The organism is Paracoccus aestuariivivens (assembly GCF_009711225.1).
Lineage (GTDB): Bacteria > Pseudomonadota > Alphaproteobacteria > Rhodobacterales > Rhodobacteraceae > Paracoccus > Paracoccus aestuariivivens.
This window is the reverse complement of the sequence record NZ_WMIE01000006.1, coordinates 167776-212327: the sequence shown is the minus strand read 5'-3', so window position 1 is coordinate 212327 and position 44552 is coordinate 167776. Positions and strand designations below refer to the sequence as shown.

Here is a 44552-nt window from a genome sequence, read left to right as displayed (position 1 = left end):
CGCTCGTCCAGCGTCAGGTTGGTGAGCGGGCGCCTCATGACATCCTCCTGAAGTGCATCAGGAATCTATCCAGTGATGCTTTCCAGAATGGAATGTGCCACTACGGCAAGTTGTTGCGCGGTAATGAGAATTATGTATTCCGAAGCACCGCGCCATCGGCCCTAATCGGCTGACGCGGCGCGGACGGGTTTCCACTGGCCCCTCGAGGTTTAGGCCGTCACCGCCGTGGCGGAATCCTGATGCGGGATCAGATCATCTGATGCTCGACTTCGCCGTTTCCGGACAATATGCCGACGTCGAACCACTTGCGACCCTGCCATGCTTGGTATACATCGGCATACAATTAGCTTACCCTCGCTCGCAAGTTGTTCTTACGGCCTGGTTCTAGCTTAATACGGCACTAACTCGTAGGGATCGTCATGAGCTTGTACACCGACTACCTAACCGAAATCGAAACCCGCAAAGGCGAAGGACTGCACCCCAAGCCCATCGACGACGGCGCGCTTGTGGAAGAGCTTATCGTCCAGATCGAAGATGCCGGAAGCCCGCATCGTGACGCATCGCTGCAATTCTTCGTCTACAACACTTTGCCCGGCACGACCAGCGCCGCAGGCGTCAAGGCGCAGTTCCTGAAACGGATCATTCTGGGCGATGCCATCGTTGCCGAGATCACGCCGGCTTTCGCGTTTGAGCTGCTGTCGCACATGAAGGGCGGCCCCTCGGTCGAGGTTCTGCTGGACCTCGCGCTGGGTGACGATGCCGCTATCGCCGCGCAAGCCGGTGACGTGCTGAAGACGCAGGTCTTCCTTTACGACGCCGACATGGCCCGTCTGGGCGATGCCTATAAGGCTGGCAATGCCGTCGCCAAGGACGTGCTGGAAAGCTATGCCAAAGCCGAGTTCTTCACCAAGCTTCCGGCAGTCGAGGACGAGATCAAGGTCGTGACCTATATCGCCGCCGAAGGCGATATCTCGACCGACCTGCTGTCGCCCGGCAACCAAGCCCACTCGCGCTCGGACCGCGAGCTGCACGGCAAATGCATGATCACCCCCGAGGCTCAGGCCGAAATTCAGGCGCTGCAAGCCAAACATCCGGGCAAGCGCGTCATGCTGATCGCCGAAAAAGGCACGATGGGCGTGGGCTCCTCGCGCATGTCGGGCGTGAACAACGTGGCACTTTGGGCCGGCAAGCAGGCCAGCCCCTATGTGCCCTTCGTCAATATCGCACCGGTTGTTGCAGGCACCAACGGCATTTCGCCGATCTTCGCCACCACGGTCGACGTGACCGGCGGCATCGGCCTGAACCTGAAAAACTGGGTCAAGAAGACCGATGAGGACGGCAAGCCGATCCTGAACAACGACGGCAACCCGATCCTCGAACAGACCTATTCGGTCGAGACTGGCACCGTCCTGACCATCGACGCCAAAAACAAGAAGCTTTGCGACGAATCCGGCAAGGAACTGGTCGATATCGCCTCGGCCTTCACCCCCCAGAAGGTCGAGTTCATGAAGGCTGGTGGCTCCTATGCCATCGTCTTCGGCAAGAAGTTGCAGACCTTTGCCGCCGAAACGCTGGGCGTCGAGCCGACCCCCGTCTTCGCCCCGAACAAAGAGCTTTCGGTCGAGGGTCAAGGCCTGACCGCCGTCGAGAAGATTTTCAACCGTAACGCCGTGGGCGTTCTGGGTGGCAAAACCCTACATGCCGGTTCGGACGTGCGCGTTCGCGTCAACATCGTCGGCTCGCAGGACACCACCGGTCTGATGACCGCGCAGGAACTTGAGGCGATGGCCGCAACCGTCATCTCGCCGATCGTCGATGGCGCTTACCAGTCGGGCTGCCACACCGCCTCGGTCTGGGACAAGAAGGCGCAGGCGAACATTCCGAAACTCATGAAATTCATGAATAATTTCGGTGTGATCACGGCGCGCGACCCGAAGGGCGTCTATCACTCGATGACCGACGTGATCCATAAGGTGCTGAACGATATCACCGTGGATGACTGGGCGATCATCGTCGGCGGCGACAGCCACACCCGCATGTCGAAAGGCGTGGCCTTCGGTGCGGATTCTGGCACCGTCGCACTGGCTCTGGCCACGGGCGAGGCGACCATGCCGATCCCGCAATCGGTGAAAGTGACCTTCAAGGGCACGATGCAGCCGCATATGGACTTCCGCGACGTGGTCCATGCGACACAGGCGCAGATGCTGAAGCAATGCGGCGACAACGTCTTCCAAGGCCGCGTGATCGAGGTCCATATCGGCACGCTGCTGGCCGACCAAGCCTTCACCTTCACCGACTGGACCGCCGAGATGAAGGCCAAGGCGTCGATCTGCATTTCGCAGGATGACACCCTGATCGAGTCGCTGGAAATCGCCAAGTCGCGCATCCAGATCATGATCGACAAGGGCATGGACAATGCTGCGCGCACGCTGGCCGGTCTGATCGCCAAGGCGGACGCCCGCATCGCCGAGATCCGCTCGGGCGAGAAACCCGCGCTGGCCCCCGACGCCAATGCGAAATACTTCGCCGAGGTCGTCGTGGATCTGGACCTGATCGACGAGCCGATGATCGCCGACCCCGACGTGAACAACGCCGACGTCTCCAAGCGCTACACCCATGACACGATCCGCCCGGTTTCCTACTACGGCGGCACGAAAAAGGTCGATCTGGGCTTTGTCGGTTCCTGCATGGTCCACAAGGGCGACATGAAAATCGTCGCGCAGATGCTGAAAAACGTCGAAAAGGCCCAAGGCAAGGTCGAGTTCAAGGCCCCTCTGGTCGTCGCGGCCCCGACCTATAACATCATCGACGAGCTGAAAGCCGAGGGTGACTGGGAAATCCTGCAGAAATATTCGGGCTTCGAGTTCGACGATCTGCTGCCCAAAAGCGCTGCCCGCACCGAATACGAGAACATCCTGTATCTCGAACGTCCCGGCTGCAACCTGTGCATGGGCAACCAGGAAAAGGCCGCGAAAGGCGACACCGTTCTGGCGACCTCGACCCGCCTGTTCCAGGGCCGCGTCGTGGAAGACACCGCCGAGAAGAAGGGTGAATCGCTGCTCGCCTCGACCCCGGTTGTCGTGCTGTCGGCGATCCTTGGCCGCACCCCCAGCGCGGATGAATACAAGGCTGCCGTCGAAGGCATCGAGCTGACCAAATTCGCCCCGCCGCTGGAAAACCCCGGCATGGCGCGTTCGATCCAGTTCTAATGCCCTGACAGCCGTGCCGAAGCGGCGCGGCTGACGCATGGCGATGAAAAAAACAAGGGCAGATCAGTGATGATCTGCCCTTGGTCATTTTGATCAAAGCGGTCGGCCGGTTATGGCCGGACCGCCGGTTTCAAAGTGGGATCAGCCCTGCGCCAAGGCGTGACGGATGAAGGGCTCGATGTCATGCGCGCCTTCCCAGATCATTTTCAGCGCGACGTAGAAGATGACCGCAAGGCCGACATAGGCGATCCAGCGATGCCGGTTCAGCAGCCGTGCGATGAATGTCGCGGCCAGCCCCATCAGGGCGATGGACAGGACCAGCCCGATGACCAGAACCGTCATATGCTCGCGCGCGGCCCCCGCGACGGCCAGCACGTTGTCCAGACTCATCGAGACATCGGCGATGATGATCTGGGTCACGGCCTGACGCAGCGTCTTTTGCGGAGCGCCTTTGCCGATCGCGCCGTCGCCGTCGATGTCATGATCGGCCAAGGCTTCCTCGGCGGCGTGTTCCTCGGCGGCGCTGGTGCGCAACTCGCGCCACATTTTCCAGCACACCCATAGCAGCAGGATGCCGCCCGCCAGCAACAGGCCGACGATCTGCAAAAGCTGCGTCGCCATGACCGCGAACACGATGCGCAGGACGGTTGCCGCGATGATCCCGATGAAGATGGCACGCGGGCGCATTTCCTTGGGCAAGCCCGCAGCCGCAAGCCCGATCACGATCGCATTGTCGCCAGCCAGCACGAGGTCGATCCCGATGACGGCAAGAAGGGCGCTCAGCCCCTCTGTGGTAAATATTTCCATGATGTGTGTTGGTCTTTCAGTTCATGCTGGTCGCAAACGACAAATTGATGGATGCATGCCGGACCCGTTCTTTCCACGATAGGAATCCGGACCAGTTCTTGTAACGCCGGATTTTCCGGTGTCGAGCGGGCACGCGATGATTTATCGGCGCGCGGGTTTCCCCGCATCGGAAACGCGCCCATGCCGTGAAATCCGGTGAATTCTTCGAATGGATCGGCCTTTCGGGCATAGAATCGGCAAGATTTTCCCCGCTTGCGGTGTCACAGTCGGATTCATGGATCATCGCTGTGTGAAGGGATGAAGGCTCATGAAGATCGGCTGCCCCAAAGAGATCAAACCTCAGGAATTCCGCGTCGGACTGACCCCCGCCGCCGCCTCCGAGGCAATCGCCCATGGCCATGACGTGCTGATCGAAACCGGCGCGGGGCTTGGCTCGGGGTTCACGGACGCGGATTACATCACCGCCGGAGCCCGGATCGCGCCGGATGCGGTCTCGGTCTTTGACGATGCCGATATGATCGTGAAGGTCAAGGAGCCGCAGGCCCGTGAGCGCGCCATGCTGCGGCGCGGGCAATTGCTGTTCACCTATCTGCACCTTGCCCCCGATCCCGACCAGACCCGCGATCTGCTGGTGTCGGGCGTGACCGCGATTGCCTATGAAACCGTAACGGATGCGCGGGGCGGCCTGCCCTTGCTGGCCCCGATGTCCGAGGTGGCGGGACGGCTGGCGCCTCAGGTCGGCGCATGGGCGCTGCAAAAGGCGAATGGCGGGCGCGGCGTGCTGATGGGCGGCGTACCCGGTGTACGTCCGGCCAATGTCCTGATCATTGGCGGTGGCGTGGTCGGAGCGGCAGCGGCGCGCGTCGCGGTCGGCATGGGGGCCAATGTCACGGTGATGGACCGCTCGGTGCCGCGCCTGTCCTATCTGGACGATATCTTCATGGGCAAGCTGACCACGCAATATGCCAGCGCGGCCGCCACAGCTGCGCTGCTGACCGATGCCGATATGGTCATCGGCGCGGTGCTGGTTCCGGGGGCCGCCGCGCCCAAGCTGGTCAGCCGCGCGCAGCTTTCGACCATGCTGCCCGGTGCCGTGCTGGTCGATGTCGCGATAGATCAGGGCGGCTGTTTCGAGACCTCGCGCCCGACCACCCATCAGGACCCGATCTACGAGGTGGACGGCGTGATCCATTACTGCGTCGCGAACATGCCGGGCGCAGCGGCGCGGACCTCGACGCAGGCGCTGGGGAACGCGACTCTGCCTTTCGTGCTGGCGTTGGCGGGCAAGGGCTGGCGCCGCGCCATCGAATCCGACCCCCATCTGCGGGCGGGGCTGGCCACGCATGAGGGGCAGTTGACCTCGTTGCCGGTGGGCGAGGCCGTGGGATTGCCCGCGATCACGCCCGACCAGTTGCTCGCGGGCTGAACCGGCGGGTCGCCGCCGAAAGCCGCCAATCGCGCAATTCCGGACCGTTACGCCGATGGCCCGCCATTCCGGCGGGCCTGTTCGCGTCAGGTCATGCGGTAATTGGCCCATCAGCCCTTGACGCGACGGCCATCTATGGAAAGAAAACGGCCTCAGACCTCGAACTAATACGGTGCAATGCAGGAGGACCGGCCGTGACATGCTTTGTCTTCACGGATGACTGCGCACCCGGCAGGAGTGCCCCATGAAATTTCGCTTCCCCATCGTCATTATCGACGAGGATTTCCGCTCCGAAAACTCCTCGGGCCTTGGCATCCGCGCCATGGCCGAGGCGATCGAGAAGGAAGGCTTCGAGGTTCTGGGCGTCACGAGTTACGGCGATCTGTCGCAATTCGCGCAGCAGCAGTCGCGTGCCAGCGCCTTCGTCCTGTCCATCGACGACGAGGAATTCAGCTCTGGTCCCGATGACGATCCGGTCATCGTGAACCTGCGCAACTTCATCGAGGAAGTGCGCTGGAAGAACCCCGACGTGCCGATCTATGTCTATGGCGAGACCAAGACCAGCCGCCACCTGCCGAACGACATCCTGCGCGAGTTGCACGGCTTCATCCACATGTTCGAGGACACCCCCGAATTCGTGGCGCGCCACATCATCCGCGAGGCCAAGACCTATCTTGAGGGCATCCAGCCGCCCTTCTTCAAGGCGCTTCTGGATTACGCCGAGGACGGGTCGTACTCGTGGCACTGCCCCGGCCATTCCGGCGGCGTGGCCTTCCTGAAAAGCCCGATCGGGCAGATGTATCACCAGTTCTACGGCGAGAACATGCTGCGCTCGGACGTGTGCAACGCGGTCGAGGAACTGGGCCAGCTTCTGGATCATAACGGCGCCATCGGCGCATCCGAGCGCAACGCCGCCCGGATCTTCAACGCCGACCATTGCTTCTTCGTGACGAACGGCACCTCGACCTCGAACAAGATGGTCTGGCACCACACGGTCGCTCCGGGCGATGTCGTGGTCGTGGACCGCAACTGCCACAAGTCGATCCTGCATTCGATCATCATGACGGGGGCGGTTCCGGTCTTCCTGCGCCCGACGCGCAACCATTTCGGCATCATCGGCCCGATCCCGCATAGCGAGTTCGAGCCGGAAACGATCAAGGCCAAGATCCGCGCCAACCCGCTACTGGAAGGCGTCGATGCCGATGCGGTCAAGCCGCGCATCATGACGCTGACCCAATCGACCTATGACGGCGTTCTGTATAACACCGAAACGATCAAGGGCATGCTCGACGGCTATGTCGAGAACCTGCATTTCGACGAGGCATGGCTACCCCACGCCGCCTTCCACCCCTTCTATGGCCATTTCCACGCCATGGGCCGCAAGCGTCCGCGCACCCAGCATTCGGTGACCTACGCCACGCAGTCGATCCACAAGCTGCTGGCGGGGATCAGTCAGGCCAGCCACGTGCTGGTGCAGGATTCGCAGGACACCAAGCTGGACAGGCACCTGTTCAACGAAGCCTATCTGATGCACACCTCGACCAGCCCGCAATATTCGATCATCGCCAGCTGCGACGTCGCCGCCGCGATGATGGAGCCTCCGGGCGGCACGGCGCTGGTCGAGGAAAGCATCGCCGAGGCGATGGATTTCCGCCGCGCCATGAGCAAGGTCGATGCCGAATTCGGCGAAAGCGAATGGTGGTTCCAGGTCTGGGGCCCCGACGCCCCCGAGGGCGAGGGCATCGGCCGCGCCAAGGACTGGATCCTGCGCCGCACCGATGCCGAGGGCGTCCAGCGCGACGGCGAGGATTCATGGCACGGCTTTGGCGACATGGCGCCGGGCTTCAACATGCTCGACCCGATCAAGACCACGATCGTCACCCCCGGCCTGAACATCGACGGCCGCTTCGAGGAAACCGGCATTCCGGCCTCGATCGTGACCAAATATCTGGCCGAGCACGGCATCGTCGTTGAGAAGACCGGCCTCTACAGCTTCTTCATCCTGTTCACCATCGGCATCACCAAGGGCCGCTGGAACACGCTGCTGGCAGCACTCCAGCAGTTCAAGGACGATTACGACCGCAACCAACCGATGTGGCGCACCATGCCGGAATTCTGCGCAAAATTCCCGCGCTACGAGAAGATGGGCCTGCGCGACCTGTGCCAGCACGTCCACGCGCTTTACGCCAAATACGATGTCGCGGTCCTCTCGACCGAAATGTATCTGAGCGAGCTGACCCCCGCGATGAAGCCCAGCGACGCCTATGCCCATATCGCGCATCGCACCACCCAGCGCGTGCCGATCGACGAGTTGGAAGGCCGGATCACCACCAGCCTTGTCACCCCCTACCCGCCCGGAATCCCGCTGCTGATCCCCGGCGAGGTCTTCAACCGCAAGATCGTGGAATATCTGAAGTTCAACCGCGAATTCGCCCGCAAATGCCCGGGGTTTGAGACCGATATCCACGGCCTCGTGCAGGAAATGGATGAGGACGGCCATACCCACTATTTCGCGGATTGCGTCGCGATCTGACAGGGTTTCGGCAGGAAAGGGACGCCCCCGGCATCATGTCGGGGGCGTTCGCATTTGGCCCACTGCAACGGTATTTCGCGCGATTGTCATCTGTCCGCCATATCCGCGCATTAGGCGCTTCTGGACCGAAGCCTTCCGGCTTTCTTCGAAACTGTCAGGAGCCCGCCCATGTCCCGCCACGTTCTCGCGCTTGCCTGCTGCCTTGCGATGCCTTTTGCAGCCAGCGCGGAAACCCTGAAGCTGTATACCTCGCAGCCCAACGAGGATGCCCGCAAGACCGTCGAGGCATTCGAGGCCGCACATCCCGGCACCAAGGTGGACTGGGTGCGCGACGGCACGACCCAGTTGATGGCGCGCATGGCCGCCGAGATCGCTGCGGGGGCGGGTCAGCCCGACGTCCTGCTGATCGCCGATACCGTCACGCTGGAAGGCATGGCCCACGAGGGCAAGCTTGCCGCCTACAAATCCCCCGAGGCCGCCGCCTATGATCCCGCGCTGTACAGCCCCGAAGGCTATTACCACTCGACGAAACTGATCACGACCGGCATCGCGTATAACACCGGCGCGACCGCCGTTCCGACCGCTTGGGCCGATCTGGTGAAACCCGATTACAAGGGAATGGTCGCCATGCCCTCGCCGCTCTACTCGGGCGCGGCGCTGATCCATCTGGCAACGCTGACAGCCGCACCCGCGCTTGGCTGGTCCTATTACGAGGCCCTTGCCGCGAATGACACGCTGGCCGATGGCGGCAATGGCGGCGTGTTCAAGGCCGTGGCTGCGGGCGAAAAGCCCTATGGCGTGCTGGTCGATTACATGGCGCTGCGCGCCAAGGCCGAGGGTTCGCCCATCGACTTCGTGTTCCCGACCGAAGGCGTGACCTATGTGACCGAACCCGTCGCGATCATGGCCGGAGCCGCGAACAAGGCCGATGCCGAGAAATTCGTGGATTTCGTCCTCAGCGAAGCGGGCCAGAATCTGGTGGTCGAGATGGGCTACATTCCCGCCCGCAACGGCATCGCCAGCCCCGAGGGCTTTCCCGCGCGCGGCGACATCAAGCTGATGGCCTTCGATCCGGCCAAGACGCTGGCCGATACCGAAGCCAACAAATCGAAATTCGCCGAGGTGTTCGGCGTCAAATGACCGCCCTGTCCGTAAATTCCCGCAGCAGCCGGTCTTCGGACCGGCTGCTTCCGCTTTTACTGATCCCGGTCCTGCTGGTCGCTTTCGGTCCGATCCTGCGCTTGCTGGCCGAGGGGTTCGGCTTCGGCACGGGCGCTACACTGGCACATGCCGCCGAAGTGCTGGGCCGCGACAGCACATGGACCGCCCTGCAGCATTCGCTTGTGACGGCTGGCGCGGGTACGGCGATTTCCGTCCTGATCGGCTCGGCCTTTGCCTTTGTCGTAGCGCTGACCGATATCAGGGCCAAGGCCGTGCTGGTGTTCTGCCTGATGATCCCGATGATGATCCCGCCCCAGATCACGGCGCTGGCGTGGATGCAGGTGACCGGACCTTCCTCGGTCCTGCTCAGGACGCTGGGGCTCGCGCCGCCTTTGGGCAGCCCGCAGCCGCTGCACTCGGCATGGGGAATTTCCCTGCTGCTGGGGATTCAGCACGCCTCGATCGTGTTCCTGACCCTGCGCGCGGCGCTGCGAATGATCCCCGCGAACCTGATCGAGGCCGCGCGCATGTCCGGCGCGCGCGGCTGGCGGGTCTGGGCGCGGATCGTCCTGCCGCTGTCGCTGCCGGGTCTGGCGGCGGGGGCCGCCATGACCTTCGTCACCGCGCTAGGGAATTTCGGCATTCCGGCCATGCTGGGGATTCCGGCGCGTTATTCGACCCTGCCGACGCTGATCTACCAGCGCCTTGTCGGCATGGGCCCCTCGGTCCTGCCCGAGGTCGCCATTCTGGCCCTGCTGATCGGCTCGGTCGCGATCTGCGGCGTGCTGCTGAACCGCCTTTTGCTGTCGAAAAGCCATTACGGACTGGTCGGCATGGCCGGATCGCCCCTTGCCCTTAGACTTGGCCCTGCCCGCCCGCTGGTCGAAACGATCATGTGGGCCTTCATCGCAGCGATCCTGATTCTGCCCTTGGCGGCGCTGGTCGCGACCTCGCTGGTTCCGGCTTACGGCGTGCCCCTGACCTTCGAGAACCTGACACTGAAGGCATGGGCCGAGGTTCTGCTGCACCAGCCCGTGACGCGCCGCGCCTATGCGAATTCGGTCCTGCTGGCCGCATCCGCTGCCGCGATCCTGATGCTGGTCTGCGTCCCGCTGGCTTGGCTTCTGGACCGCAGGCGCAACTGGGCGACACGCACGACCGATATCCTGATCGACCTGCCCTATGCCCTGCCCGGAGTCGTTCTGGCCATCGCCTGCATCCTGTCATTCATGCGCGTCCCCTTCACGCAAATCACGCTTTACGGCACGCTGGGCATCATCCTGCTGGCCTATCTCTCGCGTTTTCTGGTCGTCATGCTGCGTCCTGTCCAAGCGGCCATCGGCCAGCTTGACCCCGCGATGGAAGAAGCCGCCGCGAGCGTAGGGGCGCGGCTTGGCCGCAGGCTGCGCACGATCGTCCTGCCCCTGACCGCGCCGGCGGCCGCGGCGGGCGCAATCCTTGTATTCCTGACCGCCGTCAACGAACTGACCGTGTCGGCCCTGCTCTGGGCGGCCGGAACCGAGACTTTGGGCGTCCTGATCTTCAATCTCGAAGACAGCGGCGAAACCGTGATGGCATCGGCGCTGGCCGCGTCCATCGTGCTGGTCGTCATCGCGCTGATGGGGCTGGTCCAGCTTGCCGCGTCGCGACTGCCGAAAGGATGCGTGCCATGGCAGAACTGACCTGTTCCGCCCTCCGCAAGGCTTTTGACGGCCAATCCGCGCTGGACGGCGTCACCGCGACCATCGCCTCGGGCGAGTTTGTGGCGCTGCTGGGTCCGTCCGGCTGCGGCAAGACCACGCTTCTGCGCCTTGTCGCCGGATTCGAGACCCCCGACGCGGGCAGCATCCGGCTGGGCGAGCGCATCCTTGCCGGCGAAGGCCGGTTCGTTGCGCCCGAGGACCGCAATATCGGCATGGTGTTCCAGTCCTATGCCCTGTGGCCGCATATGACCGTGGCCGGCAATATCTCGTATCCGCTCGAAATGCGGCGGATGTCGGCGCAGGAACGACGGCAACGGGTCCGGCAGGCGCTGGAGCTGACCGGTCTGGAACGTTTCGCGGACCGGATGCCCGCGCAGCTTTCGGGCGGGCAAAGGCAGCGCGTGGCGCTGGCGCGCTGTCTGGTCGCCGAGCCTCAGGCGGTCCTGCTGGACGAACCGCTGGCCAATCTGGACCTGTCGCTGCGCGCAGCGATGCAGCAGGCCTTCGCCGATTTCCATACCCGCACCAAGGCGACCATGCTGTATGTGACCCATGACCAGACCGAGGCGCTGGCCCTTGCAGATCGCGTCGCGGTCATGCGCAATGGCCGGATCTGCCAGTTCGCCGCGCCCGAGGAACTGTATGACCGCCCCGCAAACCGCTTCGTCGCGGGATTTGTCGGCGATGGCGCGGTGATCCCCGTACAGGCGGCGGGTCCGTTGACGGCCCTTGGCATCGCGGTGAACGCATCGGGCCAACAGATCATGGCCCGCGCGACCAGCGCCGCACCCACCCATATCTGCATCCGCCCCGAGGATCTGGCAATAGATCCTGACGGCCCGATCCCTGCGCAGGTTGTCGCCTGCACCTATCAGGGCGGACGATTCCGGCTGGAACTGGAAACCGCCTTGGGCGGCATGATCGCCCATGCCCGCGGCCGCGCGCGAAGCAAAGAACATATCCGCCTGCGCATCGGCCAGCCATGGGCTTTCAGCGATAACGGCTGATCCGCTTGGCCGTTATCGTTCGAGGCGGGACAGGACGGCTTCCCAGCCGATCATCTCTTGCGCGCTGCGGCTGTGATTGCGGAACCACTTGGCGTTCTTCTTGCGCAGGGCGTGGATTTCCTCGCGGTTGTTCTTCACGAAATGCACAAAGACCATCGCGCGGATATCCAGCGCCCTGATCGCGCCGAAAACCCTGTCCAGATCGGACTGGACGGCGCCATCCAGAAATTTCACGCCCGCGCGGGTCGAAACCGGACAGGGCTTAAGCTGCTTGCCCTTGCCGCTATATTCGATCGGCAGGAACTCGAACCGCTCGACGACAAGCCCGCGAAAATCGACGGTCTGCGACAGGCGCTCGGCCTCTTCCATGATGTAGTTGTAGCAATCCTTCGCGGTCACCAGACGTTCGCTGAGTTCCTCGGTCAGATCGCGGATCAGACGGGTGATGACCGTGCTGTCATTCGGCGCACCGGTCAGGGCAACCGGACCGATCAGGATCGGCTTGGGTCCGCTTTTCGGCACCTCTGAAACCGGATGTGCCGCAGCGTCCAGACTTTCGTCGAGGTTGTCATCGTCCTGCGTCGCGCCGGACGGAGCCGCAGCCGCTGTGCTGCTCAGGAACGGAGAGATATTTCCATCGAACTCAACACCCTGACCTTTCGATCGCGACGGAAAAAGACCCCCGAACATGAGCAACTCCTACGGTACAAAAACAGTTAAAGGTTGATTAAGTACTGAATTACCGCCCTCGTAGATTGCTTGACCTGTCCAGTCGACCCGTCTTTCTGGACAGGTTTCAAGATTCTTCCTCTACGGCGTTCAAATGGCGCGGTTTCCCCACCCCTATGGCCGGAAAACCGGCCTAATCGTCACAGCCACTTACGCCATTTGAACAGGAAGAAGGTACCGACCGCCGACAGCATCATCAGGATCAGCGCCATCGGATAGCCAAAGGACCAGTCAAGCTCGGGGATATCGACGAAATTCATCCCGTAGGCCGAGGCGATCATGGTCGGCGGCAGGAACAGGACGGACACGACCGACAGGATCTTGATCGTCTTGTTCTGCGCCAGATTGACCATGCCAAGCGTCACGTCGATCGCCATCGCGACACGGCTGGACAGGAAATCGCAATGCACTTCCAGCGCGTTGATATCGCGCATCAGCCCCTTGACCACGGGTTTGAGCGCCCGCCCGTCCGACCCGCCGTCCAGCGTCAGGCTGAAATAGCTCAGCGCGCGTTCCACGGTCAAAAGCGACAAGCGCACCCTGCTAATCAGATCGGATTCATGCGCCACCTCTTGCAGCGCGTTCTGCAGGGCGCGGTCATCTGCCGATGCGCCATCGTGAAAGACCTTGCCGGTGACCGTATCCAGCACCCGCCCCGCCCCTTCCAGCAGATCGGCGAGACGGCCGACCACCTCTTCGAGCAGGGACATGAAAACCCTGCGCGGACCGCCGCAACCGGGACCGACCTTGTCGGCGCGCAGGGGATAGGTCTCGAACGGTCGGGGGGCGTGGTGGCGCACGGTGATCAGGCGATCCGGTTGCAGGATGAAACAGACCGGCCCCGAAACCGGCGCCTTGGTCTCGCTCAGACCCGGCAGGACGACGGTGTAATAATCGACGCCGTTCTCGCGATAGATCCGGTTCGAGATCTCTATCTCTTCCATATCGGCCAGCGTGGGGATCTGGACGCCCAGCTTCTCGACATCCGCGATCTGCGGCGGCATGGGACGGTACAGGTCGATCCACACCGCCTGCGAAAGATCGCCGCCCTGCTCGATCTTTTGCAGTTTTGTCCCGTCGGGGGCATAGGCGAACAGCATGGCGGACCTCGAAGCGCGGTTGCGACCCCCAACGACTAGCCCGCAGGTCGGCGGCATTCCATAGGAAAGGCGGTCCGCCTAGTCCCAGTCGGGCGCGAATGTGGTCACAAGGCGGGCGATCTGGTCCTTGGTCAAATGGCGCGGCGACATGCCCCGCGTCAGGATCGCAAGGCGGGCGGTGTCCTCCAGTTCCTCGATGGCGTTGCAGGCGGATTCCAGATCCTTGCCGGCCACGACGGGCCCGTGATTGGCCAGCATCACCGCCGAGCGCCGCCCCGCCAATCCGCGCACCGCCTGCCCCATCTCGGGATCTCCGGGCATGAAATAGGGCAGCAACTGCACCTTCCCCAGCCGCATGATCGCATAGGGTGTCAGCGGCGGCAGGAAATTGTCCGGATCGACATCGGGCAGCAGCGACAGCGCGACGGAATGGCAGGAATGCAGGTGAACCACGGCTCCGGTCTGGTTGCGCGTGTCGTAGAACGACTGATGCAGCGGCATTTCCTTGGTCGGCTTGTCACCCTCGATCAACCGGCCAGACGGATCGAAACGGCTAAGCCGCGCGGGATCAAGGCGGCCAAAGCTGGTGCCGGTCGGACTGACCAGCAGCCCCCCGTCCGGTGTCCGCGCCGAGATATTGCCGGTCGATCCGCCGGTCAGCCCGCGATCGAACAGCGATTTCGCCAGCATGCAAAGCTGCTCGCGCAGTCTGGTTTCGTCGCTCATGCCGCCTCCAGCACGTCCAGCGCGTCCGAGAAGAAACTCTCGCGGCCGAAATTGCCCGATTTCAGCGTCAAGGCAAGCTCGGTCCCCTGCGAGACGCAGTAGCACCACGGCACACCGGGGGCGATTTCCGGCCCGATCTCCATATGGTTCACCCCCAGCGCCTGCGTCACCGCCCCCGAGGTCTCTCCCCCCGCGACCACGATGCGTTGCGCGCCCAGATCGCGGGCGCGGATGGCACAGGCGGCCAGAGCGGCCTCGACGATCTCGCCCGCGCGGGCGACACCCAGACGCTGCTGCGCGGCGCGAACCTCGTCGGGGGTGGCGGTGGCATAGACCAGCGGGGCGCGGTCCAGATCCTGCGCCGACAGCCAGTCCAGCGCCGCCTGATGCCCGCTTTCGGCCAGCGCGACCGGATCAAGCCGATAGGCCGCCGCGCCGCGCGCGAGGTAATCCGCCACCTGCCGGTTCGTCATCGCCGAGGCGCTGCCCGATAGCACCACCGCCGCAGATCCCAGCGCCGGAGCCACAGGTTTTGCGGCATCGCGCGACAGGGTGCCGTCTTCAAGGTAAAGCCCCGGCAAGGGCATCGCCACCGCCGAGCCGCCCGTCATCAGAACCATGTCACGACAGGCCCGCGCCACAACCGCCAGATCGGCATCGTCGATCGCATCGACCACGACATGCGCGCCCGCTTGCGCGATCCGCTCGCGCAGGGCCGCCGCGCCTTTTGCGACAAAGGTCCGGTCGGCCAGCCCGACGCTGCCGCTGACCTGAGGCGCAAGCAACCGCATCAGATTGCTGTCGCGCATCGGGGTCAGCGGGTGGTCCTTCATCGGGCTTTCGGCCAAGGGCAGATCGTTGACGAACAGGTTGCCCATGAACACGCGGCGACCGTTTTCGGGGAAAGCCGGACAATAGATCGTCTGCGACAGGCCCAGCCGCTGCATCAACGCCTGAGCCACGGTGCCGATATTGCCCGAGGCCGTGCTGTCGAAAGTCGAGCAGTATTTCCAGAAAAACCGCTTGGCCCCTGCCCGCTGCAACCAGTCCAGCGCGGCGCCGGCCTCGGCGATGGCGGTCTGGCGGGGCGCGGTGCGGATCTTCAGCGCGATGATCTCGAAGGCGGCGGTATCGTCGCCCGGAGGCGCGACCGGCACGCCCGTATGCAGCCGCACCCGCACCCCCGACCGCGCCAGCAAGCCCGCCAGATCGGTCGCTCCGGTAAAGTCATCGGCAATCGCGCCCAACACAGTCATTTATTCCCCATCCCTTCATTCCTTCCGCCAAGATCGCGAACGACCGGCGGTGTGTTCCCCGACATCATCCTGCGACCCGCGCCAGCATCTCTGCAACCGCGGATTCCGGCGCGGACAGGACCGGAGCCGAAATCGCCGCCTGAATATCGGCCAATGCACGCGAGGTCGAAAAATGCGCCAGCATGATCGCATCGAAACCGCGCAATTCCGCAACCGCCCCGACCAGCAGCCGGTTATGCGTCACCGCGTCACCCGCCCGCAAAGCCTCGATCGCGCCCGAAACAAGGACCGTCGTCAAGCGGGCATCCGACCCGACCGAAGCGGCAAGTTCGTGGAACTCCTGCTCCATGCTGGCAATCGCGGGGGCAAAGGTCGCCAGCATCGCGATCCTTGTCCCCATGCCGATAGCCGCGCGGAACATCGGCTCGTTCGGCTTGACGACCGGAACCGGCAGGCTCCGGTCCAGTTGCGCCAGCGCCGGACCGAAGGCCGAGCAGGTAGCCAGAATTCCCCGCGCACCCAACCCGAGCCCGTATCGGCCAAGCGCGTCGAAGCGGGCGAATATCTGCGGGGATAGCGGCCCCTCGCCATCCCGTTCGCGGTCGATCCCCAGAGAATCGTCCAGCAGGTTGATCGCCTCGGCCTCGGGCCAAAGCCGCGCCATCGCCTGCGCAACCGGTTCCATCGCGACGGGCGTTGCGTGCAGCAGAACTATCCTTGGCCGGTTCATTCGGTCGTCCCTATCGGCAAGATCATGCGGGCGTCACAGCAGGAACGTCTGGTCCTGTTCGCGGCGCAAGGCCCATATCGTCGAATGGGCGGGCTCCTCGACCATGTCATAGGTGATCGCGGTGCCTGCGGGGATATCGACAGCGGCGCGGTTTCCGGTCAACAGATGCGCCGTCGCCAGATTGCCCTGCGCCACCGGTCGGGCCGGAACGATGCGGGCGGTCATCATCGGATCATGGTCATTGCCGAAGACCTCGCCCGCCTTGATGTCGCGCGCGGCGACCTTGACCAGATCGAAGCGCGGACGGTAATCCGCCGTTCCGGTATCAATGCCCAGCAGACCCGCCATCAGCAGCGAGGTCGCGGTCTCCACCCCGCACAGATGGTAGGGGCGATAGATCACGACCACGGATTCATCATGGTTCGCGATCTGGCCCTTGGTGGCAAGGATGTGCTGCGAATAGGCATTGTCGGCGCGGACCACCAGCCACACACCGCCGCCCAGACCGGATTCGTCGGGCGTGCGCAGACAGGTCGCCAGATCGATCGCGCCGGGCTTTTCGAACATCCCGCCGCTGGCGGTTTCGGCATAGGCCTCGGGGATCTCGGTGATGCGCAGGGGGGCGTGATACAGCGTGTCCACCTGCGGAGCCAGACCGGTATAATTCGCCGCCACGGTGATTTCACACAGATCGTAGGAACCGGGCTGGGGCAGTTCGGCCAGAATACGCGCGCGTGCGGCCAGATATTCCGCGACCTGACCGGCAGGGATCGCGGCCAGATATTTGCGGTCCTCGGGCGCGACGGTGATCTGTTCCTTATAGGGCGCGTGGATCTTTTTGTCGGTCCTGATGGTGACGGTTCCGGCGGCGGGATCGTAGACGAACTCGCCATCGGTCGCCTTCCCGCCCGAGATCACCGTCAGCCCGATGGATTTGGCCCATTCGTAGAACGCGATCAGCAAGCCGTGCTGGTCGCCATCGACCGGCGTGTAGACGACGCCCGCCTGTTGGGCTTTCCGCTTGAGGATCGGCCCCACCGAGACATCGCAATCCTTGGTGATCATCGCGACATGCTTGCCATTGGCGAAGGCCTCAAGGGCGAATTTCGCGCTGGCCTCGGGGACGCCGGTGCTTTCGGCGACGATATCGACGGCGGGAACCTCGGTGACGATCTCGGGATGGTCGGTATAGACGCGCAGCCCACGATCGATCAGGGCCTGAGCCTCGGCGGCGGTGGCGGCATAGGCCAGCGTTTCGGCCGCAAAGCCTGCCTTTTCATAGGCCCCCTTGGCCGCCTCGACCGAGATATCGGCGACCAGCACCACCGACAGGCGCGGCGTATGGGGGTCTTGGGTCACGATGGCCGTGCCGTAATTGCCGGCCCCGATGATGCCGACGCGAACCTGATCGGTCTTGGCGAAATGCTCGTAAAGGTAGTGGTAAACCATGTCTCGATCCCATGCGGTTCGGAGGCCCGTGCGGAAGAACACGGGGGATGGATACGGGCGGGTGGAACGCCGCCCGATAGGGTTTCACGTCATGCCCGTCCGGCGACGGGTCACGGTCAGTTGGTCGCGGGTCGTGCGCGCTGGTTGCGGATCTGCTTGCGGATCAGCGGCCAGAACAGCATCACCGCGCTGGCAAGGAACAGGACGACCGCGATGGGGCTTTGGAAGAAGACCGAAGGATCGCCATTCGTGCCGACCAGAGTGCGGCGGATGCCCCGTTCAAGGATGGGACCAAGGATCAGGCCAAGGATCAGCGGCACCGGCGGATAGCCCAGTTTCATCATCACATAGCCGATCACGCCAAAGGCCATGGCCAGCATCACGTCGAACATCGAATAGTTGATCGAATAGATCCCGAAGGCCACGATGGCGATCACGGCGGGGAACAGGTATCCCGGCTTGACGAAGGCGCAGCTGGCCAGAAGCGGCGTCAGCAGGATGGTGATCGCGACAAGGGCGAGGTTGCCGATGTAGAAGCTGCCGAAGATCGTCCAGACGAAATCGGGCTGGGTCTGGAACAGCATCGGTCCCGGTTGCAACCCGATCATCAGCAGCCCGCCCAGCAGCACCGCAGTCGTACCCGAGCCGGGGATACCCAATGCGAACATAGGGATCATCGAGCCATAGGACGCGGCGTTATTGGCGGCTTCCGGCGCGGCGACGCCCTCGTAGGCGCCATTGCCGAAGCGCTCGGGGTCTTTGGCCATCCGCTTGGCGACGGCATAGGTGATCATCGTGGCGGCGGTGGCCCCTGCCCCCGGCAGAACCCCGACGATGAAGCCGATGACCGAACCCGTGCCCAGCTCGCGCCAGCAGCGGATGATCTTGCGCGGCTGCGGCAGCAGATCGCGCATACGGAAGCGGATCTGGTTCTCGCCCTCGGCCTCGCCCAGATGGGTGTTGTACATCTCGGCCAGCCCGAACAGCCCGACGGCAAGGATCGAGAACTCGATCCCGTCGAACAGATGCGCCGAGCCCAGATCGAAGCGCGGAATGCCGACGATGGGATCAAGCCCGACCGTGCCCAGCCACAGGCCCAGACACAGGCCAAGCAGGCCCTTGATCGGGTCCTTGCCGCCCAGCACGCTGACCAGCGACAGGGCAAAGACCATCACGGCCGTCATCTCGACCGGACCAAAGGCGATTGCGGCGCTGGCGATGGTGGTGGCGAAGGTGGTCAGCAGGATCAGCCCGACCAGACCGCCGATGAACGAGGCCGCGATCGAGATGCCAAGCGCCGCCCCCGCCTCGCCGCGCTTGGCCAGCGCGTAGCCGTCGATGACGGTCATGGTTGCGGCTGAATCGCCCGGTATCCCCAGCAGGATCGCGGTGACCCCGCCGCCATATTGCGAACCGTAATAGACCCCGCCAAGTGCGGCGACGGCAGCCGTGCCGTCAAAGCCGATCACCAGCGGCAACAGGATCGCGACCCCCGCCGTCGGGCCAAGGCCCGGCAGGGCGCCGATGAACAGGCCGACCACGGCGCCGAAGGCCACGGCAATCAGGATCGTTGGCGACGACGCCGCGGCGATCCCGTTCAGTAGAAGACCCCATGTCTCAAGCATGATAGATTCCCCGGATGGCCATCACGGCAAGGCGACGGCCAGAAACTTGACGAAGATGAGATAAAGCACGCCCGACATCACCGCGGCGGCCAAGGCGGCCCGACCGATCATGTCCGGTGTACGCGCACCGAAGATGATCGCGATGGTGACCATCAGCCCGAAGCCCGAAACCAGCATCCCCAAGGGCGAGGCCAGCCCGCAAAAGGCGATCAGGGCAATGCTGGTCAGGACGACCCGCATGATCTCGGTCGTGCCGATGATTTCGGACAGCATCGCGTTCTGCCGCAGGACCTTGAGGCAGTTGATGCCGGAAAACAGCACGATCCCCGCGCCGACGATCACCGGAAAGAAGCCCGCGCCCGGCGTTCCGCTGTCGATGACGCCAAAGCCGATGCCGCTGGCGATGATGTAGAAGCCCAACAGAAACAGCATCGCCGAAACCGCAAGGTCCAGTGTACGCACTCGAAGCATTGTTATTCCCTTTCCTGAGGGGAAGGCGGATGAGCGCGGCGGCCCCGCAGGGCGCGCCGCAAACGGGTCACTTCAGCAGACCCAGTTCCTTCATCATCGCCTCGTAACGGCTCGAGGTCGCCTCCATTTCCTTGGCAAGGCTCGCGCTGTCCAGATACAGCGGGATCTCGTTGAAACGGTCGAGATAGGCCTCGCGCCATTCGTCGCTTTCTGCCACCGATTTCAGCACACCCTCCCAATAGGCGACGGCCTCGGCCGGAACGCCCGCGGGCATGACGATGGCGCGCAACTGGGTGTGGTTGATGTCATAGCCCAGTTCGGGGAAGGTCGGGACTTCGGGCAGTTCCTTGATCCGCTCGGGGGCGGAAACCGCCAGCGGGCGCATCTTGCCGGCGCGGACCTGTTCCAGCATCTCGTTGGGATTGCCCCACATCAGATCCAGATGGCCGCCCAGCACCGCGCCGATCACCTCGCCGCCGCCGTCATAGGGCACGACACGGATCTGCGTGCCCATTTCCTTGTTCAGCAGATGCGACAGCAGCGCCTCGTCCGCGACCGCGCCGACCGAGCCGACCCGCAACGAGGACGCGGACTTGAGGTCATCCAGCGACTTGATGTCCGACCCGCTGTTGACGACCAGAATATAGGGCGAGCGTGCCAGCGCCCCGAGCGGGGTGAAACTTTTGTAATTGTAGCGCATCTTGCCCAGAAGCGGCGTCGTGAAGAAGCTGACGCCCACCCCGCCCAGATAGCTGGCATCGCCCTCGTGCGAGTTCAGGTAGTTGTAGCCGATCGCCCCCGAACCGCCGGGACGGTTCTCGACGATCATGGTGACGGGCAGAAGCTTCTTGTCCTCGATCACCCGCGCCACGGTGCGGGCAAGGATGTCGCTACCGCCGCCGACACCGGCCGCGACGACATAGGTGATGTTCTTGTCGGGATAGGTCGCGGCGCGGGCAAGGCGCGGCACCAATGGCGCGATCCCAAGCGCGGCAAGGCCCGCTCCGAATGACCGGCGGCTGATTTTGAACTCGTTGACCATGTTTCTCCTCCGTTTCGTTCGCGACCGCTCCGGCGTCACGAATAGCCGCGGCATCCATGATGATGCGTCAGGCCACGGCCCGTGTGATGGGAAAAATGCTCCCAAGACGACCGGCGTTCAGGCGCGGTCGGCACGACCCATTCGAAACTGTAAGAGCGATTTCCTCCGCTGACAGGCAATCTGGACCCTGCCGATAGGATAGACAAGTTTGATTTTCCCCATGATTATGCAATCTGGCAGACCAATCAAAAGGCCCCCGGATGGAACTGGACGGACATGTCAACCTGAAGCTGCTTCAGACGTTCATCATTGTCGCAACCGAGGGCAGCTTTCGTGTCGCCGCCGAGAAGCTGCACCGTTCGCATTCCGCGATCAGCAGCCAGATCAAAACGTTAGAGGATCAGTTAGGCGTCACCCTGTTCGAGCGCACAACCCGCAGCGTGTCCTTTACCCCCGAGGGAAAGCAGCTTTTCGACAGCGCCAGACGCGCGCTCTACGAGGTGCAGCTGGGTCTGCGGCAGGTGCGCGAGGCCGTCGATTTCAAGCGCGGCCATCTGTCGGTGGCGAGTTCGTCGAATATCGCGTCGATCCATCTGCCGCCGGTCCTGACCTCGTTCGTGCGGGCCTATCCGCAGATCAAGGTGACGATCCGCGAACTGACCTCGCGCGAGCTATACGAGGCCTTGCACCGCCGCGAGGTCGATTTCGCGCTTGGCCCGATGCTGGAAGACGAGGCACTGGAATTCACCGCGATCCTGAACGATCCGGTGCAGGCGCTGGTCCCCGCCGATCTGGTCGCGCCGGGGACGACCCGCATCACATGGCAGGAACTGGCCGGATTGCCGCTGCTGGTCCAAAGCCGCCAGACCGCGATGCGCCGCCTGCTGGACCGGATGATGGATCAGGTCGGCGTCACCGTCGAAACCCGCTACGAGTTCATTCAGGGCGAGACGATTATCGCCATGGTCGAGGCCGGTCTGGGCGCCGCCATCCAACCCGCCTCGCGGCTGAAGCGGCTGAAGGACACGGAATCGGTCGCCATTCTGGATCTGGTCGAACCCTCGGTTGACCGGACCATGGCGCTGATCACGCGCCGCAATCAGGTCCTGTCCCCCGCCGCCAACCGCTTTGCCGAAACCATCCTGCACAGCCTGCGCCAGTGACCCCGCCGCTTAGCCCGTTCCCAGTATTTCGGGGGGCAGATCGCGCAAGACGGCTGCAATCTGCTGCCTGACCCCGTCGCTGACCGGCAGAACCGGACGCGGCGGGGCGAGGTGGCACAGGTCCAGTTGCGCCACGATCTCGTGCAGGACGCGGTAACTCGAATGAGCGCGGAACAGATCCCAGACCGGTCGCAAGGCGGCGTCCAGACGGCGGGCCTCGGGCAGATCGCCGTTCCGCACCGCCCGCACGATCCCCAGACAACCCGCGGGCAAGGTGCCGCTAAGCGCCGAATGCCACAGATCCGCTCCGGCGATCATCGCCTCGGCGCAGTTCCCGTCGCCGCTATAGCCGATCGAGAACCCCTTGGTGACCGCAGTTCGCTGCGACGCAAGATGCGAGGGGATTTCCTCGGGGGTGCAGGTCGGGTTCTTGACCGCGACGATGCCCGGAACCCGCGACAGCCGCGCCACCAGATCGGTCGAAAAGCGGAAATGCGTCGTGGCCGGATTGTCATAGATGCAGATCGGCAGGCCGCCCTGATCCGCCACCGCCGCGAAATGTTCAAAGACCTCGGCCTCGTTCAACGGCAGATAGGACATGGCGGATAAAAGGCCAGCCGATGCTCCGGCGGCCTTCGCGTCCTGCGCCAGACGGATCGCCTCATCGGTCCTAAGCGCGCCGGTCCCGACAATGACCGGAACGGTTCCGCCGACCTCGTCCAGCGCGGCATCCACGGCGCGACGCCGTTCGGACCGGTCGAGATAGGGGTAACTGCCCGTGCTGCCGAGCAACCCGACCGAATCCACCCCCGCATCGGCCAGCCGCCGGACCAGCCTGCGCAGCGCGGCGGTATCGACCCGACCTCCCGCATCGGCCGGCGTGACGGGATAGGCGGACAGGCCTTTGAAGATGGTCATCGGAACCTCCGTTTGCATCGGATTAGCGTCACGCACCAAGCACCAGTTTCAGGGCGATCGTCCACATCACGATGGCGATCACGCCTTCAAGGATGCGCCAAGCCGAGGGACGGGCAAAGATCGGGCGCAACCGCATCGCACCATAACCCAGCGTGAAAAAGAACAGGAACGATGCGGCAATCGCCCCGACCGCAAAGGAAAGCTTGTGGCCCTCGAAGCGGGTCGCGATGGTTCCCAGCAGGACGACGGTATCCAGATAGACATGCGGATTGAGCCATGTCAGCGCCAGACACATCGCAAGGGTCGCTGCCAGTCCTGACCGCGCGGGCGCGTCAGAAGCCATCAGCGCGTCTTGCGACCGGAAGGCCGAGCGCAGGCTTTTCAGCCCGTACCAGAACAGGAACCCCGCGCCGCCGAAGCGCATCACCGGATCGAGCCAAGGCAGCCACGCCGCAATCCGGCCAAAGCCGGTCACGCCGACCGCGATCAGGAGCGCGTCCGACACCGCGCAGGTCAGGCAGACGGGAAAGACATGCTCTCCTTTCAGGCCCTGCCGCAGGACAAACGCGTTCTGGGCTCCGATCGCAAGGATCAGGCTTAGCCCCATCGCCATTCCCGTGAAGAAGACCGTGATATCCATTTGCGCTCTCTGCCCTTGACTTGGCCACGGGTTAGACCGCTTCCTGACATTAGCCAAATTAAAACGTCTAATCCCAGATTAGGAAAACTCATGTTCGACTACCCCGCCGCGCGCGCCGTCTTTCTGGTGGTCCAGACCGGCAGCTTCGACGGCGCGGCACAGGCTTTGGGGGTCACGCCATCGGCGGTTTCCCAGCGGGTGCGCGGGCTCGAGGAACGGATGGGCGTCGTTCTGGTCGAACGTGGCACACCCTGCACCGCCACCGATGAAGGAGCGTGGCTCTGCCGCCATATGGAGCAGGTGGGCATGCTGGAACGCGGCCTGATGGATCACTTCCCGCGCATGCAGGACCAAGGCGCGGCGACCCCCGTCACGCTGCATCTGGCGACCAATGCCGACAGTCTGGAGACATGGTTCCTGTCAGCCGTCGCGCGGGTCGCCAGGGAAAGCGGCTATCTTCTGCATATCTCGGTCGATGACGAACAGCACACGGCGGACTGGCTGCGGCGGGGCCGCGTCATCGCGGCGGTGACGGCCTTGGGGAAACCGGTGCAGGGCTGCCAGATGAAGGCGCTGGGTCGGCTGCGCTATCATGCCGTGGCCAGCCCCGATTTCATCCGGCGCCATTTCCCCGACGGCGTCACCCCTGCGGCGCTAAAAGCGGCCCCTGCCCTGACCTTCAACCAGAAGGACCGCCTGCAACAGAACTGGGTCCAGCAACAATTCGGGCGCAGCATCGCTTTTCCCACCCATTGGCTGCCCTCGACCAATGGCTTCGTCACGGCCGCGCTGGCCGGAATGGGCTGGTGCCTGAACCCGCCGCAGTTGATCGCGGGACATCTCGCCTCGGGTCAGCTGGTCGAACTCATTCCCGATGCAGTTCTGGATGTGCCGCTGTTCTGGCAGACCAATCGCCTTGCCGCAGACAGCCTTGCGCCCCTGACCCGCGCGATCCTGAGCCGTTCAAAAGAGGTCCTGCACTGACCCGGATCCGTGTCGCGGCTGGTGCCAGAGCGCGCGGTATCCGGCGGGAGTCCTGCCGGTATGCGCGCGCAGCACGCGGGTCAGATGGCTTTGGCTGGAAAACCCGCAGGCATCAGCGATCTGGGCAATCGGCATCGGCCCGCGCAAAAGATCCTGCGCCCGCCGTACCCGCCTTGCCGTCAGCCACGCATGGGGCGGCATTCCGCGCGACAGCTGGAACATGCGGTGGAAATGATAGCCCGACAGTCCGGCCAGTCCGGCAAGATCGTCAAGATGGATCACCGCGTCCAGATTGGCCTCGATCCAGTCATCGATCCGGCGCAGCAGATGCGGCGCAAGTCCGCCGCGCAAATGCGGGCTGTGCCGCGACAGACCCGCGATCAGATCGGCCAGACCGGCCTCGGCAAGCAGCACATCTTTGGCGACGGCGGCGACCGCCATGCGTCGCAGCGCCGAGGCCAGCACGGGATCGTCGGCGAAAGTGGCCTCGCGCATGTCCAGATAGCGCACGTCGCAATCATGCGCCTGGGCAAAGCTGGCCCGCAGCCGCGCATCCGACAGGTACAGATGCACGAACCGGAACGGCGAAGTGATTTCCCATTCCGAGCCGCAGCCCTCGGGCATGACGCAGATCGCGCCGGGATGGCCCGAGATCCCGCCCGCATCAAGACGGCGCGTTCCGGTCCCGCCCTCCAGATAAAGACTGAAGGTGTGGTTCTGCGGCGCGTCGTAAAGGATGCGGTCATGCTGGTTCTGCCAGACCGCCACCGAGCATCCCGCCCCCAGATCAAGGTGCGCGGCGCGATGCGCGACGGGCGAGCCCGCCAGAAAGTCGTGAACGGTGTGACGCATATCGCATCGGTAGCGCCACTTGCGCCGCGGAAAAAGCCCCCTGCCGGATTTCACCGCAAGAACGTGCAAAACCCGTACCGCCAAGCGCGCTACATCGCGGCGATGAACACATTTTTCCTTTTTGCCGCCACCGTCCTGATCTGGGGCACGACATGGATCGCCATCGCCGCGCAGGTCGGAGACGTTCCCCTGTTGCAGTCGATCTTCCTGCGTTTCGCGCTGGCGGGGCTGATCATGCTGGCCGGACTGGTCGCGATGGGCCGCCTGCACCGACCGGCACAATGGCGCTTTGTCATCGCTCAGGCGCTGTGCCTGTTCTGCTTCAACTTCATCGGCCTTTATAACGCGGCGGCGCTGATCCCCTCGGGGCTGGTCTCGGTGGTGTTCTCGCTGGCGTCGATCTTCAACGCGGTGAACGCGCGGATCTTCTTCGGCGACCGGATCACCCAGCGCACGATCTGGGCCGGAGCGATCGGCGCGACAGGTCTGGTCCTGCTGTTCCGTGACGATCTGACCGACGGCGCAAGCCTGCAGACCCTGCGCGGCATCGGTTGGGCGGTGTTCGGCACGATGATGTTCTCGCTGGGCAATATGGCCTCGCGGCGCAATTCCCGGCTCGGGGTCACGCCAGTCACCGCGAATGCATGGGGTATGGGGATCGGAGCCCTGACGCTGCTGGCCCTGACCTTGCTCACGGGGCAGCCCATGGTCTGGCCACAAGGAACCGCCTATTGGAGCGCGCTTCTGTATCTGGCGCTGATCGGATCGGTCGTCGGTTTCACCACCTATCTGCTGCTGGTGGCTCGGATCGGCTCGGCGCGGGCCGGTTACGCGACAGTGGTCTTTCCGGTCGTCGCGCTGATGCTGTCCACCCTATACGAGGGGTTTTTATGGACCCCTGCCGCCGTCGCGGGGCTTGGGCTGACCTTGCTAGGCAATATCGTGATGTTCAGCCCTCGGCTATGGCCGCCAGCCGCGCCGGCAGGTCCATCCGGACATGCAGGAAATCGATGACGATCAGGCGGTCAGGCGCGTCAATGAAGACGATGTAATGCTGGCCCGACCGCGCATAGCGCAGGTCCTCGGGCAGCTTGGCATCGACCAGACGGCGACACCCCTGCGAGGGGGCCTGACCAGCCGCCAGCATCCGGCATGTCCCGATCAGATCCTCGGCATAGATCTCGGCCTGACGCTGGCCGAAAGTCTCGACCGTCCATGCGGCAATATCGGTCAGCGCGGCTTCCGCCTGCCGCGTCAGAACCCAAGGTCTGGTCATCAGCTGGCGGCGTTCCGCGCCACGGAAAACGCCCGCCGCACCGCATCCTCGCCCGAGCCTTGCGCAAAGGTTCCGTCCCGTGCCTCAAGCACGCCGCGGGTCAGTCGGGCCCGCAGGTCCTGCAACTCGGCCTCTTCGCGCTCGAGCAGGCGCAGGCCCGCCCGCAACGCCTCGGAGGCATTCTGGTAGCGCCCCGAGGACACCAGATCGTCGATCAGCTTCGATTGCGGTTCGGTCAGAACGACATTGCGCGTCACCATCGCCACTCTCCTTGTTGTTGGCAATATATGCCAACAACCAGAGCCTGTCTATCGAACCGCCCCTAGCGGCGCCTGAACACCGCCGCCCGCTTGGCCTTGAAGGCGGCGCGGCCTTCGTTCGCGTCTTCGGTGGCAAAGCAGATGGTTTGCAGGTCGCGCTCATACGCTATCGCCTGTTCCAGCGGCATATTATAAACCGCAGCCAGATTGGCTTTTGCGGTTTCGGCAGCGATCGGCGCGCGCTCGGCAATCGTCGCGGCGATCTGGACAGCACGGGCGCGCAGCGCGTCCTGCGGGTGGATCTCGCTGACAAGGCCCCATGACAGCGCCTTTTGCGCGTCCACCGCCTCGCCGGTCATCACCATCATCGCCGCGTTCGAGGGGCCGATGGAATGCGCCAGAAGCGCGGTCATGCCGCCGCCTCCGATCCAGCCCAGCTTGATTTCGGGCGCCGCCAACATGGCGGATTCAGCGGCGATGCGGATGTCGCAGGACAGCGCCATCTCAAGCCCGCCGCCAAAGGCATAACCGTTGATCGCGGCGATGACGGGCTTTTTCAGCCCGCGCAGGGCATCGCAATATTCGGTCCGGTTGCGGAAGTCCCAAGGCGTGGCATAGCTGTCGAGCAGCGCGATATCGGACCCCGCGCAGAACGCCTTGCCGGTGCCGGTCAGGACCACGGCACGGATATCGTCGTCGCTGTTGCAACGTGCCACCGCCTCGACCATCAGGACCGCCATTTCAGGCGTCATGGCGTTCAGCTTGGCGGGGCGGTTATAGGTGATGATGCCGACGCGGCCCTCGACCTCGAAAAGCAGTTCTGCGGTCATGGCTGCGGCTCCTTGATCGGGTGGCGTAAGGTCTGGAACATCGCTTCAAGCTCGTCCGCCAGATTGGCGGGATCGGTTCCGGCGGCAAAGCCCGCGCGGATCGCGGCCGAGGCCGCCGTCTGATAGGCAATGCCGCCATCGTGGCGCGGCCTGATCGAGGCGGCTTCAAGCGTCTCGGCAGTGTCGCTGAAGAAATTGCCGCAAGCCGCATTCACCGCCGGATCGTGCCATGCCGCGCGGGTTCCCGGTTGGCCGTCATGGGCGGGGATGAAGCCCTGCTGCGCCTCGGGGCCAAGCAGCCACAGCAGATGCGCGCGCAAGGCCTCGTCCACCTGCGCACGGCGCGACACGGCAATGCCCGTGCCGCCAAGGATCGAACCGGGCGGCTGTCCGGCCGCGATCCGTGGCGCATTGGCGAAACGCAGCGGCACGGAACGGGAAGGCGCGGCGTAATTCACATAGCCATAGACCAGCGGGCACAGCGCCACGTCGTCATGCCCGCCCGACATATGTTCCAGAATGCCGATGGGGTTCTTGCCCAGCACCGAGGCAGGGCTGCGTTGCGCCAGATCGGCAAGGATCGTCAGCGCCCTGATCGCAACCGCGCGCGGAACCGAGGTGTCGCCCTCGCGCAGGTCCAGATCGGGCCGGATCGCATGGCAGACCGACAGGAAGGACAGCCATGCATGCGGACCGGCAAGGGACAGGGCCACCCTGCCCGTCCGGCGCGACAATGTGGCGACCTCGTCCCATGTGACCGGCGCTTGTTCCAGCAGATCGGGCCGCCACGCCATGACCTGCGTGGCGGCGTCCAGAGGCAGGGCCCAGACGCGGCCCGCCATGACATAGCTTTCCATGCTGGGACCGATGGCGCGGTCCGCGATGGCGCGCAGTTCGTCGGGCGAAAAAATCTCGTCCAGCGGGCGCAGGCAATCGGCGGCCAAGGCCTCGCCCAGATGGGGATGATCCAGCACGACCAGATCGTAGCGGGCGCAGTTTTCCGCGATGGGGGCGCTTTCGAACCCTTCGAGCGGCTGGACCTCCCAGCGGACGGGACCGCCCTGCCGCGCGGCCGCCTCAAGCGCGTGGCGGCCGCGCGGATGGTCCCATGTCAGGCCAAGATAGCTCATGCCTCACCCCGACCGATTGCGCCGGAACGCGCCAGTTCCTCGATCTGCGCGGCGTCATAGCCCGCCGCGCGCAGCACCTCGTCGGTATGCTGGCCGGTCAGAGGCGCGCCAAAGCGCAACTCGGACGGCGTTTTCGAGAAGCGGATCGGGAAGCCCGGAGTTTTCACCCGCCCCTCGGTCGGGTGGTCATATTCGATGAACGTACCGTTGTGGCGGATCTGCGGATCATCGACCAGATCGGCATAGCCATAGACCGGCGCGACCCAGATCCCCTCGGTTTCGAGACGGGCCAGAACGTCGTCGCGGGTGAATTTCGCGATCGCCTCGCGCACAAGGGCGAAGGTTTCGTCGCGGTCTTCCCATCCGGCTGTCATCTCGTCCAGAGCGGCAAAGCGCGGCTCGTCCAGGGCACGCGCCAGACCGGGGAAATTCGGCATCGCCAGCGCCATGTATTTGCCGTCGCTGGTCCCGAAGATGCCATAGGGCGAGCGGATATAGACATGGGCATGTGGCTCGGCCGAGCGTTCCTGCGGCTTCTGCCCGACGGTAAAGACCGACAGTTCCTGCATCTGGATCGTGGTGATCGCGTCCAGCATATTGACCTCGACCTTCTGGCCCTCGCCGGTGCGTTCGCGGTGGAACAGCGCGGCCAGCGCGCCCTCGAAGGCGTTATAGGCGGCGATGGAATCGACCAGATATTGTCCGGCGGGGGTCGGTGGCTCGCCCGCCCGCCCCGAGGACATCATCGCCCCCGACATCGCCTGCAACAGCAGATCCTGACCGGGGCGTCTGGCGCTGGGGCCATCCTCGCCATAGCCCGACATCGAGACATAGATCAGGCGCGGATTGATCGCCGACAGCGTGCCGTAATCGACGCCCAACCGGTCCGCGACGCCGGGGCGGTAGTTCTGGATGAAGACATCCGCCGAGGCGACCAGCTTGCGCAGGACCTCGCGCCCACCTTCGGATTTCAGATCGACCGCCAGCGAACGCTTGTTGCGGTTCAGCGACAGGAACGAGACATTGATCCTGTTCCCCGTGATCCCGCCCGCAGGCGCGTGGCGCTGCCATTCGCCGGTCAGGGGTTCGATCTTGATGACATCGGCCCCCAGATCGCCCAGACGCTGCGCCGCAAAGGGGCCCGCCATCGCGATCGAGCAGTCCAGCACCGTGATCCCGTCGAGAATTCCCATGATTTCAGATCTTCCTTACTGCATCGTCCAGCCGCCATTGACGGCGAGTGACTGGCCCGTGATGAATCCCGCGTCCTCGGACAGGAAAAATTTGATCGCCGCCGCGATGTCTCCGGCATGGCCGCGCCGCTTGATCGACTGGCTGGCCAGAACCTTGGCGTTGTAGCCTTCGGGGTCGGGGTGGATCTTTTCGGCATCGGTCGGAAACGCCCCCGGCGCGATGGCGTTGACCGTGATGCCCCATTTGCCGAATTCCCGCGCCCATGCCCGCGTCAGGCCCAGAAGCGCGCCCTTGGATTGGACATAGGGCGACAGGTCCTCCCATCCGCCTGACAGCGTGATCGAGGTGATGTTGATCACCCTGCCCCAGCCCTGCCCGCGCATTCCGGGCAATGCGGCTTTCGTGCAGATCAGCGCGGCCTCGACATTCACGGCATGGATCATGGCGTGTTCGTCAAGGCTGTAGGCCTCGAACGGTTTCGAGGGATAGATCGCGGCATTGTTGATCACCGCATCCAGAGGCCCCGCCGCGACGATCCCGTCCAGCACCGATTGCAGCGCGGGCCTGTCGGCCAGATCGACCTCGACCGGATGCAGGCGCGCGGCCAGATCGGCGGGCGTGTCCGCGATCAGCGCAGCGTTCTTGGCATGGTCGCGGTCAAGGGCAAAGACCTCGGCCCCCGCCGCCAGCAGGTCCAGCGTGGTCTGGTGGCCAAGCCCGCCTGCGGCTCCGGTGTAAAGGATGCGGCGTCCGGTCAGGCTCATGCCCTGCCCTCCAGCTTGCGGAAATGGCCCGTGGGGGTCGGGTAATCGGTGTCGGGCTGGCCGTGGACGGCACGGATGCGGGCCTCGGCGGCACTCACGGCGGCAGCGTCGGGCAGGATGACGAAGCGGCTGTCATAGCGGCGCTCGTCGCCGTGGTTCAGCCAGATCATCTCGTCACGATCCCGCGCGGCCAGATTGCCCAGCACATGATGCGAGGACGGCTCGATCCCCAGCGCATATTGTCCCGCCTGAAGGTTCTGCCATTCATACTGGCAGGGAAACTGGTCCTTGCGCGTGACCACCATGAAGCCAAGCCCCAGACGGTCGTTTACCAGAGCGACGGGAACCTCGCCCGAGGCATCGGCGACCAGTTCGTGCTGCCAGACCTGTTCGTGGAAATCCATCTGCGGGCTAGGCAGGCTGCGATAGCCGACGCCCTGCTTGTCATAGGCCTCGGCATGGGCGGCCCAGACGGTTTCGGCGATGGGGGCCAGATAGCGCGCGCCTTCCTCAAGCACGGGATGGCCTACATTGATATGATAGCAATACATATGCGGCGTACGGTAGAACCCGCGATTGACCACGCGGTCGGACAGGCGGATTTCATTGCAGCCGACCTCGATCTCGATGCGGCGATGCAGTTCCAGATGCTCGCCGAAGACGGCGGATTGGGTGACGACCCCTTCGGCCCAAAGGGTGCAATTGTCCCCGTCCCAACGCTCGCCGTAACCGGTCAGATGCGCCGGGATCGTGCCCGCGCGACCGTGCAGGGAATGCGATGCCGTCTTGCGCGGGCCGTAGACATAGCTGTCGGTCGGAACGTCGTTCATGAACAGGATATGGTCCAGCCCGCAGGTCACCATCAGCCCCGAGAAGCTGCGCATCCAACCCAAGCCGCCCTCGCCCTCATACTCGGTCAGCGAAGGGTGGCGGAAGCCAGAGGGCGAGTGCCAGCCGATGGCGCGGCCGTTATGTTCGCAATCGGCGATATCCATGCAGCGATCGACCAGCACGGTAAAGCGCAGGCCAGAGCCGCTGCGGAATTCCAGCATGCGGTTGCCGCGCTCCAGCCCGTTCGACAACTCCATCAGGCGGACGCCCGCGACATGGGACAAGCCGCCGCTGGCGGCCTCGATCTCGCGGCGGGTGAAGGTCTTGCCGTAAAGTTCTACCATCTTGCCTAGTCCTGGGTCTGGTGGTGCAGACGGGGCGACGAAAGGGAAAACATCGCCCCGCCCCTGCTGGCTTCAGCAGCCGTTGGCGCGGAACTTGCCGTCAAGGAAGGCCTTCGCGCGGCCGACATCGGATTCGTCCAGATGCTCGATGATCATCGGGATGTTCGGGTGCTTCTGCGCCAGACGCTGCAGGTACAGGTCATAGTTCAGCTCTCCCAGACCGGGGGCGGGCAACTCGATCTCGCCGACGCCGCGGAAGGTGTGGCTTTCCGCCGCCGAGGCATCGCCGATGTCCGAATGTTTTTCCGACTTGTCATCGCCCGAGCGTTTCACGTCTTTGGCATGGGCAATCTTGATCTTGTCGGACAGCGCGTCGAAGACGAAGTTCAGCGTCTTGTCCATCTGGCCGATATTATGGGCCTCGAAATAGTTGGTCGGGTCCATCAGCAGTCCAAGGCCGGGATGATCCACCTCGGCGAACATGCGCAGGGTTTCCTCGACCGAACCGACAACGTTGTTCACATAGGTCTCCAGCAGGAAGACCGCGCCGTGATCCCATGCGAATTTCGCAAGATCGGTGATGACCGTGCGGCAATCGTCCCAGCCTTCCTCGGTCTTGTTCTTGGGGTGATGCACCCAGTCGCTGCCGGTGTCGAAAGTCCCCGTCTCCGAGATCACATAGGGCGAGCCCAGATATTGCGCATGGGCGAGGATCTCTTTCAGCCGGTCCAGACGCTGCTTGCGGGTGGCCGCGTCGGGATGGACGATGTTGGTATAGGCCGAGATACAGCTGACCGGCAGGTGATGGTCGCGGAACGTGTCGCGGATGGTGCGGCACTTGTCGGCTGTTACCTGCCCGTCCGAGACGTCGATATCCGAAAAATGCAGGTCCAGCTGGACCGTGTTGAAATCATGGGCGCGGATCTTTTGCGCCGTGGTCTTGAGGTCATAGGGGAAATACCCCGTGAAAATACCGGCTTGCATCATGACTGGTTTCCTCCCGATTCAGTCCTGAGAAATGTCGTGGGCGACGGTCCGGCCCTCGTCGATCGAGCGGTAGGCCGCCTCGACCAGCGCCATGGTCCGCACATTGTCGGCGACCGACAAAGCGGGGGCCTCGCCGCTGTGGATGGCCCATTGCAACTGCTCCATCACGCCGATGAAGGCATGCGGGAACCACATCGTGTCCCATTGCGGGGTGACCCATGCGCCGCCGGTTTCCTTGCGCGAGGCATAGGTCAGCGTCGAGGCAGCGCCTGTCGGCCAGCCGATCGTGCCCTTGGCCACGCCCTCGGTCCCCTCGACGCGCCAGTTGATATGCTGGTCGTCGGCATAGCCTTCCGCACGCGGACCGGACCAGACATCTTCCAGCGACAACGCGAGCAGCCCCGAGGGGAAGCGCAGCGTCGTCGCCACGATCCCGTCCTGATGGTCGAATTCGGTGCGCGGGTCGGTGCGGGTGACGGTCGTGACCTCGGTCGGGTCGCCGAACAGGAAACGCAGGGCATCCAGATGATGCACGCTCATGTTCGACAGGGTCAGACGGTCGTAATCGCGCAGGAACCCCTGCCAATGCGGGATGGCATGCATGTCGATCTGGGCGAAGACCGGCTCGCCCAGTGCGCCGCGGTCCAGCAACTGCTTGAGGACGCGGATCGACTGGTCAAAGCGCATGTTCTGGTTGACGGACAGGATCTTGCCTGCTGCCTTGGCCTCGTCGCGCAAGGCCCTCGCTTCCTCGAGCGACAAAGCCAACGGCTTTTGCGCGAGGACGCCTTTGACATGGGGCTGACGCAGCGCGTGCCGGATCAGCGCGGGCTGCAGATGCGGCGGATAGGCGATGTCCACGATCTGCACCTCGGGGTCCTCGATCAGGGCTTCGGGCGTGTCGTGGGTTTTCGGGATGCCGTGACGCGCGGCGACCTCGGCCGCCTTCGATCTGGTCCGCGAGGCAATGGCCACGACCGGAAAACCGGCCATCCGGTAGGCCTCGAGATGACATTCCGCCATGATCATCCCCGAGCCGATGGCCCCGATGCGGAAGTCACGGAACCGGATCTGCGGATCCGGCGTAAAGCTCGTCTCGGTCATCTACCCTCCCCTTCTGGCCTCCTCCAAGGCCTTGCTGATGGGAAACTCGCCACTCAGCGCGGCACGGGCAATCATCATATTCCATCATAACCCATCATTTTGGATCATTCTGACGATTTAACCGCGCAAATGACGGGGAGTTGACAATCAGAATGAGGTATTATGATGTGAATCGCAGAATTCCGGCCAATTTCTCGCAACAGATCACTTCAGGTGACATTATGCGGACGACCATTTCGGAGATTGCGGCCCGCGCGGGCGTCTCGACTGCCACGGTGGATCGGGTCCTGAACCAACGTCCGGGTGTTCGAAACCGCACACGTGAGATAATTTTGCGGATTGCCGGAGAGTTGGGTTATTTCGGCCCCCCTACCCTGTCGCATTCATCGGCGCTGCGTCTGGATTTCGTCCTGCCCGCCGGAACGAACAGCTTCATGCGCAATCTGCGCAATTGGCTGATCGAGGAATCCACGACCCGCTCGGACCTGTCCTTGCGCATCCATGATGTCGAGGAATGGAACGCGGGCAATGTCGCGCGCCGCCTGTCGGAACTGCGCGGCCAGACCGATGCGGTCGGCGTCGTTGCCCCTGATCGTCCCGAGGTGCGCGAGGAACTGAATGCCTTGGTCCAGTCCGGCGTCAAGGTCGCCACGCTGGTCTCGGACGTCGCCTCGGTGGACAAGGTCGGCTATGTCGGCGTCGACAATCGCGCCGCCGGTCGGCTTGCCGGTCTGCTGATGGGACGCTTCCTTGGCGAAGGTGTCGCCCGCGACATCGTGCTGTTTGTCGGCTCGCGGACCTATCGCGGACATGAGGAACGCGAGATGGGCTTCCGGTCGATCCTTGCCGAGGACTTCCCCGAATTGCGCATCAGGGCATGGGCCGAACTGGGCGATGATCGGGACCGCGCCTTTGACGAGATGCGCCGGATTCTGGCCGAGGGTCCGGTCGCCGGAGTTTACAATATCGGCTCGGGGAATCAGGGGATCGCCCGTGCCTTGCGCGACGCGCATCTGGGTCGCAAGACCGTCTTCATCGGGCACGACCTGACCGACGCCACGCGCCTGATGCTGATCGACCGCACGATGGACGCCGTGATCGATCAGAACCCACGGGTCGAGGCGCGCGAGGTCGTTCGCTTGCTGGTCTCGGCGGTTCGGGGCACGACGGAAAGCGAATATCCGCCGCGTCTGCAAGTCGTTTTCCGCGAGAATATTCCTGTCAGTTGACGGGAACGGCCTAAGTTGACAGCTGTCAACTCTCATGCGGAATGTGTCTTGCCATTCAACAATGCCATCACCATCGGGCCGGTCGAAAATTCCCCCAGTCGGGCTTTCTCGGTAAGCCGCCGCAAATAGGCCCCCGGTGATCTGATTGTCTGCACACGCTCCAGAATGCAGGCCAGCGCGATTGCCGCCGAAGATTGTCCCATTCGGCTGCAGGCTTCGGACCACAATCTTTGGTCGATCCCCAGCATGGGTCTTAGGACGCAAGCGGTTTGCCAAAGATCCCGCCATGATTGGATCGGTGACGGGGCGTAGATATTGATTTCTGATGCGGCTTTCAGAACAAGTTCAAGCGGGGGTTCCTGAACCTTTGTTCGTGAGCTTTCCGTTTGTGGATCTGTTTCATGGCAAGATTCAGATTCTTGGATATCAGGGTTTGAATTCTGATAGTGCCGCTCATTCTGGCTGTCATCGCCGCTCATTAATTCCGGATTGACGGGCAAAAGGCGGGATAGTTCCCGCAGGATTTCTTCGGTGTCGGCGATCAGACGATGCAGTTCCGCCATGTCCAGTTTGCGGCGCAAGCGGCGCTGCAATCCGGCAAGTCGCTCGGCAACCGGAATATCGCGAGGGGTTCCGGTCTCGATCAACCATAGAACCAGCTTCGAGGCATCACGCAGGCGCAGTACCGCAAGTTGACGCAGGTTGCGCAACTGCTGCGCGGTCTGGCGCGCAGCATGGGCTGCGTCGGTGATTTCGTCCGCGCGGATCAATAGGGGGCGCAGGTCGAACCCGAAGGCGTGGTCGATCTGGCCGTCCTGATCCCGCATCGCATAGCGTTTGCCGTTAGGGCTGTCATGCCGCAGGACCAGTCCCGCGCGAACCAAAGCGGCCATATGGCGGCGAAGGGTGCTTTCGGGCATCCCGTGGGCGCGCGCGGACAAGGACTGGTTCGAAGGGAAAACGATCAGGGCAGGGCCGTCATCCAGAGATTTGCCGGGATGGAACGTCAGCAGGGCCGACAGCACGGCCAGATCACGATCCGAAACCGCGAAATGGGCGCGGGCCTCGGTCAGGTCGCGGAGCAACGCCCATTTATCCGCTACGGGCGCGGGGGCAGGGGCCTCGGCCATGGTTTGATGTGCAAGATGGACAGCCGAAATCATCCGCCGCCCGAAAGGCGTCGTGGAAATATGCCTCATTCTGATATTCACGCAGCAATAGTTAGCCGCCCGCCTGAAAGACGCTGTTGACAGATGTCAACTTTTGCCGTTATCTGCGAGTGCTACATCGAGAAAACGGCCCTTCGGGATCTTCAGTCCTGGGGGGCTTTTCTTTTGCCTGTTCGTGCCTCCTTGTTGATTCTGCTTAGTTTTCCTTATGTCCGCGTGCTGGCTGTTTGCTAAGCCAGTCACGGTGAACCTCATGAATGTTCTGGATCAGCCACTCGCCAAAGGCGTTTCCTTCGCCGGTAAGCTCGATCATTGACTTGTTTTTACCGCGTTTCGCCTGACCCAACCGCTCGCCGCCATTGCCGCGAAGCACCTGCTGTGCGGATTTCGGGCGCGGGACGGCCAAGGCTTCGAGAACCGCCGCGAAACGGCTGTCGGAATCCTTGCCGACGGCTGCCTCGACCATATCCTGAACCGAACGGCCCTGAATTTTCTGGGACAATCCAAGCCAGCGGTCGCGCCCTGCGGAGGGGGCCGCGCCGATTGCCTGAATCAGTTCCTCGGGGACTGCATCGGTGACGGTCAGCATCCGAGAGATCACGGTCTTGTCGATCGACAGCGCATCGCAGATCACCTTGCGCTCGAATCCGGCCTTGACCATCTGGGCGGCGAAATTCGCCTTTTCGATAAAGCTCAGATCCTTGCGCGCCGAGTTTTCCTGACCCTGCGCGACGACCAGTTCCTGATCGTTCAGCGTCCGGACCATCGCCTTGACCGGCATGTTCAATTCGCGCATCGCCATGACGCGGCGACGTCCGAAAACGATGTCGTAGCGGCCCTCGAAATTCGGGGAATGGCGCAGAAGGACCGGAACCTGCTGGCCATATTCGCGCAGCGAATCCTTGAGCGATTCAATGCCCGAAGGATCGTCATCCAACCGGTCACGGATACCGGCATGGTCGATCAGTTCGGGCTGGACCTCGATGATCGCGCGGCTGCGCAACTCGCTGATCGACTTCGAGACCGCGCCGATCGCGCCCCGATCCGAGCGGGGCAGGGGCCTTGACTCGTCGCTGGTCGATGGTCCGCTCATCAGATCCTTCAAAAGGTCCTTGCGTGCCATCATACCCCCTTGCTGCGGCCCCAGGCCGCTTGGATCAATCCCTCGATCTCGCCATTCACGGCGTTCAGGCTTTCGATCGCGCGCTCATAGGTGGCGCGGGTAAACTGTGATTTTTCAACCTCGTACAAGGTCTGTTTGGTGATGCCCGCATCCGAGATCGCCGTAGATTTCAAGACCGGATGGTTCAGGACGTTTTCGCCGAACATCGAGCGCATGAAGCTGACCATCTGGTTTTGCGGCCCGTCGCCCGGCTCGTAGCGGGTGATGACGTAGCGCATCCAGTCATAGTCCATGCTGCCGCCCGCTTCGGCCACGACCCCCAGCAGGTTCGAGGTCATCAGCAGGAACTGGCACATCGACATGACGTCCAGCATTTGCGGATGCACGGTCACCAGAATTGCCGTTGCAGCGGACAGGGCGGACATGGTCAGGAATCCAAGCTGCGGCGGGCAGTCGATCACCACGATGTCGTAGTCTTTCTCGACTTCGGCCAGAGCATCGCCAATTCTGGTAAAGAAATAGCTACCCGAGCGTTCGCGCAACGCCATCGGTGTTGCGTGTTCGAACTCCATCAGGTCCAGATTGCCCGGAATCAGGTCCAGATTGGTGAAATAGGTCTGCTGGATCACCGAGCGCAGCGGTACGGGATCTTCGTAGCGGATGGCGTCGTAAAGCGTACCGCCATCGGGCAGGTCGAATTCGGGCTGGACCCCGTGCAGCGCCGAGAAACTGGCCTGCGGGTCAAGGTCGATCCCCAGAACGCGGTAGCCATCCAGCGCCAGTTTCTGTGCCAGATGTGCGGCGGTCGTCGTCTTGCCCGAGCCGCCTTTGAAGTTGATGACGGTGATGACCTGTAGATGGTCGCCCTCGCGCCGTCCGGGCAGGTAGGTTCCCGGCGACTTTGCGCCTTTCTCCAGCATTTCGCGCAGGGCCAGAATGTCGGCGGGGCTGTAATAGCGGCGTCCGCCGGCCCGCGTCTCGGGCGAGGGGCCCTTGCCGTCAAGATCGAGCTTGCGCAGATAGGCGTCCTTTACGCCAAGCAATTCAGCGACTTCGCCCGAGGTGAACTTGCGCAACTCGCGTTTCGCATCGGGCGGGAACAGTTGCTCGCGATGGGCTTGCAGCCGTTCGGAGAGGGCAGCGGCATGTCCGCCCACCAGCTTGTCGATTCGTGTCCGTGGCCGCATATTGTTCACTGTGCCTGCCCTCAATATCCGGCCAATTGTCGCTTTTCAGGATGCGTTGTTACGCTTTTGGCCGTCTTATTCTGTTTCTTGCGTAAATGAATGATGGGTTTCCGCGATTCTGGCAAGCAATTTTCCATGAGCGGACAAGATATTGCGCGGGATAGCTGATGCGATGGCGGGGTCACCGCTCGTTCACGACGTGACGCCCCCTGACGACCCGCTCTTGATTCGACCCGCTGGCAGGAAGCGCGCCGATACCATTCCTTCATCTTTTGGCGACCGGTTTTGGAAGATGCGCCTCTTTCGGGGTGGCTCTTTGGAATGGTTTCACCTGCGGCCCCGAATTAAAACGATCATATCAGTCGTGTTTTATCAGGACACGATCCAAAACCGATGATCGGGGCATGGAATGGGTGTAATAGGACGATACGGCTGGATGGTGGCGCTGTTGTTTGCAGCGACGCAACCGGCCTTGGGCGGGATCAAGGTCGGGGTGACTCCGGGAGCCTTGGCGGATTCGATCGAGGTCGCCGCGCGCGAGGCCCGCGACAGCGGCCTGCAGGTCGAGGTGGTCGAGTTCGGCGACTGGACCACGCCAAATCTGGCGCTGGAGAATGGCGATCTGGATCTGAACTACTTCCAGCATCAGGCATTCCTTGAAAACGCGGTCGGCGAAACCGGCTATGATCTGCGCGATGTCGCATTGGGGATCCTGCCGAATATCGGACTGTATTCCGAGCGGTTCCAGTCCCTTGACGATATACCCAAGGGCGCGCGGGTCGCGGTTGCCAGCGATCCGGTCAATCAGGGCAGGGGGCTGTCCTTGCTGCAAGCGGCGGGGCTGATCGGGTTGGACCCGAATGCCGGATGGAAGGCCGGACTGGACGACGTGACCGACAATCCCCGCGATCTGGAATTCGTCGAGATCGAGGGGCCGCAACTTGTCCGCGCCATTGCCGATGTCGATCTGGCACAGGGCTATCCCGCGCATTTCGTGAATGCCGGACGCGCCGATTTTGCCGGCAAGGCGCTGATCTATTCGGGACTGGCGGATCGGCAATTCGCCATCAGGTTCGTCACCCGCGACGACAACGCGACCGATCCCGAGGTCGCGCGCTTTATCGGGATCTACCAGAACTCGGCCAATGTCCGTTCGCAGATCGACACATCGAACGCGCATGATCCTCGGCTTTATTCGCTGCCCTGGCTCGACTGAGCGGGCAGGGGTCAACTTATGGAGAAGACAATGAAACTTGCTGCTGTGGCGCTTGCCGCCACCCTGTCACTGGCCGGTTTCGCCGTGGCGGACCCGTTGAAGATCGGCGTCGTTCCCGGCGCTTATGGCGATGCCGTCGAGGTCGCCGCGACCGAGGCCAAGGCCAAGGGCCTTGACGTCGAGGTGGTCGAGTTCAGCGACTGGACCACGCCAAATGTCGCGCTTGAAGCGGGCGATATCGACCTGAACTTCTTCCAGCACCGGCCCTTCCTTGAAAACGCCGAAAAGGAACGCGGCTATGATTTCGAGGTCGTCGGTCAGGGCATTCTGGCCAATCTGGGTCTTTATTCGCTGAAGCACTCAAGCCTTGACCAGATCCCGCAAGGCGGCAGCGTCGCTATCGCCAACGATCCGGTCAATCAGGGTCGCGGTCTGCTGCTGCTCGAGCGTGCCGGTCTGGTCAAGCTGCGCGAGGGCGTCGGATTCCTTGGGACGCTGGACGACATCACCGAGAACCCCAAACAACTGACCTTCACCGAGGTCGAGGGGCCGCAACTGGTCCGCATCACCGGCGATGTCGATCTGGCGCAGGGCTATCCGCATTTCATCGTAGCGTCGGGGGCCTTCGATCCGGCCTCGGGCCTGATCTATTCCGGTATCGAGGACAAGCAATTCGCGGTCAGCTTTGTCGCGCGCGCCAAGGACAAGGACGATCCGCGCATCGCGCAGTTCATCGACCTGTTCCATGCCTCGCAAGCCGTCAAGGATCAGGTCCACAAATCCTTCGCCGACAGCGACAAGCTGTATATCCTCGCGTGGCAAAGCTGATGGCGGGCGCGTCGGCGATCCTGCACAGGGGGGCGGCGGTTGACGCCGCTGCCCCAGCCGCAGCCATCCGCAAGGCGGGAACCGTCCGGCTTGAAGGGCTGGGCAAGACCTATGTCTCGGCCGCCGGAAAGGTCGTAGCGCTCAACGCCATCGACCTCGATATCTGCGCGGGCGAGATCTTCGGCATTATCGGGCGCTCGGGCGCGGGCAAGTCCAGCCTGCTGCGCACGATCAACCGGCTGGAACAGCCCAGTTCGGGCCGCGTTCTGATCGACGGGCAGGACATTTCGGGTCTGGACGAGACGGGGCTGGTCGCGTTGCGCCGCCGCGTCGGCATGATCTTCCAGCACTTCAACCTGCTTTCGGCCAAGACCGTGCGCGAGAACGTGGCCCTGCCGCTGCGCGTGGCGGGCCTGCCCGCGGCCGAGATCGCGCGGCGGGTCGAGCAGGCGTTGGGGCTTGTCGGTCTGTCCGGCAAGGGCGAGAGCTATCCCTCTCGCTTGTCGGGCGGCCAGAAGCAGCGCGTCGGCATTGCCCGCGCCCTTGTCAGCCGCCCCGAGATCCTGCTTTGCGACGAGGCGACCTCGGCGTTGGACCCCGAGACGACCGGCGCGATCTTGCGGCTTTTGCGCGACATCAACCAGCGGCTCGGGCTGACCATCGTGCTGATCACCCATGAAATGAGCGTGATACGCGAAATCTGCGACCGCGTTCTGGTCCTCGAACGCGGCGAACTGGCCGAGGAAGGCCCCGTCTGGCAAGTCTTCGGGGCGCCGCAGCATGACGCGACGCGGGCGCTGCTTCAGCCGCTGCAGCACGCATTGCCCGAAGATCTGGCCTGCCGCCTGCGCAAGGACCGCCGCGATCCGCAGGATCACGCCATCGTCGAACTCGGCTTTGCCGGATTGGCCGTGCCCGATCTGGCGCGGCTGGCCCGCTTGGCGGGGGATGGTCCGCTACGGCTGGTCCTGTCGCAGATTGACCGCATTCAGGGACGCGCCATCGGCAAGATCGTTCTGGCGCTGGGGCCAATGACGCAGCCCGACGCGTTTGCGGGTGTCTCGGACAGCATGAGGGTACTGGGTTATGTTGACAGCACAGATGGTTGACCGCCTGCAGCAGGCATTCTGGGATACGCTGGTCATGGTTTCGGTCTCGGCCGGAGTCGCGGTGGCATTGGGCATTCCGCTGGCCGTTTTTCTGGTCGTCTCGGGTCCGGGCGGCTTTCTGGCCGCGCCGCGCCTGAACCGCGCCGTCGGCTGGCTGGTGAACGGGTTCCGTGCCGTGCCCTTCATCGTGCTGCTGGTGGCGTTGATCCCGTTTACCCGACTGGTTGCCGGCACGACCATCGGGGTCTGGGCGGCCATTGTGCCGCTGGCGGTCTCGGCCACGCCCTTTTTCGCCCGCATCGCCGAGGTATCGCTGCGCGAGGTCGATCCGGGTCTGGTCGAGGCCGCCCAATCCATCGGCTGCCGCCGCTGGGATATCGTCCGCCACGTGCTTCTGCCCGAAGCGCTGCCCGGCATCGTCGGAGGGTTCACCATCACGGTGGTCTCGATGATCGGCGCATCCGCCATGGCGGGCGCGGTCGGGGCGGGGGGCTTGGGCGATGTGGCGATCCGTTACGGATACCAGCGCTTCGATACCACGGTGATGCTGGTGGTGATCGCGATCCTGATCCTTCTGGTCTCGGCGGTGCAATTTACGGGCGATCTAGCGGTGCGTCGTCTGAAAGTGCGCTAAGGCGGTCGGACGGACCGCAAAAGCCCCGGCGGGTCGATCCCGCCGGGGCTTTTCGCTTTCCGGTCCGTGCCGCTACTCGGCTGCGGCCAGCGTGCTGCCGGGCCGGAACTCATGCGCCGCGTGGCTTGCGGGCAGACGGTCGCCATTGCCGAACAGCTTCCGGCGCAGGGTTCCGGCGCCATAGGCGGTCTTGAAGCTGCCCCGCGATTGCAGTTCCGGCACGACCAGATCCGCGAAATCCTCGTAGGTTTCGGGCGTGGCCAGCCGCGTCAGGTTGAAGCCGTCGATCTCGCCCTCGCGCATCCAGCTTTCCAGCTCGTCGGCGACTTCGGCGGGCGTGCCTACTGCCAAAGGATAACGGCCTCCCAGCGCGAGTTGCCCCAGAAGGTCGCGCTTGGTCCAGCCGCGGCTTTCGGCAAGCTGGGTGGCCGACTGGATCGCGTTTGTCGGACCATAGGGGATGCGCTCGTCCAGACCGTAGCGCGCGAAATCGATGCCGGTCGAAGCCGCGAAATGCACCAGGCCGGCCTCGGGACTGGAATGGAGGCGGTATTCCTCAAGCTTCTCGCGCGCGGCTTTCGCGCTGCGGTCGGTGACGACATTGATCCCGATGATGATGCGGATATCGGCGGGATCTCGGCCCGCATCCCGCACCGCCTCGCGGATGCTGCGGGCGGCCTTGCGCGCCAGTTCCTTTTCGGGGGCCGAGATGAAGACGCATTCCGCATGGCGCGCGGCGAACAGCTTGCCGCGACCCGAGGTACCGGCCTGAAACAGCACCGGAACCCGCTGCGGCGAGGGCTCGGACAAATGCCAGCCCTCGACATCGTAGAAGCGGCCATGATGGGTGATCTTCCGGACCTTCGCCGGATCTGCATAGATGCGGGCGGCGGGATCGCGGATCACCGCGTCATCATCCCACGATCCTTCCATCAGCTTGTAAAGCACATCGAGATATTCGTCGGCCTGATCGTAGCGTTGATCGTGTCCCGACTGGCCGTCGCGCCCGACCGCGCGGGCCGCGCTGTCCAGATAGCCGGTCACGATGTTCCAGCCGATCCGGCCCCCGGTCAGGTGATCCAGCGTCGAAAGCCTGCGGGCAAAGGTGTATGGCGCTTCCTGATTGACGTTCACCGTGACGCCGAAACCCAGATTCTGCGTCACCGCCGCCATGGCCGAGACCAGCAGCACCGGATCATTGACCGGCAGTTGCACGGATTCGCGCAGCGTCAGATCGACGCCACCGCCATAGATGTCGTAGGTGCCAAGGATATCGGCCAGAAACAGCCCGTCGAACAGGCCGCGCTCCAGCGTTTTCGCCAGATCGGTCCAGTAATCCAGACGCGTGTAATCCTGCGAGCGGTCGCGCGGATGGGTCCATTGGCCGTGATTGATATGGCCGACCGAGTTCATGTTGAAGGCGTTGACGATGATGTGCCGGCCCAGTTTCTCATATGCCATCAGATTGCTCCGTGTCGCGGCGGATTGATGCCGTTCAGGCTGTGATTGCCGATCGCGTGGTATTTCCAGCGCACCGGATCGTGCAGGCTGTGGGTGCGGACATTGCGCCAGTGCCGGTCCAGATTGTCCTCGGTCAGGGTGGCCGAGGTTCCGGTCAGCTCGAACAGTTTCGATGCGGCCAGAAGGCCCGCCGTCGTCGTCAGCGCCCGCGCCGCCGCGACCGCAAGCGAGGCCTGCGCCACGGTGAAATCCGTCGTGTCGGCGATGGCCTCGTCCACGGCGCGTCCGGCGCGGTGCAGCAATGCCTCGGCGGCGCGCAGGCGCAGCGCGACATCACCGACGCCC

Annotated in this window: 41 protein-coding genes (1 of these 41 running past the window's edge); 14 read left to right on the top strand and 27 right to left on the bottom strand. The window is 63.5% G+C overall.

Going from position 1 to position 44552, the window contains the following annotated elements; genetic code table 11:
* The first annotated feature begins 419 nt into the window (after positions 1 to 419).
* The gene (locus GL286_RS12480) at positions 420 to 3209 is read left to right on the top strand and encodes a bifunctional aconitate hydratase 2/2-methylisocitrate dehydratase (protein WP_155095890.1); all 2790 of its coding nucleotides are present in this window, start codon (positions 420 to 422) and stop codon (positions 3207 to 3209) included.
* A 141-nt stretch (positions 3210 to 3350) separates the two neighbouring features.
* On the opposite strand, the gene GL286_RS12475 is transcribed toward GL286_RS12480, so the two are convergent.
* A complete protein-coding gene (locus GL286_RS12475; protein WP_155095889.1) occupies positions 3351 to 4016 on the bottom strand; it encodes a TerC family protein in 666 nt (221 codons plus the stop codon).
* Positions 4017 to 4323: 307 nt separating this feature from the next.
* Here GL286_RS12475 and ald point away from each other — a divergent pair, with 307 nt between their 5' ends.
* The 5 genes from ald (at position 4324) to GL286_RS12450 (ending at position 11846) form a co-directional block, all read left to right on the top strand.
* Positions 4324 to 5442, top strand: a complete 1119-nt coding sequence (ald, locus tag GL286_RS12470; protein ID WP_155095888.1) for an alanine dehydrogenase — start codon at positions 4324 to 4326, stop codon at positions 5440 to 5442.
* Between the two features lie 244 nt (positions 5443 to 5686).
* Complete coding sequence (locus GL286_RS12465) at positions 5687 to 7975, top strand: arginine/lysine/ornithine decarboxylase (RefSeq protein WP_155095887.1); 2289 nt, start codon at positions 5687 to 5689, stop codon at positions 7973 to 7975.
* A 168-nt stretch (positions 7976 to 8143) separates the two neighbouring features.
* Entirely contained in the window at positions 8144 to 9115 is a 972-nt protein-coding gene (locus tag GL286_RS12460) for an ABC transporter substrate-binding protein (protein ID WP_155095886.1), read from the top strand.
* Positions 9112 to 10818 carry an ABC transporter permease gene (locus GL286_RS12455; RefSeq protein WP_155095885.1) on the top strand — a complete coding sequence of 569 codons (1707 nt, stop codon included), beginning with the start codon at positions 9112 to 9114 and terminating at the stop codon, positions 10816 to 10818. Before GL286_RS12460 ends, GL286_RS12455 begins: the two co-directional genes overlap by 4 nt.
* Positions 10806 to 11846, top strand: coding sequence for an ABC transporter ATP-binding protein (locus GL286_RS12450; protein WP_155095884.1), 1041 nt, complete (start codon positions 10806 to 10808; stop codon positions 11844 to 11846). The genes GL286_RS12455 and GL286_RS12450 overlap by 13 nt, the downstream gene beginning before the upstream one ends.
* A 12-nt stretch (positions 11847 to 11858) precedes the next feature.
* Here GL286_RS12450 and GL286_RS12445 read toward each other — a convergent pair whose 3' ends face one another.
* The 9 genes from GL286_RS12445 to GL286_RS12405 all read right to left on the bottom strand — a co-directional run bounded on the left by GL286_RS12445 (position 11859) and on the right by GL286_RS12405 (position 20974).
* Positions 11859 to 12536, bottom strand: a complete 678-nt coding sequence (locus GL286_RS12445; protein ID WP_155095883.1) for a hypothetical protein — start codon at positions 12534 to 12536, stop codon at positions 11859 to 11861.
* Between the two features lie 179 nt (positions 12537 to 12715).
* The gene (locus GL286_RS12440; RefSeq protein WP_155095882.1) at positions 12716 to 13675 is read right to left on the bottom strand and encodes a magnesium transporter CorA family protein; all 960 of its coding nucleotides are present in this window, start codon (positions 13673 to 13675) and stop codon (positions 12716 to 12718) included.
* Positions 13676 to 13753: 78 nt separating this feature from the next.
* Positions 13754 to 14401, bottom strand: coding sequence for a 3-oxo-tetronate 4-phosphate decarboxylase (otnC, locus tag GL286_RS12435; protein ID WP_155095881.1), 648 nt, complete (start codon positions 14399 to 14401; stop codon positions 13754 to 13756).
* Positions 14398 to 15657 carry a 3-oxo-tetronate kinase gene (gene otnK, locus GL286_RS12430; RefSeq protein WP_155095880.1) on the bottom strand — a complete coding sequence of 420 codons (1260 nt, stop codon included), beginning with the start codon at positions 15655 to 15657 and terminating at the stop codon, positions 14398 to 14400. Before otnK ends, otnC begins: the two co-directional genes overlap by 4 nt.
* A gap of 64 nt (positions 15658 to 15721) precedes the next feature.
* The gene (locus tag GL286_RS12425; RefSeq protein WP_155095879.1) at positions 15722 to 16387 is read right to left on the bottom strand and encodes an aspartate/glutamate racemase family protein; all 666 of its coding nucleotides are present in this window, start codon (positions 16385 to 16387) and stop codon (positions 15722 to 15724) included.
* A 33-nt stretch (positions 16388 to 16420) separates the two neighbouring features.
* A complete protein-coding gene (locus tag GL286_RS12420) occupies positions 16421 to 17836 on the bottom strand; it encodes an NAD(P)H-dependent oxidoreductase (protein ID WP_155095878.1) in 1416 nt (471 codons plus the stop codon).
* A gap of 116 nt (positions 17837 to 17952) precedes the next feature.
* Positions 17953 to 19461, bottom strand: a complete 1509-nt coding sequence (locus tag GL286_RS12415; protein WP_155095877.1) for a tripartite tricarboxylate transporter permease — start codon at positions 19459 to 19461, stop codon at positions 17953 to 17955.
* Positions 19462 to 19482: 21 nt separating this feature from the next.
* A complete protein-coding gene (locus GL286_RS12410; protein WP_155095876.1) occupies positions 19483 to 19932 on the bottom strand; it encodes a tripartite tricarboxylate transporter TctB family protein in 450 nt (149 codons plus the stop codon).
* Between the two features lie 67 nt (positions 19933 to 19999).
* Positions 20000 to 20974 carry a Bug family tripartite tricarboxylate transporter substrate binding protein gene (locus GL286_RS12405; RefSeq protein ID WP_170295166.1) on the bottom strand — a complete coding sequence of 325 codons (975 nt, stop codon included), beginning with the start codon at positions 20972 to 20974 and terminating at the stop codon, positions 20000 to 20002.
* A 260-nt stretch (positions 20975 to 21234) separates the two neighbouring features.
* Between GL286_RS12405 and GL286_RS12400 the strand changes: the two genes are divergently transcribed.
* Positions 21235 to 22137 (top strand): LysR family transcriptional regulator, encoded by a 903-nt coding sequence (locus tag GL286_RS12400; protein ID WP_155095874.1) that lies wholly within the window; start codon positions 21235 to 21237, stop codon positions 22135 to 22137.
* Between the two features lie 9 nt (positions 22138 to 22146).
* Here the strand turns inward: GL286_RS12400 and GL286_RS12395 are convergent, their stop codons facing one another.
* Both GL286_RS12395 and GL286_RS12390 read right to left on the bottom strand, forming a co-directional pair.
* Entirely contained in the window at positions 22147 to 23055 is a 909-nt protein-coding gene (locus tag GL286_RS12395; protein ID WP_155095873.1) for a dihydrodipicolinate synthase family protein, read from the bottom strand.
* 28 nt (positions 23056 to 23083) lie between these two features.
* Positions 23084 to 23695, bottom strand: coding sequence for a LysE/ArgO family amino acid transporter (locus GL286_RS12390; protein ID WP_155095872.1), 612 nt, complete (start codon positions 23693 to 23695; stop codon positions 23084 to 23086).
* Positions 23696 to 23785: 90 nt separating this feature from the next.
* On the opposite strand from GL286_RS12390, the gene GL286_RS12385 reads away from it, so the two are divergent.
* A complete protein-coding gene (locus GL286_RS12385; RefSeq protein WP_155095871.1) occupies positions 23786 to 24679 on the top strand; it encodes a LysR family transcriptional regulator ArgP in 894 nt (297 codons plus the stop codon).
* On the opposite strand, the gene GL286_RS12380 is transcribed toward GL286_RS12385, so the two are convergent.
* Positions 24659 to 25447, bottom strand: coding sequence for an AraC family transcriptional regulator (locus tag GL286_RS12380; protein ID WP_343038884.1), 789 nt, complete (start codon positions 25445 to 25447; stop codon positions 24659 to 24661). The genes GL286_RS12385 and GL286_RS12380 overlap by 21 nt on opposite strands.
* Between GL286_RS12380 and GL286_RS12375 the strand changes: the two genes are divergently transcribed.
* Positions 25424 to 26545, top strand: a complete 1122-nt coding sequence (locus tag GL286_RS12375; protein ID WP_246184933.1) for a DMT family transporter — start codon at positions 25424 to 25426, stop codon at positions 26543 to 26545. The two genes, GL286_RS12380 and GL286_RS12375, sit on opposite strands and share 24 nt — an antisense overlap.
* Here the strand turns inward: GL286_RS12375 and GL286_RS12370 are convergent.
* The 9 genes from GL286_RS12370 to GL286_RS12330 all read right to left on the bottom strand — a co-directional run bounded on the left by GL286_RS12370 (position 26481) and on the right by GL286_RS12330 (position 34251).
* Positions 26481 to 26807: a type II toxin-antitoxin system RelE/ParE family toxin gene (locus GL286_RS12370; protein ID WP_155095869.1), complete on the bottom strand. Its 327-nt coding sequence runs from the start codon at positions 26805 to 26807 to the stop codon at positions 26481 to 26483. The two genes, GL286_RS12375 and GL286_RS12370, sit on opposite strands and share 65 nt — an antisense overlap.
* A complete protein-coding gene (locus GL286_RS12365; RefSeq protein WP_155095868.1) occupies positions 26807 to 27067 on the bottom strand; it encodes a type II toxin-antitoxin system ParD family antitoxin in 261 nt (86 codons plus the stop codon). Before GL286_RS12365 ends, GL286_RS12370 begins: the two co-directional genes overlap by 1 nt.
* Positions 27068 to 27129: 62 nt before the next feature.
* Entirely contained in the window at positions 27130 to 27897 is a 768-nt protein-coding gene (locus GL286_RS12360) for an enoyl-CoA hydratase/isomerase family protein (protein WP_155095867.1), read from the bottom strand.
* Positions 27894 to 29027 (bottom strand): ABC transporter substrate-binding protein, encoded by a 1134-nt coding sequence (locus GL286_RS12355; protein ID WP_155095866.1) that lies wholly within the window; start codon positions 29025 to 29027, stop codon positions 27894 to 27896. The genes GL286_RS12360 and GL286_RS12355 overlap by 4 nt, the downstream gene beginning before the upstream one ends.
* Positions 29024 to 30220: a CaiB/BaiF CoA transferase family protein gene (locus tag GL286_RS12350; protein WP_155095865.1), complete on the bottom strand. Its 1197-nt coding sequence runs from the start codon at positions 30218 to 30220 to the stop codon at positions 29024 to 29026. The genes GL286_RS12355 and GL286_RS12350 overlap by 4 nt, the downstream gene beginning before the upstream one ends.
* Positions 30221 to 30235: 15 nt before the next feature.
* A complete protein-coding gene (locus GL286_RS12345) occupies positions 30236 to 30985 on the bottom strand; it encodes an SDR family NAD(P)-dependent oxidoreductase (protein WP_155095864.1) in 750 nt (249 codons plus the stop codon).
* Positions 30982 to 32160 carry an aldose 1-epimerase family protein gene (locus GL286_RS12340; RefSeq protein ID WP_155095863.1) on the bottom strand — a complete coding sequence of 393 codons (1179 nt, stop codon included), beginning with the start codon at positions 32158 to 32160 and terminating at the stop codon, positions 30982 to 30984. Before GL286_RS12340 ends, GL286_RS12345 begins: the two co-directional genes overlap by 4 nt.
* Positions 32161 to 32232: 72 nt before the next feature.
* Entirely contained in the window at positions 32233 to 33147 is a 915-nt protein-coding gene (locus GL286_RS12335; RefSeq protein WP_155095862.1) for a sugar phosphate isomerase/epimerase family protein, read from the bottom strand.
* Between the two features lie 18 nt (positions 33148 to 33165).
* A complete protein-coding gene (locus tag GL286_RS12330; RefSeq protein ID WP_155095861.1) occupies positions 33166 to 34251 on the bottom strand; it encodes a Gfo/Idh/MocA family protein in 1086 nt (361 codons plus the stop codon).
* 221 nt (positions 34252 to 34472) lie between these two features.
* Between GL286_RS12330 and GL286_RS12325 the strand changes: the two genes are divergently transcribed.
* Positions 34473 to 35480: a LacI family DNA-binding transcriptional regulator gene (locus GL286_RS12325; protein WP_155095860.1), complete on the top strand. Its 1008-nt coding sequence runs from the start codon at positions 34473 to 34475 to the stop codon at positions 35478 to 35480.
* A gap of 32 nt (positions 35481 to 35512) precedes the next feature.
* Here GL286_RS12325 and repC read toward each other — a convergent pair whose 3' ends face one another.
* The 3 genes from repC to repA all read right to left on the bottom strand — a co-directional run bounded on the left by repC (position 35513) and on the right by repA (position 38959).
* Complete coding sequence (repC, locus tag GL286_RS12320) at positions 35513 to 36679, bottom strand: plasmid replication protein RepC (protein WP_155095859.1); 1167 nt, start codon at positions 36677 to 36679, stop codon at positions 35513 to 35515.
* 166 nt (positions 36680 to 36845) lie between these two features.
* The gene (repB, locus tag GL286_RS12315) at positions 36846 to 37772 is read right to left on the bottom strand and encodes a plasmid partitioning protein RepB (protein ID WP_155095858.1); all 927 of its coding nucleotides are present in this window, start codon (positions 37770 to 37772) and stop codon (positions 36846 to 36848) included.
* Positions 37772 to 38959: a plasmid partitioning protein RepA gene (repA, locus tag GL286_RS12310; RefSeq protein ID WP_155095857.1), complete on the bottom strand. Its 1188-nt coding sequence runs from the start codon at positions 38957 to 38959 to the stop codon at positions 37772 to 37774. The genes repB and repA overlap by 1 nt, the downstream gene beginning before the upstream one ends.
* Positions 38960 to 39368: 409 nt before the next feature.
* Between repA and GL286_RS12305 the strand changes: the two genes are divergently transcribed.
* Genes GL286_RS12305 through GL286_RS12290 form a run of 4 tightly spaced genes read left to right on the top strand, consistent with a single transcriptional unit; the run spans position 39369 to position 42746 of the window.
* Positions 39369 to 40175, top strand: a complete 807-nt coding sequence (locus tag GL286_RS12305) for a MetQ/NlpA family ABC transporter substrate-binding protein (RefSeq protein ID WP_155095856.1) — start codon at positions 39369 to 39371, stop codon at positions 40173 to 40175.
* A 30-nt stretch (positions 40176 to 40205) separates the two neighbouring features.
* Entirely contained in the window at positions 40206 to 41003 is a 798-nt protein-coding gene (locus GL286_RS12300) for a MetQ/NlpA family ABC transporter substrate-binding protein (RefSeq protein ID WP_155095855.1), read from the top strand.
* Complete coding sequence (locus GL286_RS12295) at positions 41003 to 42112, top strand: methionine ABC transporter ATP-binding protein (RefSeq protein WP_155095854.1); 1110 nt, start codon at positions 41003 to 41005, stop codon at positions 42110 to 42112. The genes GL286_RS12300 and GL286_RS12295 overlap by 1 nt, the downstream gene beginning before the upstream one ends.
* Positions 42090 to 42746, top strand: coding sequence for a methionine ABC transporter permease (locus tag GL286_RS12290; RefSeq protein ID WP_211596321.1), 657 nt, complete (start codon positions 42090 to 42092; stop codon positions 42744 to 42746). The genes GL286_RS12295 and GL286_RS12290 overlap by 23 nt, the downstream gene beginning before the upstream one ends.
* A 72-nt stretch (positions 42747 to 42818) precedes the next feature.
* On the opposite strand, the gene GL286_RS12285 is transcribed toward GL286_RS12290, so the two are convergent.
* Both GL286_RS12285 and GL286_RS12280 read right to left on the bottom strand, forming a co-directional pair.
* A complete protein-coding gene (locus GL286_RS12285; protein WP_155095853.1) occupies positions 42819 to 44207 on the bottom strand; it encodes an LLM class flavin-dependent oxidoreductase in 1389 nt (462 codons plus the stop codon).
* On the bottom strand, positions 44207 to 44552 hold the 3' end of the coding sequence (locus GL286_RS12280; protein WP_155095852.1) for an SfnB family sulfur acquisition oxidoreductase. 869 nt of this gene lie beyond the right edge of the window; only the last 346 of its 1215 coding nucleotides appear in the window; its start codon lies off the right edge, out of view; its stop codon occupies positions 44207 to 44209. The genes GL286_RS12285 and GL286_RS12280 overlap by 1 nt, the downstream gene beginning before the upstream one ends.

Excerpts from the sequence above, each read along its gene's own strand:
- GL286_RS12480 (WP_155095890.1), top strand. The coding sequence starts at position 420 with ATGAGCTTGTACACCGACTACCTAACCGAAATCGAAACCCGCAAAGGC.
- GL286_RS12475 (WP_155095889.1), bottom strand. The coding sequence starts at position 4,016 with ATGGAAATATTTACCACAGAGGGGCTGAGCGCCCTTCTTGCCGTCATC.
- ald (WP_155095888.1), top strand. The coding sequence starts at position 4,324 with ATGAAGATCGGCTGCCCCAAAGAGATCAAACCTCAGGAATTCCGCGTC.
- GL286_RS12465 (WP_155095887.1), top strand. The coding sequence starts at position 5,687 with ATGAAATTTCGCTTCCCCATCGTCATTATCGACGAGGATTTCCGCTCC.
- GL286_RS12460 (WP_155095886.1), top strand. The coding sequence starts at position 8,144 with ATGTCCCGCCACGTTCTCGCGCTTGCCTGCTGCCTTGCGATGCCTTTT.
- GL286_RS12455 (WP_155095885.1), top strand. The coding sequence starts at position 9,112 with ATGACCGCCCTGTCCGTAAATTCCCGCAGCAGCCGGTCTTCGGACCGG.
- GL286_RS12450 (WP_155095884.1), top strand. The coding sequence starts at position 10,806 with ATGGCAGAACTGACCTGTTCCGCCCTCCGCAAGGCTTTTGACGGCCAA.
- GL286_RS12445 (WP_155095883.1), bottom strand. The coding sequence starts at position 12,536 with ATGTTCGGGGGTCTTTTTCCGTCGCGATCGAAAGGTCAGGGTGTTGAG.
- GL286_RS12440 (WP_155095882.1), bottom strand. The coding sequence starts at position 13,675 with ATGCTGTTCGCCTATGCCCCCGACGGGACAAAACTGCAAAAGATCGAG.
- otnC (WP_155095881.1), bottom strand. The coding sequence starts at position 14,401 with ATGAGCGACGAAACCAGACTGCGCGAGCAGCTTTGCATGCTGGCGAAA.
- otnK (WP_155095880.1), bottom strand. The coding sequence starts at position 15,657 with ATGACTGTGTTGGGCGCGATTGCCGATGACTTTACCGGAGCGACCGAT.
- GL286_RS12425 (WP_155095879.1), bottom strand. The coding sequence starts at position 16,387 with ATGAACCGGCCAAGGATAGTTCTGCTGCACGCAACGCCCGTCGCGATG.
- GL286_RS12420 (WP_155095878.1), bottom strand. The coding sequence starts at position 17,836 with ATGGTTTACCACTACCTTTACGAGCATTTCGCCAAGACCGATCAGGTT.
- GL286_RS12415 (WP_155095877.1), bottom strand. The coding sequence starts at position 19,461 with ATGCTTGAGACATGGGGTCTTCTACTGAACGGGATCGCCGCGGCGTCG.
- GL286_RS12410 (WP_155095876.1), bottom strand. The coding sequence starts at position 19,932 with ATGCTTCGAGTGCGTACACTGGACCTTGCGGTTTCGGCGATGCTGTTT.
- GL286_RS12405 (WP_170295166.1), bottom strand. The coding sequence starts at position 20,974 with ATGGTCAACGAGTTCAAAATCAGCCGCCGGTCATTCGGAGCGGGCCTT.
- GL286_RS12400 (WP_155095874.1), top strand. The coding sequence starts at position 21,235 with ATGGAACTGGACGGACATGTCAACCTGAAGCTGCTTCAGACGTTCATC.
- GL286_RS12395 (WP_155095873.1), bottom strand. The coding sequence starts at position 23,055 with ATGACCATCTTCAAAGGCCTGTCCGCCTATCCCGTCACGCCGGCCGAT.
- GL286_RS12390 (WP_155095872.1), bottom strand. The coding sequence starts at position 23,695 with ATGGATATCACGGTCTTCTTCACGGGAATGGCGATGGGGCTAAGCCTG.
- GL286_RS12385 (WP_155095871.1), top strand. The coding sequence starts at position 23,786 with ATGTTCGACTACCCCGCCGCGCGCGCCGTCTTTCTGGTGGTCCAGACC.
- GL286_RS12375 (WP_246184933.1), top strand. The coding sequence starts at position 25,424 with ATGCTGGTTCTGCCAGACCGCCACCGAGCATCCCGCCCCCAGATCAAG.
- GL286_RS12370 (WP_155095869.1), bottom strand. The coding sequence starts at position 26,807 with ATGACCAGACCTTGGGTTCTGACGCGGCAGGCGGAAGCCGCGCTGACC.
- GL286_RS12365 (WP_155095868.1), bottom strand. The coding sequence starts at position 27,067 with ATGGTGACGCGCAATGTCGTTCTGACCGAACCGCAATCGAAGCTGATC.
- GL286_RS12360 (WP_155095867.1), bottom strand. The coding sequence starts at position 27,897 with ATGACCGCAGAACTGCTTTTCGAGGTCGAGGGCCGCGTCGGCATCATC.
- GL286_RS12355 (WP_155095866.1), bottom strand. The coding sequence starts at position 29,027 with ATGAGCTATCTTGGCCTGACATGGGACCATCCGCGCGGCCGCCACGCG.
- GL286_RS12350 (WP_155095865.1), bottom strand. The coding sequence starts at position 30,220 with ATGGGAATTCTCGACGGGATCACGGTGCTGGACTGCTCGATCGCGATG.
- GL286_RS12345 (WP_155095864.1), bottom strand. The coding sequence starts at position 30,985 with ATGAGCCTGACCGGACGCCGCATCCTTTACACCGGAGCCGCAGGCGGG.
- GL286_RS12340 (WP_155095863.1), bottom strand. The coding sequence starts at position 32,160 with ATGGTAGAACTTTACGGCAAGACCTTCACCCGCCGCGAGATCGAGGCC.
- GL286_RS12335 (WP_155095862.1), bottom strand. The coding sequence starts at position 33,147 with ATGATGCAAGCCGGTATTTTCACGGGGTATTTCCCCTATGACCTCAAG.
- GL286_RS12330 (WP_155095861.1), bottom strand. The coding sequence starts at position 34,251 with ATGACCGAGACGAGCTTTACGCCGGATCCGCAGATCCGGTTCCGTGAC.
- GL286_RS12325 (WP_155095860.1), top strand. The coding sequence starts at position 34,473 with ATGCGGACGACCATTTCGGAGATTGCGGCCCGCGCGGGCGTCTCGACT.
- repC (WP_155095859.1), bottom strand. The coding sequence starts at position 36,679 with ATGAGGCATATTTCCACGACGCCTTTCGGGCGGCGGATGATTTCGGCT.
- repB (WP_155095858.1), bottom strand. The coding sequence starts at position 37,772 with ATGGCACGCAAGGACCTTTTGAAGGATCTGATGAGCGGACCATCGACC.
- repA (WP_155095857.1), bottom strand. The coding sequence starts at position 38,959 with ATGCGGCCACGGACACGAATCGACAAGCTGGTGGGCGGACATGCCGCT.
- GL286_RS12305 (WP_155095856.1), top strand. The coding sequence starts at position 39,369 with ATGGGTGTAATAGGACGATACGGCTGGATGGTGGCGCTGTTGTTTGCA.
- GL286_RS12300 (WP_155095855.1), top strand. The coding sequence starts at position 40,206 with ATGAAACTTGCTGCTGTGGCGCTTGCCGCCACCCTGTCACTGGCCGGT.
- GL286_RS12295 (WP_155095854.1), top strand. The coding sequence starts at position 41,003 with ATGGCGGGCGCGTCGGCGATCCTGCACAGGGGGGCGGCGGTTGACGCC.
- GL286_RS12290 (WP_211596321.1), top strand. The coding sequence starts at position 42,090 with ATGTTGACAGCACAGATGGTTGACCGCCTGCAGCAGGCATTCTGGGAT.
- GL286_RS12285 (WP_155095853.1), bottom strand. The coding sequence starts at position 44,207 with ATGGCATATGAGAAACTGGGCCGGCACATCATCGTCAACGCCTTCAAC.